At 71.9% G+C, this 55,574-nt stretch carries 49 protein-coding genes and 2 pseudogenes; 25 read left to right on the top strand and 26 right to left on the bottom strand.

The window, feature by feature from the left end; genetic code table 11:
• The first annotated feature begins 67 nt into the window (after positions 1–67).
• Both ACWC1K_RS42485 and ACWC1K_RS42480 read left to right on the top strand, forming a co-directional pair.
• Positions 68–1,873, top strand: coding sequence for an ABC transporter transmembrane domain-containing protein (locus tag ACWC1K_RS42485; protein ID WP_450838710.1), 1,806 nt, complete (start codon positions 68–70; stop codon positions 1,871–1,873).
• On the top strand, positions 1,870–3,651 hold the full coding sequence (locus tag ACWC1K_RS42480; protein WP_450838708.1) for an ABC transporter ATP-binding protein: 1,782 nt from the start codon (positions 1,870–1,872) through the stop codon (positions 3,649–3,651). The genes ACWC1K_RS42485 and ACWC1K_RS42480 overlap by 4 nt, the downstream gene beginning before the upstream one ends.
• A 48-nt stretch (positions 3,652–3,699) precedes the next feature.
• Here ACWC1K_RS42480 and ACWC1K_RS42475 read toward each other — a convergent pair whose 3' ends face one another.
• Entirely contained in the window at positions 3,700–4,197 is a 498-nt protein-coding gene (locus tag ACWC1K_RS42475) for a COG4315 family predicted lipoprotein (protein ID WP_450838706.1), read from the bottom strand.
• Positions 4,198–4,301: 104 nt separating this feature from the next.
• Between ACWC1K_RS42475 and ACWC1K_RS42470 the strand changes: the two genes are divergently transcribed.
• The 5 genes from ACWC1K_RS42470 (at position 4,302) to ACWC1K_RS42450 (ending at position 7,108) form a co-directional block, all read left to right on the top strand.
• Positions 4,302–4,901, top strand: a complete 600-nt coding sequence (locus tag ACWC1K_RS42470; protein WP_450838705.1) for an RNA polymerase sigma factor — start codon at positions 4,302–4,304, stop codon at positions 4,899–4,901.
• Positions 4,888–5,532: a hypothetical protein gene (locus ACWC1K_RS42465; protein WP_450838704.1), complete on the top strand. Its 645-nt coding sequence runs from the start codon at positions 4,888–4,890 to the stop codon at positions 5,530–5,532. Before ACWC1K_RS42470 ends, ACWC1K_RS42465 begins: the two co-directional genes overlap by 14 nt.
• 245 nt (positions 5,533–5,777) lie before the next feature.
• Entirely contained in the window at positions 5,778–6,248 is a 471-nt protein-coding gene (locus ACWC1K_RS42460) for a DUF5709 domain-containing protein (protein ID WP_450838734.1), read from the top strand.
• A 29-nt stretch (positions 6,249–6,277) separates the two neighbouring features.
• The gene (locus ACWC1K_RS42455) at positions 6,278–6,532 is read left to right on the top strand and encodes a type B 50S ribosomal protein L31 (RefSeq protein ID WP_275774518.1); all 255 of its coding nucleotides are present in this window, start codon (positions 6,278–6,280) and stop codon (positions 6,530–6,532) included.
• Positions 6,533–6,628: 96 nt separating this feature from the next.
• Positions 6,629–7,108 carry a carboxymuconolactone decarboxylase family protein gene (locus ACWC1K_RS42450; RefSeq protein WP_450838702.1) on the top strand — a complete coding sequence of 160 codons (480 nt, stop codon included), beginning with the start codon at positions 6,629–6,631 and terminating at the stop codon, positions 7,106–7,108.
• Between the two features lie 62 nt (positions 7,109–7,170).
• Here the strand turns inward: ACWC1K_RS42450 and ACWC1K_RS42445 are convergent, their stop codons facing one another.
• Positions 7,171–7,965 (bottom strand): metal-dependent hydrolase, encoded by a 795-nt coding sequence (locus ACWC1K_RS42445; protein WP_450838700.1) that lies wholly within the window; start codon positions 7,963–7,965, stop codon positions 7,171–7,173.
• A 145-nt stretch (positions 7,966–8,110) separates the two neighbouring features.
• Here ACWC1K_RS42445 and ACWC1K_RS42440 point away from each other — a divergent pair, with 145 nt between their 5' ends.
• The gene (locus ACWC1K_RS42440) at positions 8,111–10,624 is read left to right on the top strand and encodes a DUF3516 domain-containing protein (protein ID WP_450838699.1); all 2,514 of its coding nucleotides are present in this window, start codon (positions 8,111–8,113) and stop codon (positions 10,622–10,624) included.
• A gap of 31 nt (positions 10,625–10,655) precedes the next feature.
• Positions 10,656–11,522, top strand: coding sequence for an acyl-CoA thioesterase (locus tag ACWC1K_RS42435; protein WP_450838697.1), 867 nt, complete (start codon positions 10,656–10,658; stop codon positions 11,520–11,522).
• A gap of 1 nt (position 11,523) precedes the next feature.
• On the opposite strand, the gene ACWC1K_RS42430 is transcribed toward ACWC1K_RS42435, so the two are convergent.
• Together ACWC1K_RS42430 and ACWC1K_RS42425 are read right to left on the bottom strand one after the other, a co-directional pair.
• A complete protein-coding gene (locus tag ACWC1K_RS42430) occupies positions 11,524–12,546 on the bottom strand; it encodes a DUF6397 family protein (RefSeq protein ID WP_450838695.1) in 1,023 nt (340 codons plus the stop codon).
• Positions 12,547–12,672: 126 nt separating this feature from the next.
• Complete coding sequence (locus ACWC1K_RS42425) at positions 12,673–13,086, bottom strand: roadblock/LC7 domain-containing protein (RefSeq protein WP_450838694.1); 414 nt, start codon at positions 13,084–13,086, stop codon at positions 12,673–12,675.
• Between the two features lie 93 nt (positions 13,087–13,179).
• On the opposite strand from ACWC1K_RS42425, the gene ACWC1K_RS42420 reads away from it, so the two are divergent.
• Positions 13,180–13,608, top strand: a complete 429-nt coding sequence (locus ACWC1K_RS42420) for a PPOX class F420-dependent oxidoreductase (RefSeq protein WP_365836061.1) — start codon at positions 13,180–13,182, stop codon at positions 13,606–13,608.
• A gap of 23 nt (positions 13,609–13,631) precedes the next feature.
• Here ACWC1K_RS42420 and ACWC1K_RS42415 read toward each other — a convergent pair whose 3' ends face one another.
• The 5 genes from ACWC1K_RS42415 to ACWC1K_RS42395 form a co-directional block, all read right to left on the bottom strand.
• Positions 13,632–14,237, bottom strand: a complete 606-nt coding sequence (locus tag ACWC1K_RS42415; RefSeq protein WP_450838692.1) for a GTP-binding protein — start codon at positions 14,235–14,237, stop codon at positions 13,632–13,634.
• Between the two features lie 63 nt (positions 14,238–14,300).
• A complete protein-coding gene (locus tag ACWC1K_RS42410; RefSeq protein ID WP_450838691.1) occupies positions 14,301–14,714 on the bottom strand; it encodes a DUF742 domain-containing protein in 414 nt (137 codons plus the stop codon).
• Positions 14,715–14,736: 22 nt separating this feature from the next.
• Entirely contained in the window at positions 14,737–15,174 is a 438-nt protein-coding gene (locus ACWC1K_RS42405) for a roadblock/LC7 domain-containing protein (protein ID WP_450838689.1), read from the bottom strand.
• The gene (locus ACWC1K_RS42400; RefSeq protein WP_450838687.1) at positions 15,171–17,696 is read right to left on the bottom strand and encodes a nitrate- and nitrite sensing domain-containing protein; all 2,526 of its coding nucleotides are present in this window, start codon (positions 17,694–17,696) and stop codon (positions 15,171–15,173) included. The genes ACWC1K_RS42405 and ACWC1K_RS42400 overlap by 4 nt, the downstream gene beginning before the upstream one ends.
• A 45-nt stretch (positions 17,697–17,741) precedes the next feature.
• Positions 17,742–18,518, bottom strand: a complete 777-nt coding sequence (locus ACWC1K_RS42395) for an MHYT domain-containing protein (protein ID WP_450838685.1) — start codon at positions 18,516–18,518, stop codon at positions 17,742–17,744.
• A 153-nt stretch (positions 18,519–18,671) separates the two neighbouring features.
• On the opposite strand from ACWC1K_RS42395, the gene ACWC1K_RS42390 reads away from it, so the two are divergent.
• Complete coding sequence (locus ACWC1K_RS42390; protein WP_450838683.1) at positions 18,672–19,271, top strand: class I SAM-dependent methyltransferase; 600 nt, start codon at positions 18,672–18,674, stop codon at positions 19,269–19,271.
• A gap of 3 nt (positions 19,272–19,274) precedes the next feature.
• On the opposite strand, the gene ACWC1K_RS42385 is transcribed toward ACWC1K_RS42390, so the two are convergent.
• Positions 19,275–20,030, bottom strand: coding sequence for an alpha/beta fold hydrolase (locus ACWC1K_RS42385; RefSeq protein ID WP_450838682.1), 756 nt, complete (start codon positions 20,028–20,030; stop codon positions 19,275–19,277).
• Positions 20,031–20,153: 123 nt separating this feature from the next.
• Here ACWC1K_RS42385 and ACWC1K_RS42380 point away from each other — a divergent pair, with 123 nt between their 5' ends.
• The gene (locus ACWC1K_RS42380; protein WP_450838732.1) at positions 20,154–20,678 is read left to right on the top strand and encodes a PadR family transcriptional regulator; all 525 of its coding nucleotides are present in this window, start codon (positions 20,154–20,156) and stop codon (positions 20,676–20,678) included.
• Here the strand turns inward: ACWC1K_RS42380 and ACWC1K_RS42375 are convergent.
• Positions 20,664–21,560 (bottom strand): oxygenase MpaB family protein, encoded by an 897-nt coding sequence (locus ACWC1K_RS42375; protein ID WP_450838681.1) that lies wholly within the window; start codon positions 21,558–21,560, stop codon positions 20,664–20,666. The two genes, ACWC1K_RS42380 and ACWC1K_RS42375, sit on opposite strands and share 15 nt — an antisense overlap.
• Positions 21,561–21,659: 99 nt before the next feature.
• Between ACWC1K_RS42375 and ACWC1K_RS42370 the strand changes: the two genes are divergently transcribed.
• The 3 genes from ACWC1K_RS42370 to ACWC1K_RS42360 all read left to right on the top strand — a co-directional run bounded on the left by ACWC1K_RS42370 (position 21,660) and on the right by ACWC1K_RS42360 (position 24,772).
• Positions 21,660–21,956, top strand: coding sequence for a hypothetical protein (locus tag ACWC1K_RS42370; protein WP_450838680.1), 297 nt, complete (start codon positions 21,660–21,662; stop codon positions 21,954–21,956).
• Positions 21,957–22,092: 136 nt separating this feature from the next.
• Entirely contained in the window at positions 22,093–22,956 is an 864-nt protein-coding gene (locus tag ACWC1K_RS42365) for a hypothetical protein (RefSeq protein WP_450838678.1), read from the top strand.
• Between the two features lie 424 nt (positions 22,957–23,380).
• On the top strand, positions 23,381–24,772 hold the full coding sequence (locus tag ACWC1K_RS42360; RefSeq protein WP_450838677.1) for a tannase/feruloyl esterase family alpha/beta hydrolase: 1,392 nt from the start codon (positions 23,381–23,383) through the stop codon (positions 24,770–24,772).
• 4 nt (positions 24,773–24,776) lie between these two features.
• Here ACWC1K_RS42360 and ACWC1K_RS42355 read toward each other — a convergent pair whose 3' ends face one another.
• Together ACWC1K_RS42355 and ACWC1K_RS42350 are read right to left on the bottom strand one after the other, a co-directional pair.
• A complete protein-coding gene (locus tag ACWC1K_RS42355) occupies positions 24,777–24,959 on the bottom strand; it encodes a hypothetical protein (protein ID WP_123963464.1) in 183 nt (60 codons plus the stop codon).
• Between the two features lie 131 nt (positions 24,960–25,090).
• Entirely contained in the window at positions 25,091–26,143 is a 1,053-nt protein-coding gene (locus tag ACWC1K_RS42350; RefSeq protein ID WP_450838675.1) for a fatty acid desaturase family protein, read from the bottom strand.
• Between the two features lie 248 nt (positions 26,144–26,391).
• Between ACWC1K_RS42350 and ACWC1K_RS42345 the strand changes: the two genes are divergently transcribed.
• On the top strand, positions 26,392–29,256 hold the full coding sequence (locus tag ACWC1K_RS42345; protein ID WP_450838673.1) for a DEAD/DEAH box helicase: 2,865 nt from the start codon (positions 26,392–26,394) through the stop codon (positions 29,254–29,256).
• The gene (locus ACWC1K_RS42340; RefSeq protein WP_450838671.1) at positions 29,253–30,521 is read left to right on the top strand and encodes an SWIM zinc finger family protein; all 1,269 of its coding nucleotides are present in this window, start codon (positions 29,253–29,255) and stop codon (positions 30,519–30,521) included. Before ACWC1K_RS42345 ends, ACWC1K_RS42340 begins: the two co-directional genes overlap by 4 nt.
• A gap of 99 nt (positions 30,522–30,620) precedes the next feature.
• Here the strand turns inward: ACWC1K_RS42340 and ACWC1K_RS42335 are convergent, their stop codons facing one another.
• The 9 genes and pseudogenes from ACWC1K_RS42335 to xylA form a co-directional block, all read right to left on the bottom strand.
• Positions 30,621–32,345 carry an acyl-CoA dehydrogenase family protein gene (locus ACWC1K_RS42335; RefSeq protein ID WP_450838670.1) on the bottom strand — a complete coding sequence of 575 codons (1,725 nt, stop codon included), beginning with the start codon at positions 32,343–32,345 and terminating at the stop codon, positions 30,621–30,623.
• Between the two features lie 119 nt (positions 32,346–32,464).
• Positions 32,465–33,034, bottom strand: coding sequence for a PadR family transcriptional regulator (locus ACWC1K_RS42330; protein WP_450838669.1), 570 nt, complete (start codon positions 33,032–33,034; stop codon positions 32,465–32,467).
• A 97-nt stretch (positions 33,035–33,131) separates the two neighbouring features.
• A complete protein-coding gene (locus ACWC1K_RS42325; protein WP_450838667.1) occupies positions 33,132–34,751 on the bottom strand; it encodes a hypothetical protein in 1,620 nt (539 codons plus the stop codon).
• 55 nt (positions 34,752–34,806) lie between these two features.
• Positions 34,807–36,372, bottom strand: coding sequence for a serine/threonine-protein kinase (locus ACWC1K_RS42320; protein ID WP_450838665.1), 1,566 nt, complete (start codon positions 36,370–36,372; stop codon positions 34,807–34,809).
• Entirely contained in the window at positions 36,369–38,135 is a 1,767-nt protein-coding gene (locus ACWC1K_RS42315) for an FHA domain-containing protein (RefSeq protein ID WP_450838664.1), read from the bottom strand. The genes ACWC1K_RS42320 and ACWC1K_RS42315 overlap by 4 nt, the downstream gene beginning before the upstream one ends.
• Positions 38,136–38,143: 8 nt before the next feature.
• Positions 38,144–39,685 (bottom strand): hypothetical protein, encoded by a 1,542-nt coding sequence (locus ACWC1K_RS42310; protein WP_450838663.1) that lies wholly within the window; start codon positions 39,683–39,685, stop codon positions 38,144–38,146.
• Positions 39,686–40,017: 332 nt separating this feature from the next.
• Positions 40,018–40,336: pseudogene (locus ACWC1K_RS42305) on the bottom strand (DUF6191 domain-containing protein).
• 107 nt (positions 40,337–40,443) lie between these two features.
• On the bottom strand, positions 40,444–40,857 hold the full coding sequence (locus ACWC1K_RS42300; RefSeq protein ID WP_450838661.1) for a hypothetical protein: 414 nt from the start codon (positions 40,855–40,857) through the stop codon (positions 40,444–40,446).
• Between the two features lie 162 nt (positions 40,858–41,019).
• Positions 41,020–42,186 carry a xylose isomerase gene (gene xylA, locus ACWC1K_RS42295; protein WP_450838659.1) on the bottom strand — a complete coding sequence of 389 codons (1,167 nt, stop codon included), beginning with the start codon at positions 42,184–42,186 and terminating at the stop codon, positions 41,020–41,022.
• Between the two features lie 194 nt (positions 42,187–42,380).
• On the opposite strand from xylA, the gene xylB reads away from it, so the two are divergent.
• The 8 genes from xylB (at position 42,381) to exaC (ending at position 52,483) form a co-directional block, all read left to right on the top strand.
• Positions 42,381–43,823, top strand: coding sequence for a xylulokinase (gene xylB, locus ACWC1K_RS42290; RefSeq protein ID WP_450838657.1), 1,443 nt, complete (start codon positions 42,381–42,383; stop codon positions 43,821–43,823).
• Between the two features lie 10 nt (positions 43,824–43,833).
• On the top strand, positions 43,834–45,042 hold the full coding sequence (locus tag ACWC1K_RS42285) for an ROK family protein (RefSeq protein ID WP_450838656.1): 1,209 nt from the start codon (positions 43,834–43,836) through the stop codon (positions 45,040–45,042).
• Positions 45,043–45,199: 157 nt separating this feature from the next.
• Complete coding sequence (locus ACWC1K_RS42280; RefSeq protein ID WP_450838655.1) at positions 45,200–45,742, top strand: FABP family protein; 543 nt, start codon at positions 45,200–45,202, stop codon at positions 45,740–45,742.
• 184 nt (positions 45,743–45,926) lie between these two features.
• Positions 45,927–47,417: an APC family permease gene (locus ACWC1K_RS42275; protein WP_450838653.1), complete on the top strand. Its 1,491-nt coding sequence runs from the start codon at positions 45,927–45,929 to the stop codon at positions 47,415–47,417.
• Positions 47,414–48,427, top strand: a complete 1,014-nt coding sequence (locus ACWC1K_RS42270; RefSeq protein ID WP_450838651.1) for an acetamidase/formamidase family protein — start codon at positions 47,414–47,416, stop codon at positions 48,425–48,427. The genes ACWC1K_RS42275 and ACWC1K_RS42270 overlap by 4 nt, the downstream gene beginning before the upstream one ends.
• A gap of 31 nt (positions 48,428–48,458) precedes the next feature.
• Positions 48,459–49,058 carry an N-acetylmuramoyl-L-alanine amidase gene (locus ACWC1K_RS42265; RefSeq protein ID WP_450838649.1) on the top strand — a complete coding sequence of 200 codons (600 nt, stop codon included), beginning with the start codon at positions 48,459–48,461 and terminating at the stop codon, positions 49,056–49,058.
• Between the two features lie 110 nt (positions 49,059–49,168).
• On the top strand, positions 49,169–50,500 hold the full coding sequence (locus tag ACWC1K_RS42260; RefSeq protein ID WP_450838648.1) for a GAF domain-containing protein: 1,332 nt from the start codon (positions 49,169–49,171) through the stop codon (positions 50,498–50,500).
• Positions 50,501–50,959: 459 nt separating this feature from the next.
• Entirely contained in the window at positions 50,960–52,483 is a 1,524-nt protein-coding gene (gene exaC, locus ACWC1K_RS42255) for an acetaldehyde dehydrogenase ExaC (RefSeq protein ID WP_450838646.1), read from the top strand.
• A gap of 71 nt (positions 52,484–52,554) precedes the next feature.
• Here exaC and ACWC1K_RS42250 read toward each other — a convergent pair whose 3' ends face one another.
• From ACWC1K_RS42250 to ACWC1K_RS42235, 4 genes and pseudogenes are all read right to left on the bottom strand, one after another.
• The gene (locus ACWC1K_RS42250; protein WP_450838644.1) at positions 52,555–53,277 is read right to left on the bottom strand and encodes a hypothetical protein; all 723 of its coding nucleotides are present in this window, start codon (positions 53,275–53,277) and stop codon (positions 52,555–52,557) included.
• A 127-nt stretch (positions 53,278–53,404) separates the two neighbouring features.
• Positions 53,405–54,202 (bottom strand): FadR/GntR family transcriptional regulator, encoded by a 798-nt coding sequence (locus tag ACWC1K_RS42245; protein ID WP_450838642.1) that lies wholly within the window; start codon positions 54,200–54,202, stop codon positions 53,405–53,407.
• A gap of 284 nt (positions 54,203–54,486) precedes the next feature.
• Positions 54,487–55,209: a FadR/GntR family transcriptional regulator gene (locus ACWC1K_RS42240; RefSeq protein WP_450838640.1), complete on the bottom strand. Its 723-nt coding sequence runs from the start codon at positions 55,207–55,209 to the stop codon at positions 54,487–54,489.
• Positions 55,200–55,574 (bottom strand): annotated as a pseudogene (locus tag ACWC1K_RS42235) (aldo/keto reductase); the annotation flags it as partial. The pseudogene ACWC1K_RS42235 and the gene ACWC1K_RS42240, both read right to left, overlap by 10 nt.

Here is a 55,574-nt window from a genome sequence, read left to right as displayed (position 1 = left end):
ACGGTTTGCTGCCGCCGTTCGCGGCTCCCCCCACCTCCTGACACGAGCCACTGGGACGTCAGTCGTCATGCAGATTCAAGACCTTCCGTATCCCGACCCGGGTGTGCCGGACGCACGCTCCGGTCCCCGATTCCTGTGGTGGCTGGGCCGTAATCAACTGGGCGGTCAGTTCAAGTCGCTGGCCTGGGGCCTGCTGCACTTCGTGTCGGTCTCCGCGCTGCCGTTCTGCGTCGGCACGGCCATCCAGGCCGTCGTCGACCGCTCGGGGACCCGGCTCGCCCTGGCGGGCGCCCTGTTGGCGCTGGCCGGCTTCGGCACCGCACTCGGTGACACGTTCCTGCACCGTGCCGCGGTCACCAACTGGATCACGGCCGCCGCCCGCGTCCAGCAGCTGCTCGCCCGCAAGGCGGCGGTGCTGGGCTCGGCGCTGACGCGGCGCGTCGCGGCCGGCGAGGTCGTGGCCGTCTCCACCGGTGACGTCGAGAAGATCGGCTGGTTCGTGGAGGCCGTCTCCCGGTTCACCGCGGCGGCCCTGACCGTCGTGCTGGTCTGCGTCGCCCTGCTCGTCTACCAGCCGGCGCTCGGCGTGGTCGTCGCGGCGGGCCTGCCCCTGCTGGCGATCGCGGTGCTGCCGCTGCTGCCACGGGCGACCCGGCGGGCCGACTTCCAGCGCGAGAAGGCGGGACGGGCCACCGAACTGGCCTCGGACACCGTCGCCGGGCTGCGCGTGCTGCGCGGCATCGGCGGCGAGGAGCTGTTCCTCGACCGCTACCGCAGCGCCTCCCAGGAGGTCCGGCACGCGGCCGTGCGCAGCGCCCGCATGTGGTCCCTGATCTCCGCGATCCAGGTGCTGCTGCCGGGCCTGCTGATGGTCGCGGTCGTCTGGTACGGCGTCCACCTGGCCCGCCAGGGCCGCATCACCGTCGGAGAGCTGGTCACCGTCTACAGCTCGGTGATGGTGCTGACGTATCCCTTGAGGCACTTCGAGGAGATCGCGATGGCCTACTCCTTCTCGCGGCCCTCCGCCAAACGGGCGGCGCGCGTGCTGTCGCTGGAACGGGCCACGGACACCGAGGGCTCACGCACGGCCGACGTCCCCTCGGGGGACCTGTACGACCCGGTGACCGGTCTGCTCGCCCCGGCGAGCCGGCTGACCGCCGTGGTGTGCGGCGACCCGGACGCGGCGGGCCTGCTCGCCGAACGGCTGGGCGGACACCCCGCCGAGCAGGGCACCTCCGTCCTGCTGGGCGGCGTACCCCTCGACGAGCTGCCGCTGGACACCGCGCGTGAAGCGGTCCTCGTCCAGGACAAGGACCCGGTGCTGCTGTCCGGTTCGCTGCGCGAGCTGCTCGACGTGCCCGCTTCGGGTCACGTCGCGGCGCGCGAGGCGCTGGCGGCCGCGCAGTGCGGGGACGTCCTGGAGGCGCTCGCCCAGGGGTCGTTGGACGCCGCCGACCCGATGGACACACGGATCACCGAACGCGGACGGTCGCTGTCCGGCGGGCAGCGACAGCGGCTCGCGCTGGCCCGCTCGCTGATCACCGACCCGGAGGTGCTCGTCCTGGACGAGCCGACCTCGGCCGTCGACTCGCACACCGAGGCACGGATCGCGGAAGGGGTGCGCGCGCTTCGGGAGGGGCGCACGACGGTGGTGTTCACCTCCTCGCCGCTGCTCCTGGACCACGCGGACCGGGTCGTGCTGGTCCACGAGGGCGAGGTCGCCGCGGTCGGCGTGCACCGCGAACTGGTGCACACGGAACCCCGCTACCGGGCCGTGGTGACCCGGGAGACCGAGGAAGAGGCCGCCCTGAGCGGCGTACTCGAAGACGACGACGTTCTCAAAGAACTGGAAGAGATCGAGGAGACAGCATGATCGGCGTGGCGCCACCGGCGTACGACCCGGCGGCCCCGACGACGGCGCACACCTTGCCCGTCGGCGCCGCCGCGACCGTACGCGCCTATGTGGCCGAGCTGTTCCGCCGGCATCGCCGTGCCTTCCTGGTCCTGATCGCCGTAAACACGGCGGCCGTGCTCGCCTCGATGGTGGGCCCGTGGCTGCTGGGCGACCTGGTCGAGCGGGTGTCGGACGGCGCACGGGAACTTCATCTGCCGCTCACCGTGTCGCTGTTCGTGCTGGCGCTGCTCGTCCAGGCCGTCTTCGTGCGGCAGGTGCGGCTGCGCGGGGCGATGCTCGGCGAGCGGATGCTGGCCGATCTGCGGGAGGACTTCCTCGTACGGTCGGTCGGGCTGCCGCCGGGCGTCCTGGAACGGGCCGGCACGGGCGACCTCCTGTCCCGGATCACGACGGACATCGACCGGCTCGCCAACGCGATGCGCGAGGCGGTGCCGCAGCTGGCGATCGGCGTGGTGTGGGCGGTGCTGCTGCTCGGCGGCCTGGTCGTGACGGTGCCGCCGCTCGCGCCCGCCGTGCTGGTGGCCGTACCGCTGCTGGTGGCGGGCTGCCGCTGGTACTTCAAGCGGGCGCCGTCCGGCTACCGTTCGGAGGCCGCCGGGTACGCGGCCGTGGCCGCCGCTCTGGCGGAGACGGTCGACGCCGGGCGCACCGTGGAGGCCCACCGCCTCGGCGAGCGCCGGATCGCACTCTCCGAGCGCCGAGTGCGGGAATGGACCGCGTGGGAGAACTACACGCTCTGGCTGCGGTCCGTGCTCTTCCCCGTCATCAACCTCACCCATGTGACGGTCCTCGCTTCGGTCCTGATGATCGGCGGAGTGTTCGTCCTGGAGGGCTGGATCGGGGTGGGCCAGCTGACGACGGGCGCGCTGATCGCGCAGATGCTCGTCGACCCGGTGAACCTGATCCTGCGCTGGTACGACGAGCTGCAGGTGGCCCAGGTGTCCCTGGCCCGGCTGGTCGGCGTGCGGGACATCGAGCCCGATGCCGGTGAGGACTCGCTGGCCCCGGACGGGCGCGAGGTGCACGCGGACCGGGTGCACTTCGGCTACCGCGAGGGCGTGGACGTGCTGCGCAAGGTGTCGCTGGAGGTCGCGCCCGGCACCCGGCTGGCGCTGGTGGGCCCCTCGGGCGCGGGCAAGTCCACGCTGGGCAGGCTGCTCGCCGGTATCTACGCGCCGCGGGAGGGCCGCATCACCCTCGGGGGTGCCGAGCTGTCCCGGATGCCCGCCGAGCGAGTGCGCTCCCATGTGGCCCTGGTCAACCAGGAGCACCACGTCTTCGTGGGCTCCCTGCGCGACAACCTGCTGCTGGCCCGCACGAGCGCGGTGGACGCCGAGCTGTGGGCGGCCCTGGGCGCGGTCGACGCCGAGGGATGGGCGCGTGCACTGGACGACGGTCTGGACACCGAGGTCGGCTCGGGCGGGCTGGCGCTCACCCCGGCCCAGGCCCAGCAGATCGCGCTGGCTCGGCTGGTGCTGGCGGACCCGCACACGTTGGTCCTGGACGAGGCGACCTCGCTGCTGGACCCGCGTGCGGCACGCCACCTGGAGCGCTCCCTCGCCCGCGTCCTCGACGGCCGCACGGTGGTCGCCATCGCCCACCGGCTGCACACCGCCCATGACGCCGATGTGATCGCCGTCGTCGAGAACGGCCGCATCAGCGAGCTCGGCAGCCACGAGGAGCTGGTCGCGGCGCAGGGGGCGTATGCGGCGCTGTGGCGGTCCTGGCACGGGTGAGCGTTCCCGGCCCGGTCGGAGGTTGCCGTTCGGCGGCCTCCGACCGGGTCAGTACCCGTAACCACCACCGCCGCTGTTCGACGTCGGTACCGCCTTCTTGACGGCGGTTCCCTTCGCGTTCAGGACGTACCAGACCCTGTCGACGCCCTGGCCCTTCAGATCGCCGGCCTTCCGGTCCTTGGCGTAGTAGTACAAAGGGTGTCCGGCATAGGTGACCTGGGGCTTTCCCGAGGCCTTCGTGTGGCCGACCAGGTTTGCGTCGACGCCTGCGCCCGCGTGCGGGCTGCCCTCCATGTGCGGCCACAGCTTCATGCACGTGGCGTCGCAGTTCATCGAGTTGCTGTTCTTGCCGTCCGCTGTGAACAGGTACAGCGTGCGCCCGCCGCCGTCGACGAGGATGTCCCCGACCGGTGAGTGGCTGGTCCTGATCGTCGAGGTGTTCATCGTGGCCGCCGCCGGGCGGGCGCTGCCGCCCCCGCCGCCGCAGCCGGCGAGCGCCAGACCTGCGAGTGCGATGCCCGCCACGGTGATCCTGCTTCGCCTCATGATCTCTCCGTCCCTTCCGACAGAGGTAGTACGGGCGAGCGATGTGGAGGGATTGGGGTGGATTGCACTCAATCCTTTCGGTGCTCCCGTGCGTACCTGTGTGTGTGGAGTTGTTCTCACGTGCCGACCGGGTCGACGACGCCGCTCTCGTCGCCGGATTCGGGCTGGGCGACGAGCAGGCGGCGGTCGCCTTCGTGCGCCGCTTCCAGGACGCGGTGTACGGGCTGGCGCTGTCGGTGACCCGCGATCCGGTGCTCGCCGAGGACGTGAGCCAGGACGTGTTCGTACGGGCCTGGCGGGCCGCGGGGAACTTCGACCCCCGGCGGGCCTCGGTACTCACCTGGCTGCTGACCATCACGCGGAACGCCGCGATCGACGCCGTGCGGGCGCGCCGCTCCACTCCCGTCCTGGCCGAGACCCTGGAACGGCTGCTGGATGTGACGCTGCGGGCCGAGAACGACTCCGCCGGCCCGGAGCGGCTGGCCCTGATCGCCCTGGAGAGCGAGCGTGCCCTCGACCGGCTGCGGGCCCTGCCGGTCGAGCAGGCCCGGGCGGTGGCGCTCGCCGTGCTCGGCGGCTGCACCGCCGCCGAGGTGGGCCGGCACGAGCACATCCCCCTGGGCACCGCCAAGACCCGCATCCGCACCGGCCTGCGCCGGCTGCGTGACGTGCTGAAGGAGGGAAGCCGCGATGGAACACCCTGACGAGGACGAACTGACCGCCCTGGCCCTCGGCACCCTCCCCGGCGCACCGGCGGAGCTGCTGCGCCACCTCAGCGTCTGCGCCACCTGCCGTACGGCCTACGACGACCTGTCTGCGGCCGTCGACGGGGTGCTGCCCGCGGCTCCTGCGGTCACGGCCCCGCCCGGCTTCGATGCCCGGGTCCTCGACCGCCTGGAACTGCGCCACCTCTCGCCCGTTCGCCGGCGCCGCCGCACCCCGCTGCTGGTCGCCGCGGCCGCCGCGGCCGGACTGGGCCTGGGCACGGCCGGCACCGCGCTCCTGCACCACGAGTCGGCCCCGGCCCAGGTGACTGCGAGCGATCACGGGGGCCTGCTGCTCACCGGCTCGGGGGCACGGGTGGGCACCGTCGAACCGAGCCGGGCCGGGAGCGAGCACGTCGTGGTCATGCAGATCACGGCCGGCCGCCCCGGCACCCACTACACCTGCCGGCTCCTCTTCAAGGACGGCTCCAGCCGCGACGCCGGCCAGTGGTGGATGCCCCCTTCCGGCCGGGCCACCTGGATCGCCTACGGCTCGGCCCGCGCCATCGACCGCGTCGACCTGGTGACGGACGACGGCCACGTCTGGTCGTCGGCCGTGCTGCGCGGCTGACGACGACCCGGCCCCGCGGCACCCGCACACGCCCCACGAGGCCGCTTCTCCCCTGCCTGCGTACCTCTTGGTGCCGTGCCGTTGCGCAGTCCCGAAAAGGGGTGGAAGGCTGGATATCGGCACCGGCTCGGGGAGCGCCGTGGGAACGATGGTTCCTCCCGGGCGCAGCCTGTGCTCCGCGTCACGTCGCCCCGACGCCCCGCGCGGTGAGCAACGGGCCCGTCCCCACCCACCTGGAGGTACCCGTGAACAGCGCCGACGGATGGGGAGACGACGTCTACCAGCCCGACGGATCCGAGATCCAGGAGGACTCCGGGCTGCTCGACGTGGAGGACACCCTGATCGACGACGGTGTCGACGACCCCCTCGACCGGGGCTGGTCCCCTCCGGACCGACCATGGGCGGTGGAGCGTCCCGATGTGACGGCGGCGGAGCGGCAGCACGGGGAGACCCTGGACCAGCGGCTCGCCGAGGAGCTGCCGGACCTCGTGACGCCCGACAGCGACGGCATCGGTGACTGCGAGGGAACCGACGGCGAACTCCTGGACAACGAGGTCGGAGCCGTCCGCTCCGGCCGTCTCGTGGCACCGGACGAGGGCGCACACGAGGACGAGGAGAGCGCCCTGGTGGCCCGGGACGTCGGCATCGACGGCGCGGCGGCCTCCGCCGAGGAGGCTGCCATGCACATCGTCGACGAGGACGCCCTGTCCGGCTGACCAGCCGCCGACCTGCCAAGGAGCACCGTATGCAGCAGGACAAGCACCCCGACTACCACCAGGTCGTCTTCCGCGACCGCGCCGCAGGCTACGCCTTCCTGACCCGGTCCACCGCGAGCAGCGACCAGACCATCGAGTGGGACGACGGCGAGACGTATCCGGTGGTGGACGTGGAGATCTCCTCCGAGAGCCACCCGTTCTACACCGGCAAGGCACGGACCGTGGACACGGAGGGACGCATCGCCCAGTTCGAGCGGCGCTACGGCGGCGGAAAGGACGCCTGAGGTCCCCGCGGACATTCATGACGCCGGCGGTCACATCCGCCCTTCGGGATCCGTCAGTACGACGGAAGCATCCCGAGGATTCCGGAAGGAAACGTCATGACCACGCAGCCGCGCCTGTCCAACCCCGTCAAGCTGGTCCCCGAGTTCGGTCCGGTCGCCGGAGCGCTGTTCAAGGCCACCGGCAACGGCTCGGTTCCGCAGAGCACCATCAGCCTGGTGCAGCTGCGCGCCGGACAGCTGGTCGGCAACACGTATCTGACCGTGATGCACAGCGGCAACCTGCGCAGGGCCGGCGAGTCCGAGGAGCGGATCACGGGTGTGGCGACCTGGAGGGACGCCCCCTATTTCAGCGATGCCGAGCGGGTTGCGCTGGCGCTGGTGGAGGCCGTTCTCACACCGAATCCGCACGGTGAGCGTGTCCCGGACGACCTGTATGCGGAGGCGGCCAAGCACTATGACGAGACGGCGCTCGCCACGTTGACGATCGCGATCGGCCAGGTCTGCTTCTTCATTCCGCTCGCGGTGATCGGCAGGCCGCTGCCGGGAGTCTCCCCCGCCCAGCAGTGGAGGGACTGACTCCCAGCGCTCGCAGGGGTGGGGCGACGGAAGGCGCGCCCCACTCCTGCGGACCGGTTTCCTCAGATGAAGTTCAGCGCGGCCGCGCAGCCCACTCCGCCCAGCAGCATGAACACCGGCATCAGCACCTTGAGCTCGACCCAGCTGCCTGCCCGGAAGCGCATGACCTTCGGCGGGCCGATCGGGTACCAGCGCTTGCGGCCCACCGGTATCGGCCACAGGATCGGGCAGCCGGAGACCGTCAGCGCGTCCCCGATGTCGTGGACTATCGCGCCCAGCACGATCGGCAGCCCCAGCCACAGGTACTGCTGGCCGGGCTGCGTGAACAGCCAGTCCGAGCCGTTGCCCGGCTTGTCCAGGATGCCGGCGAGGATCCAGGCGCTGGTCGCGGCCAGCAGCCACACCAGCACGTCGGCGCTGGAGCCCCGGGTGGCCCGCCACAACAGGCCCTCGATGGCCAGCACGATGTGGACGAAGAGAATCGCCAGCACCGCCCAGCGGCCACCGGTGATGGCGGCGACCGACGTACCCGCACCGATCAGGACCGCCCACAGCCAGGTGTGGGTGAGCGTGCGGTGCCCGCCGGAGCGGCGAGGGTCGCCCTGCTTCCTCGTCGCCTTGTAGACGGCGTAGGAGAGCTTGTCGACGATCTCGCACAGTCCGCGCGAGAGCGGGCCGAAGGCCCTGGAGATGGTGGCCGCCTTGTGGTCCAGGTCCGGGGCGAGAGCGGCTCCGGCGCAGATCAGAGCGCCGACCAGGAGAACCGGCCAGGGCATCGGGTGCCCGGCCGCCGCGGCCGCCGCACCGACGCCGAGCCAGGCGGCGGCGCCCGACAGTGAGTGTGCTGGTCCCATCATGGCCGTTGCCCGCCCCATTTCTCGTGTGCCGCTGTCCAGTTGACCGGGTGCGCTGACGCTCCGTCGGCGCCCCAGCGTACTGGTCGTGATCTTCCTGCCGGCAACCGATTCCCCCCTGGGGGAGGAGGCCAGGCAAGATGGGTCCGTGACCCTCATCGATCAGCTGCCGCCGACCGCCGACCCCGACGCCCTCTACGAAGCCTTCGAGTCGTGGGCCCAGGAGCGAGGTCTCACGCTCTATCCCCATCAGGAGGAGGCGCTGATCGAGGTGGTCTCCGGTGCGAACGTGATCGTGTCGACGCCCACCGGCTCCGGCAAGAGCATGATCGCCGCGGGCGCCCACTTCGCCGCTCTGGCCCGGGACGAGGTCACCTTCTACACCGCCCCGATCAAGGCGCTCGTCTCGGAGAAGTTCTTCGAACTGTGCAAGATCTTCGGCACCGAGAACGTCGGCATGCTCACCGGCGACGCGTCCGTCAACTCGGACGCACCCGTCATCTGCTGCACCGCCGAGGTTCTCGCCTCCATCGCGCTGCGCGACGGCAAGGACGCGGACGTCGGCCAGGTCGTCATGGACGAGTTCCACTTCTACGCGGAGGGGGACCGCGGCTGGGCCTGGCAGATCCCGATTCTGGAGCTGCCCCAGGCGCAGTTCGTCCTGATGTCGGCCACCCTCGGCGACGTCTCGATGTTCGAGAAGGACCTCACCCGGCGCACCGGCCGCCCCACGGCGGTGGTCCGCTCCGCGATCCGCCCGGTCCCGCTGTCCTACGAATACCGGCTCACCCCGCTCACGGAGACGCTGACCGAGCTGCTGGAGACCCGGCAGGCGCCCGTCTACATCGTGCACTTCACACAGGCGCAGGCCGTGGAGCGGGCACAGGCCCTGATGAGCATTAACATGTGCTCGAAGGAGGAGAAGGAGCAGATCGCCGAGCTGATCGGCAACTTCCGCTTCACCACCAAGTTCGGCCGCAACCTCTCCCGCTACGTGCGGCACGGCATCGGCGTCCACCACGCCGGCATGCTGCCCAAGTACCGGCGCCTGGTGGAGAAGCTCGCGCAGGCCGGTCTGCTGAAGGTGATCTGCGGGACGGACACGCTCGGTGTGGGCGTCAACGTGCCCATCCGCACGGTGCTGTTCACGGCGCTGACCAAGTACGACGGCAGCCGTGTGCGCACGCTGCGCGCCCGTGAGTTCCACCAGATCGCCGGTCGTGCCGGGCGGGCCGGTTTCGACACGGCGGGCTTTGTCGTCGCCCAGGCCCCCGAGCATGTCGTGGAGAACGAGAAGGCGCTCGCCAAGGCGGGCGACGACCCGAAGAAGCGCCGCAAGGTCGTCCGCAAGAAGGCGCCGGAGGGCTTCGTCGGGTGGACGGAGAACACCTTCGAGAAGCTCATCGCCTCCGATCCGGAGCCGCTGACCTCCCGCTTCCGGGTGACGCACACGATGCTGCTGTCGGTGATCGCCCGTCCGGGCAACGCCTTCGAGGCGATGCGTCATCTGCTGGAGGACAACCACGAGCCGCGCAAGCAGCAACTGCGGCACATCCGGCGGGCGATCGCCATCTACCGCTCGCTGCTGGACGGCGGCATCGTCGAGAAGCTCGACGAGCCGGACGCCACCGGCCGCATCGTCCGCCTCACCGTGGACCTGCAGCAGGACTTCGCGCTCAACCAGCCGCTGTCCACGTTCGCCCTCGCCGCGTTCGAACTCCTCGACCCGGACTCGCCGTCCTACGCCCTGGACATGGTGTCCGTCGTCGAGTCGACGCTGGACGATCCGCGGCAGATCCTCGTCGCCCAGCTGAACAAGGCCAAGGGCGAGGCCGTGGCCGCGATGAAGGCGGACGGCGTCGAGTACGAGGAGCGCATGGAACGCCTCCAGGACATCAGCTACCCCAAGCCCCTGGAGGAGCTGCTCTTCCACGCCTACAACACGTACCGCAAGAGCCACCCGTGGGTGGGCGACCATCCGCTGTCGCCGAAGTCCGTCATCCGGGACATGTACGAACGGGCCATGTCCTTCACGGAGTTGGTGTCCTTCTACGAGCTGGCGCGCACCGAGGGCATCGTGCTGCGCTACCTCGCCAGCGCCTACAAGGCCCTCGACCACAACATCCCCGACGATCTCAAGTCCGAGGACCTGCAGGACCTCATCGAGTGGCTCGGCGAGATGGTCCGCCAGGTCGACTCCAGCCTGCTGGACGAGTGGGAACAGCTCGCCAACCCGGAGGAGATGACGGCCGAGGAGGCCCAGGAGAAGGCCGACGAGGTCAAGCCGGTCACCTCCAACGCCCGCGCCTTCCGGGTCCTGGTCCGCAACGCCATGTTCCGCCGCGTCGAGCTCGCCGCTCTCGACCAGGTGGAGGAGCTGGGCGAGTTGGATGCCGACTCGGGCTGGGACGCCGACGCATGGGGCGAGGCGATGGACAAGTACTGGGACGAGTACGAGGACCTGGGTACCGGCCCGGACGCCCGCGGCCCCAAGTTGCTGCTCATCGAGGAGGAGCCGGAGCACGGTCTGTGGCGCGTTCGCCAGATCTTCGCCGACCCGAACGGCGATCATGACTGGGGCATCAGCGCGGAGGTCGACCTCGCGGCCTCCGACGCCGAGGGCCGTGCGGTCGTCCGCGTCACCGACGTCGGCCAGCTGTGAGCCAAGTCGTGAGCCAAGGAGAATCCCACGGATGACGAACCCGGCCGAGAGACTGGTCGACCTGCTCGACCTGGAGCAGATCGAGGTCAACATCTTCCGCGGCCTGAGCCCGCAGGAGTCCCTGCAGCGGGTCTTCGGCGGCCAGGTGGCGGGCCAGGCACTGGTCGCGGCCGCCCGCACCACGGACGGCGAGCGTCCGGTGCACTCGCTGCACGCGTACTTCCTGCGGCCGGGCCGGCCTGGTGTGCCGATCGTGTACCAGGTCGAACGGGTGCGGGACGGCCGGTCGTTCACCACTCGGCGGGTCACCGCCGTGCAGCAGGGCCGCACGATCTTCAATCTCACCGCCTCCTTTCACAAGCCTGAGGAAGGTTCCTTCGAGCACCAGCTGCCGCCGGCCCGCAAGGTCCCGGACCCGGAGTCCCTGCCGACCGTCACCGAGGAGATCCGGGAGCACCACGGCGAGCTGCCCGAGCAGTTGGAGCGGATGGCGCGCCGTCAGCCCTTCGACATCCGCTACGTGGACCGGCTGCGCTGGACCGCGGAGGAGGTCAAGGACGCCGAGCCGCGCAGCGCCGTGTGGATGCGCGCGGTCGGGCCGCTGGGCGACGACCCGGTCGTGCACACCTGCGCGCTGACCTACGCCAGCGACATGACCCTCCTGGACGCCGTCCGCATCCCGGTCCAACCCCTGTGGGGCCCACGGAGCTTCGACATCGCCTCACTGGATCACGCCATGTGGTTCCACCGGCCGTTCCGAGCGGACGAGTGGTTCCTCTACGACCAGGAGTCGCCGATCGCGACGGGTGGCCGGGGCCTGGCACGCGGGCGGATCTACGACGTCGAGGGCCGACTGCTGGTGTCGGTGGTCCAGGAAGGTCTGTTCCGGGCGCTGTAGCTCACGCAGTTCTACGGCGCAGCCAGCCCAGCAGGCCGTGTGAGCGTCCCGGCTTTCCGGGGACGGCATGGGCTTGTTCCACGGCCGTGGAGGGCATGGGCGGTGCCTGCGCCACGGCCGTCGGGGGCACGGGTGGGTCCTGTGCCGCGGCCATGGAGGGCATGGGCGCCTTGTGTTCCGCGGCCGCCGGCGGTGCGGGGCGTTTCTGTTCCGCTGCTTCCGCCGGCCTGGGCCTGGCAGTCGGCCGCGGCGCGGGCTGGAGTGCGCGCGCATGGCTGACTGCCTGTGCGAGATCGGCCCGCAGCCAGTCGATCTCGTCCGGGTCCTCAGCCAGGGTGAGGCTCTCGGCCAGGTGCGCGGCGGGCGAGCCCGGCGCGCCGTGCGTCTGCGGCCTGGGCCGGAACCGGTTCAGGTGGACCCGCTCGTAGGGGTCCTGGACGATCTCCGCGACCTGGACGGCGTCGAGGAGGGAGGCCACTGCCGCGGCGCACGCCCAGGGATGGCCGTCGGCCCGCCGCAGCAGGAATCCGAGGTGTCGCGAACGCCAGTTGCGGGGCCGCAGATCCAGCCCCGCCGCGAGCTGCTCCCGCGCACCGGTGGGCGTTCGGCCCTTCAGCAGCGGCGCGTTGTTCTCGTCGGCCGCGAACTGCCGTAGCTCTTCTGCCAGATAGAGCCAGACCACGGCGCTGTACCGGTTGAGATAGAACTTGACGGGCTTGACCACGCCGAGCCGGGCCAGCCGGGTGAACTTTCCGGGCGTCACCCGCAGAAGGGCAGCTCCTTCCTTCGTGCCCACGGTTTCGACGCGCTGCCTCAGGGCCTCGGGGAAGCCGTCCTCGGCGTGCAGTCGGTCGATCTCGGTGCGGGTGACCCGCCGGCCCCCGCCCCCTTCGTCCGGCACGGTGCGGATGCATCCGAGGTCCACGGCGAGGTCGAACTCGCCTCGCCTGAGCCCCAGTTCGCGTGCCGCGCGGCTCGGCGTGCAGGAGGTGCTGTGCGGTGGTGCGACGGTGTTGCCTGACATGGCCGGTCTCCCCCGTGGAGTCTGTGGCTCGCGTCGTTCGCGCGGCCTCGGGAAAAACCGTAGCCGCTTCGGCAGATCTCGTGGCGAGCCTGTGGATAACTCCACAGGAGAGGGCAAATGTGCAGGTCAGGCCTCTGTGGTCGGGGTTCGCTCGGGTTGCCTGGTCTCCACGCCGAGGTGTTCACCGACGCGGTTGACCAGCAGGGTCATCTCGTAGGCGATCTGGCCGATGTCGGCCTCCGCACCGCTGAGCACGCACAGACAGCTGCTGGCGCCCGCGGCGGTCACGAACAGCACCGCGTCGTCGAACTCGACCATCGTCTGGCGCACTCTGCCCGCGCCGAAGTGGCGTCCCGAGCCCTTGGCCAGGCTGTGCAGTCCGGACGAGACGGCGGCAAGATGCTCGGCGTCCTCGCGCCGCAGCCCCGTACTCGCTCCCGTCACCAGGCCGTCGTTGGACAGGACCAGCGCGTGCCGTACGTGTTCGACGCGCTCGGTCAGGTCGTCCAGCAGCCAGCCAAGTCCCTGGTTCTGCGCCATGATCCGGTCTCCCCGTGTGATGACTCCCCCTGGCCGGAGGATCTCCAGGCCAGCCTTCACCACGACCGCGGCGCGGGCAAGGAGGATAGGGGCATGGCGCAGAAGATGACCGACAAGGAATGGCGGGACTTCGTCTCGCACGGCACCCGCACCGGAAAGCTGGCGACCGTCCGGGCCGACGGCAGTCCGCATGTGACCCCGATCTGGTTCGTGCTCGACGGGGACGACGTGGTGTTCAACACCGCGAGCACGAGCGTGAAGGGGCGCAATGTCGTGCGTGACGGCCGGGTCGCGCTGTGCGTGGACGACGACCGGCCGCCCTTCGACTTCGTCGTCCTCCAGGGCCGGGCCCGGATCTCGGAGGACCTCGACGAACTCAGGCAGTGGGCCGCCCGCATCGGGGCGCGCTACATGGGCGAGGAGCGTGCCGAGGAGTTCGGGGCCCGCAACGGGGTGCCTGGAGAACTCCTCGTCCGGGTCACGGTCGACAAGGTGCTGGCGGAGAAGGCCGTCGCGAGCTGAACGGGGCGCCCGCCGGAGTTCCGTCAGCCGACCGAGTCGAGCAGCCGGGCGGTGTGCATCCGCCCGGCGTACTCGACGAGCCGGATCAGTACTTCCTTCCCCGAGTCGCGGTCACGGGCGTCGCACAGCACCACCGGTGTTCCACGGTCGAGGTCGAGGGCGCGTGAGACGTCCTGGGCACCGTAGGCGCGGGCGCCCGTGAAGCAGTTGACGGCGACCACGAACGGGATGTGTCGGTGCTCGAAGTAGTCCACCGCCGGGAAGCAGTCCTCCAGGCGTCGGGTGTCGGCGAGGACCACGGCGCCCAGGGCTCCTTGCGACAGTTCGTCCCACAGGAACCAGAAGCGGTCCTGGCCCGGTGTGCCGAAGAGGTACAGGGAGAGGCCGGACCTGATGGTGATGCGTCCGAAGTCCATGGCGACGGTCGTGGTGACCTTCTGGTCCACGCCGTCGGTGTCGTCCACCAACTGGCCTGCCTCGCTGAGCAGTTCCTCGGTGCGCAGCGGCCTGATCTCGCTGACCGCACCCACCAGGGTGGTCTTGCCCACGCCGAATCCACCGGCGACCAGGATCTTCAACGCCAGCGCGGCCGTCTCGCCGCCCTGCGCGTCGGAGTGCTCGGAGACCATCGATCACTTCTCTCGGGAGTACCGGGTTGCCCCGTACGGGACCGGGTGGTGGTGAACTTTCATCTACAGCGCCCGCAGCCCTTCGATCACCTCGCGCAGAATCCGTTCGTCAGGAAGCTGCGCGGGCGGTACGGGACGGCTGACGGTGACGCAGCCGAGTTCCAGCAGGTCGCCCAGGAGGACCCGGACCACGCCCACGGGCAGGTCGGCGCCCGCGGCGAGTTCGGCTACGGACTGGGTCTCGGTGCGGCACAGGTCGATCAGGGCCCGGTGTTCCGGCCCGAGCCCGGTGTCCCCGTCGACTCCGGGTGCGCCGGCGTCCAGGGTGACCAGGGCGATCAGGTCGAAGCGGACCCCGGTGGGGCCGGGCCTGGTGCGTCCGCCCGTCATGGCGTACGGGCGCACGAGGGGCCCGGCCTCGCCGTCGTACCACTGGCTGCCCGGCTCGGGCGGGGTGCCGGTGCTGTCCGCGTTCATGTGCGCGCGCCACCCTCGGGTCTCATCGGGCGGCCGGCGGCCGCGCTGCGACACGGGTCGGCGTGTGGAGATGCTCGCCGACGCGTTTGACCAGTCGTGCCATCTCGTAGGCCACCAGGCCGATGTCGGCGGTGACCGCAGTGAGTACGGCGAGGCAGGAGCCATCGCCCGCGGCGGCCACGAACAGGAAGCCGTCGTCCATCTCGACCATGGTCTGGCGCACACCGCCGGCGCCGAAGTGCCGTCCCGCGCCCTTGGCCAGGCTGTGGAAGCCGGAGGCCACGGCGGCGAGGTGTTCCGCGTCCTCGCGGCGCAGGTCGGACGAGGCGCCCACGGCGAGTCCGTCGTTGGAGAGCACCACGGCGTGCCGTACCTCGCTCACACGCAGCACCAAGTCGTCCAGCAGCCAGTCGAGCTCGCCGGATCGCCGGTCGGCCCTGGTGCTCGGGTCCTGGATCATGCGCGGTCTCCTTCGCTGCTGCTGTCGCTGCGCGGTGTGGGATCCGGTCCCACGCCGCGTCCGGGTTGCCTGCCGCCGCCGCGTGTCCAGCCGTCGCGGTAGGCGGCCATGCGGTCCCGCACGATCTCGGGGGTGCGCCGGTCGTCGCGGGCGGAGGCCGGCGCGTGGGCGGGCTCCTCGGGGCGCTGTTCGCGCAGTTGGGGGGCGAGACTTGCCTGGCGTACCCGGCGGGGCAGGTCGTCGGACTCTTCGGTGTCCTCCGGGGGACGGTGCAGGCGCAAGGTGGTGACTCCGGGTGGTGGGGTGTCGGACGCCGTGTCCGCCGCGGCCGGCGCGTGGGCCACCAGCGCGGGCCGCTCGGTCGTCGCCGGGACGGAGTCCTGGTGCGGGCGGCCGTCGGGCACGCGCGCGTACTCGCCTTCCGCCGGCCGCTGCGGGTCCGCGGCCTTGCCGGGGGAACGTTCCGCCGCCCCTCCGTGCAGCAGGGCGGTGGGCAGCAGGACGACCGCGGTGGTGCCGCCGTAGGGGGAGGTGCGCAGGTGCACCTTGATGCCGTGGCGGGCCGCGAGCCTGCTGACCACGAAGAGGCCGAGCCGGTCGCTGTCGAAGAGGTCGAGGGCCTCGGACTGTTCGATGCGTCGGTTGGCCTCGGTGAGGGTCTCCGGGCCCATGCCCAGGCCGCGGTCCTCGACCTCGATGACGTAGCCGTTGCCGACGGGTTCGCCGATGATGCGCACGCGCGTGTGGGGTGGCGAGAACTGGGCCGCGTTCTCGACGACCTCGGCCAGGAGGTGGGTGAGGTCGGCGACGGCCGAGCCGATGACGGCCGCCTCGGGGAGCTGTCGTACCTCCACGCGCGCGTAGTCCTCGACTTCGGAGACGGCCGCGCGCACCACGTTGGTCAGGGACACCGGCATGCGCCAGGCCCGGCCGGGTGCCGCTCCGGACAGGATGATCAGGCTCTCGGCGTGGCGCCGCATGCGGGTGGTGAGGTGGTCGAGGCGGAAGAGGTCGCTGAGCTCGTTCGGGTCGTCGGAGCGGCGCTCCATGCTGTCGAGGAGGCTGAGTTGGCGGTGGACGAGGACCTGGCTGCGGCGGGCGAGGTTGACGAAGACCCCGGAGATGCCGCTGGCGAGTTCGGCGCGCTCGACGGCGGCCCGCAGGGCGGCGCGGTGGACCGTGGTGAGGGCCTCGGCGACCTGTCCGGTCTCGTCCTCGGCGGGCGGTCCCGGTGGGGCCTCGGCCTGGATGTCGATCTCCTCGCCGGCACGCAGCTTCCGCATGGCCTCGGGGAGGTTGCGGCGGGCGATCTCCAGGGCGCTGTTGCGCAGGCTGACCAGTTCGACGACGAGGCCGCGTCCGATGCGGACCGAGATGACGAGCGAGGCGGCCACCGCGGCAAGGCCGAAGAGCACCGCGGCGCCGCCCGGGGTGAGCAGGCCGCGGGTGAAGGGGTCGGCGCGGTGCGCGACGCTGCTCCCGGCGTCCTGCTCGATCGTCCGCATCCCGCCCTGTACGCGCGCGTGTGACGTGTTCCAGTCGGCCTCGGGTGCGGCGGCGATCGCGCGTCCGCCCGGGGCGGCGGTGAGGATCCGGTCCTCCGTGCGGCTCAGGGCGGCGTAGTCATTGCCCTCGGCGAGGGTGCGCCAGGCGGTGCGCTCGGGGCCGCTCAGGTCGGCGACGGCGGCGTCGGTGAGCGTGCGGCGGGTGTCGACGGCTCCGGTGAACAGCCGTAGCCGCTCGCCGCTGAGTCCATGGGTCAGGCGGGCACCCGAGAGCACCGAGTCCTCCTGGGCCAACGCCTCGCCCGCGCGGGAGAATTCGAGCAGCACGCGCGCGTCGGAGCCCAGATCGGCGTCCTGGATGCCGGTGAGCGCGCCGCCCACCGCGAAGGCGCTGTTGATGGCCTTGGTGTACTGCCCGTACGCCATGGCCCAGTTCGCGCGCCGGTCGAGCACCGCGGCGCGCAGGGAGCGCAGTTGTTCGGCGCCGGCGACGAAGGTCTTGAGCCGCTGGGAAACCCCGGAGGGCAGTTCCTCGCTGTCGGCGACGGTGTTGTGGTCCCCGAGCCGCAGCCCTGCCACGGCCTGGTCGGTGCGGTCCGCGAGCTTCTTGTAGTCGTCGCTGCGTCCGGCCGAGGGGGCGGTCGCGGAGCGCACGGCGGCCGAGCGCTCGGCCTGCAGTGCGGCGACGACCGTGGCGACCGGGGTGCGGATCTGGGCGTCGACGCGCTGCAACTGCCGTAGCCGGGCGACGTCCTGGGCGGTGCTGACGGTGGCGTACGCCCACAGGGCCAGCAGCGAGACGACCGGAACCATCAGCAGGCACACGATCTTCGCGCGGACGGTGCGCGGCCGTATTCGCCAGCGGCTCCCGGGCGCGGGGGCGTCAGCCGGAGCCGCGCCCGCGGGCTCGTCCGGGACCTCGTCGGCGGGCGGGCCTGCGTGGGCCCGACGGCCGCGCACGGGGGGCTGGGGCGGCGCCTCGGGGCTGGGGCTGGGGGTCCTACGGGGTGTACGCATGGCCTCCTCGCTCGGGAGTGGTCGGGGCGGGCCGGGCCGTCGCCGCTAGTGGGCGGCGGCGCTCTGGACCGGCCGCTGGGCCGAGGCGGATGCCTCGCGCTCCCCGGTCGTCGGCGACAGCGCGACGAAGGCCGAGGTCAGGAACAGGTAGGAGCCGAGGCCGACGGCGAGGGGGAAGATGAACTGCATCGCCGTGGCCCCGGGCAGGGCGTGGCCGGACGGTGTGACGTGGACGCGAACCGCGAACATCGCGGTGTAGTGCATGCTGGCCACCGCGGCGCCCATGATCAGGGAGGCGACGGTGACGGCAATGGGCGACTTGATGTTGAGCCCCGCCCACAGGGCCGCCGTCGCCGCGACGACGGCGATCAGGACGGAGAGTGCGACGAGCGCCGGGTCGTAGCTGACGTGACCGTGCAGCCGCACGGCGGCCATGCCCAGATAGTGCATGCTCGCGACGCCGATCCCGGTGGTCAGTCCGCCGAGGAAGAGCGCGCGCGTGCGGTCACGGCTGTAGCCGACGGCGAAGACGCCGGCCCAGACGACGATCATGGCGACGAGCAGGCTCACGATGGTGAGCGGGACGTCGTAGCGGATGTCGGTGCCGCTGACGCCGAAGCCGAGCATGGCCACGAAGTGCATGGTCCAGATGCCGGTGCCGATCGCGGAGGCCGCGGTGATCAGCCAGTTGCGGCGCGAGCGCCCGGTGGCGCCCAGCGCGCGGACCGTGCAGCGCAGTCCCAGCGCGGCGCCTATACAGGCCATCACATACGACAGTACGGGGGTAAGCCAGCCGAAGGTGGCGTGGTCCAGGTGTCCCATGGCCCCGGGACGCTAGTCCCGGTAGGGGCGCACCAAGGGCGCGCATTTCGAAAGCTGTTGGAATATGACACAGAGAGGTACCTGAACGATCGCGCCCCGCTCGAACGTGTGCACAGCGGCGCCCATCCGTTTCGGTGAGGGATCATGCGGAACATGAGCGACGACCACACACATGTCCAGGAATTCTTCGGCGCCCGCGCCGCCGACTGGGACAGCCGGTTCCCCGACGACGGTCCCGCCTATGCCGCCGCGGTCACCGAGCTCGGGCTGCGCGAGGGAGACCGTGTACTGGACGCGGGCTGCGGCACGGGGCGGGCCCTGACGCCGCTGCGCGCCGCCGTGGGGCGCGCGGGAGTGGTCGTCGGAGCCGATCTCACCCCCGCCATGCTCCAGGCCGCCGTACGGGCCGGAAGGGGCCACGACGGGCAGCTGCTGCTCGCCGACGTCGCCGCGCTTCCGTTGCGGTCCGAGGCGCTGGACGCCGTGTTCGCCGCCGGGCTGATCGCTCATCTGCCCCAGCCGTCTCAGAACCTGCGGGAGTTGGCCCGCGTCGTCCGCCCCGGCGGCACGCTGGCGCTGTTCCACCCGATCGGCCGGGCGGCACTGGCGGCACGCCAAGGACGCGAGATCACTCCGGACGATCTGCGCGCGGAGCCCAACCTCCGTCCGCTGCTGGCGGGTTCGGGCTGGCGGATGACCTCGTACGTCGACGAGGACGCCCGCTTTCTGGCGCTGGCCGTGCGGGAAGGCTGAGTCTCAGCGGCGGCCCGCGACGGCTGCCGCGAAGGCGTCGGGGTTGTCGAACATGACGTTGTGGCCCGCACCGGGCACCGTCACCACCCGCACCCCTGCCGCCTCCAGGGCTTGCCTGCCCGGGAGTTCACCGCTCAGCTCGCCCTGCAGATAGACGCGCTCGATCGGCAGCTGTTCGAGGATGCTGCGCATGACGGGCTCGGAGCCGCGCCGCAGGCCGACGGCCGAGCGGTGCAGGGCGCGCGGATCCGCCAGCCGCATGGTCGCCGCCCACAAGGGGCCCACCTCTTCCAGTACGCGCGCGTGGTGCCCGTGCACGAACGCGTCCTCCTCGTGGGCGGCAATGCCGCTGCTGCCTGCAGTGGGCGGAGGGAAGGCATCGAGGTTGGCCTCGGTGAGCACCAGCCGGGCCACCAGGTCGGGCCGCCGATGGGCGAGCACTATGGCGATGGCCCCGCCCATGCTGTGGCCCACCACCTCGACTCCCGTCAGGCCGCTCGCGTCCAGGGCGGCGGCCAGCGCGTCGGCGTGTTCCTGGAGGGTGTAGCCGAAGTGTTCCGGGCGGTCGCTGATGCCGTGCCCGGGCAGATCGACGAACAGGCTGCGCCGGCCGGCGAGCTCCGCCCGGGCCGCGATGTGCGCGTGGTACACGGCCGACATCGCGCCCAAGCCGTGCACGTACACGCGCGCGGGTTCTTCGCCCGGCGTCTCCGTCCAGCGGATGCAGCTTCCCTTGCCGTCGAACTCGGCCTGCTTCATTGCGTCCTCCCCGATGCGCCACGGTCACTCTCGACTCGGCCGCAGAATACCTCGTTATCGAGGTATAGCGAAGCCGATATATAGAGCTGGCGATGTACAGCGCCCGTGAGCGAGAATGCGGGCATGCTGGAGCTGGCCATCCTCGGATTCCTGTACGACGCCCCGCTGCACGGCTACGAGCTGCGCAAGCGCATCACCGCGCTGACGGGGCATGTGAAACCCGTCGCCGAGAGCACGCTGTATCCGGCGATCAAGCGCATGGAGAAGGCGGGTCTGCTGGCGCGCGCCACGGAACCCGGCGCCGTGGCCGCCCCACGTCACGTCCTGACACTCACCGAGGAGGGCAGAGGTGAGCTGCGCCGACGGCTCGCCGAGCCCGACCGGCGCGACATCACCGACGAGAACCGGTGGTTCACCGTGCTCGCCTTCCTGCGTCACCTCGACGACCCGGCGGCGCAGGCGGCTGTGCTCCGGCGCAGGCTGGCCTTCCTGGAGGAACCGGCGAGCTTCTTCTACGAGGGTGACCGGCCGCTGCGCGCCGAGGAGCTGGAGGATCCTTTCCGCCGCGGGCTGCTGACCATCGCGCGGGCCACGTCCCGGGCCGAACTCACCTGGCTGCGCGAGACGATCGGGTCACTCGAAGACTGATCCGTTCACGCGACGCACGGGACATCCGCGTACCCCGGGAACCGGGCTGGTGCCCAGTTCGTTCAGCTCGTAGCCGTTCGGATAGCCCTTGACCTCCCAGTTCTGTCGCGCGTAGTGCGGCGCGCGCCGGGGCGGAAGGAGGCGCACGATGCGTCCACGCGCCCGTACCGCGCGGCGCACCAGTGCGCGGGTGGCGGCGTTCGGGGGCGGGTAGCGGAAGGCGCTCAGGAGGTGGTCGTCGAGCAGAGCGAGGATCGAAGTGCGCAGGAGAGGGGCGAGCGGGCGCGGGTACCAGGAGGCCATCAGTGCGAGGGTGGCGTCGGAGACACGGCGGGCGTTCTCGTCCCAGTCGAAGTGGGCCTCTTCGTAGGCGTCGAGGCAGGCCTCGAACTCCTCGTAGGACTCGGGGATGTCCCTGATGCCCATGTACCGGCCCAGCGTGCGGTAATGGACGGCGGCGGCGACGGTCTCGTGCCGCGACAGCCGGCGCCATCCGTACGCGTCGATCCACCGCTTGGGCATGACGACGAAGGTGCACAACACGTAGCGCATGTCGTCGTGGGCGATGTCGTAGCTGCGGTGCATCTGGTTGATGCGGCGGATCGCCGTGTCGGCCTGTGGGCTGCCGAAGCCGTGCTCCACGACGGCGTCGAGGAGCAGGGTGGTGTCGTCGTAGCGCTTCTGGGGCCGCCGGGTGAGTTCCGCCGTCTCGGCGAGCAGCCGCCCGATGCCGGGTACGGCATAGGTGCGGTACAGAGCCAGTTCCAGGGATCGGGTGAAGTCCCAGGGGAACTCGTAGGCCGCGCTGAGCCGGTAGATCTCGGAAGCGTCCTTCTCGGGGTCCATCCGCCGGATCTGTTCGAGCCGCTGGAAGCGCTTCACCGTGGCGCCCCCCTTCTGCCGCCGGAGGTCCAACTCTACGTTGAACAGCAGGGGATGACAGGTCGGCCAGGGCAACCACGCAGGGGGAAGGTGGTCAGCATGTTGGGCAGGGTGCGCAAGTCCTGTGCGAGGTTCCTCAACGCCGTTCGCGCGGACATCGGCGACGGCCGGGACAAACGTCCACACAATCTTTTCGAAGCCGCGGCCGCGTACGTCTCGGCGTGCGCGGAGGACGACCAGGACCGGATCGAGGAGGCGGCGGGCTGGGTGTCGCCGGAGGCGCTGTCCTTCGGGGTCAACGAGCTGGCGTGCCGTGCGGTCATCGCGCTGGCGCGGGAGCGCGACGAGTCACCGGGGACGGTGGCCCGTGCGCTTCTGGGCCTCCCGGCGACCTGAGGCGTCGGGTCGGAAGCGGTCGATTCGCCCCGTCCAGCCGGAAAACTGCAGCTCCGGGTGTGCCTGTGAGTCGTGACAAGCTGCTTCCGCTCGCACTAGGGTGCGCGCGATCGGATGAATCGATGGGGAGGCTGGGATGGCCGGGACGGACGAGGACGCCGTCGCCGCCGCGGACGATGCGCTTTATGTGCTCACGGCGGTACTTCTGACGCCGGCGAAGTTCCCGAGCGTGCTGGGCGACGACTATCCGGAGGCCTGCGCGGCGCTCGGCCTCGCGCCGCTCGCCGACGGATACGGCCTGGTGCTCGGCCAGGACGGTGACGGCGCCCGGTGGACGGTCGTGGTCGACGACGTCTCTCTGGTCGCCGTCGCGATCGCGTCCTGGGACTGCGGGATGGAGTACGACCTGTCGCCGGACGAGCGCTCGGTCGTGTCCGCGCTGCCGGGCTGGCCGCTGGCGGTCGCCGTGGCGGCTCCCGGTGTGCCCGCGCCGCACGATCCCGACCCCGAGGTGGCGGACGGTCCGGCGCTGACGCCGCCGGACACCAGCAGGTGGGGGCCGGCTCAGCGGCGGCTGGGTGCCGACGAGATCGCGCTGCAGTGGGCCGTGTGGCGGGAGCAGATCGACGACGCCGCCTTCTCGAGTGCGGACGGGGCTTCCGAGTCCGCGCAGGACGCGGGGAACGAAGACGCTCCGGCAGCGGCGGGCGAGCCGGCGGACGGGCGGCCGGGGCACGGCGGGATCCGGCGCGTGCTCGCCGAGGCGCGCGCGTATGTGGACACTCCGCCGCCCCTCGGCCGGGTCCGGTCCTCGTTCGCCCCGGGCGACGCGCGGACCCTGCGTGCCGACGGTCCGGGCTGGTCACTCGTCGCCCGGACCGACGACATCGCGTTCGTCCTGCTCGACGCGGAGCCCGGCGAGGTGCTGCCGGTCGGCCGCGGGCCGGAGCTGCCGGGTCTGCTGGAGGCGCTCGACAAGATGGCCGTGCGGCCCAGTTGAGGCAGCGCGGACCCGCGCCTCGGCACGCGCTGCCGGGGCGGGGGCCCGGAGCCGCTCCTCCAGGGGGCTGACGGGCTCGTCGGCCTGCGCCTGGGCGAGGCAGGTCGGCGAACAAGACCTCCTTCAGGGGTCGGGCATTCCCGGGGCGGGGCCGGGCGTGAGGCAGTCGGGGCAGGCGCTGCGACGGCACGCGCCCGATCGTCGCCGCTCACCGTGAAGCGTGCTCCGGGCCGCATGGGGTCGATCTCCTTACCTCGCACGGCACTTCACCCGCGGCCCCTGTTTTGAGCCGCCATGTGGCGGGAGCGTTCCATGTGGTCCCGGCCCATGGATGCCGCGGAGGCCGGACCGCACGATGGGGCAGCCGTCGGCGCCCGCTCCTTTGTGGGCGCCGTTCCCTGCCGTCCTGCCCCGGAGGTCCGTCATGCGTCCGTCCCGCGGTGTTCCGCTCGCTGCCGCCGCCCTGGTGGCGGCGGCCCTCACCTGGCCGGCTCCCGCCCAGGCCACGGCAATCGGTGGGGGCCACTGTGTCCACCAGGAGCGGGTGCACGTGCCGGGCGCCGCCTTCCAGCAGAGCGCCTGTCTGCCTGACCTGACCACGACCGGGCTCGCCGGCACGCCGTACACCGACATGGCTGATCAGGCGGGACTGACGGCCAGGGCGACCCGCACCCCGTCCGGGGTGCCGGGGGTGCAGATCGACGGCTACTTCCCGGACTCCTCGCACTTCAACACCACCCACGGCTGGCGGCACGACGCGCAGTTCGTGATCCGGTTGCCCGACCACTGGAACGGCGGCCTGGTCGTGACCGGCGCTCCCGGCACACGCAGGCAGTACGCGACGGACACGGCGATCTCCGACCAGGTGGTCGCCCAGGGGTACGCGTATGCGGCGACCGACAAGGGCAACAGCGGTGCCGACTTCTACCGCGACGGATCCCGGCCCGGTGATGCGGTCGCCGAGTGGAACGCGCGGACCACTCAGCTCACCCGGGCGGCCGGGCGGGCGGTGGCCCAGCGGTACGGGCACGCCCCGCGCCGCACGTACATGACCGGCATCTCCAACGGCGGTTATCTCACCCGCTGGCAGGTGGAGAACCATCCGGAGCTCTACGACGGCGGCGTGGACTGGGAGGGCGCGCTGTGGACCGCGGACGGCCCGAGCCTGCTCACCTCGCTGCCGACGGCGGTGGCACGGATGCAGGGCTCGGCGCGGGACGAGGACCTGTACGCGGTGGGCTTCGCGCGCGGCTCGGAGTTTCTGTGGCCGTACCACGAGAAGGCGTACTGGGGCGTGACGCAGAAGATCTACCGCGCCGAGTTCGACCCGACGTACGACCCCGGCTGCCCCGGCCCGTCGGCCGGCGGCACCGCGGAGCAGATCCTGGCGCCCTGCCCCGCCGACGCGGTGTACGACTATGCGTCGCGGCCCGCGTCCGTCCATCGCGCCGTCGCCCGCGTGGCGCTCACGGGGCGCATCGGACGGCCGTTGATCACGCTGCACGGCGACCTGGACGCGCTGCTGCCCAAGGCCGCCGACTCGGACGTGTACACGCGCATGGTCGCCGCGCGCGGCCGGGGTGCGCTGCACCGCTCCTACACGATCCAGGGCGGCACGCACGTCGACGGGTTGTACGACACCTATCCGGACCGGCTGCGGCCGATCCTGCCCTGCTACCGCTCCGCGTTCGACGCGCTGGTCTCCTGGGTGGAGACGGGCGCGCAGCCGCCCGCGGACCATACCGTCGCACGGCCCGCGGACGGCGATGTGGTCGACTCCTGCGCGCTGGCCGACCGGGCCGATCCCGTGCGGTAGTGCTTCAGCGGCCGAGCTCCTTGCGGGTGATGCGGCGCAGCCTGCGCCGCTGCGAGGGGTCCAGCGTGAGGTATGCGGCGGTCGGGACTCCGAGGACGATCAGGACCACCGCCCAGAAGGGCAGCCAGATCCACAGGAAGAGCCCGAGCGCCACACCTCCTATGGCGATCTTCGCGTTGTTCGACATGTACGTCGCCTCCTTCGCGGCCTGTGCCGCTCTCTGTCCTGAAAACGGGCCCGCGCCTCCCGCGGTTCCGGATCTCGCCCCTGAGACGTCCCTGAGGTGTGACCCCGACTCGTCCCTGAGAACACTGTCCGTCATTCCGCCCTGAGGGGCTCCCCCACTGCATGAAGGTGACGCAGGGCCTGCCGGTAGGAGTCGACGAGTGCGGCCTCCGCATAGGGAATACCCAAATCCCGGCAGTGGGCGCGCACCAGGGGCTGGGCGAGCCGGAGATGAGGGCGGGGCATGCTGGGGAAGAGGTGGTGCTCGATCTGGTAATTGAGGCCGCCCAGGAACCAGTCGGTCAGGACGCCGCCGCGGATGTTGCGCGAGGTGAGCACCTGCCGGTGCAGATGGCCCCAGCGCTCCCCGTTCGGGTCGGGCATCTGCATGCCCTTGTGGTTGGGGGCGAAGGCCAGCCCCAAGTGCAGGCCGAAGAGTGCCTGGTGGAGGGCGGCGAACGCGAGGGCCTTGCCCGGGGAGAGCGCGGTGAGGAGCAGGGTCGCGTAGGCGGCGACATGGGTCACCAGCAGCAGGCCTTCCACGGTGCGCTCACGGGGTGTCTGCCGGCGCAGGTCCCGGAAGCCGTGGATCTTCAGGGCGACGCCTTCGAGAAGGGTGAGGGGGAAGAAGAGCCAGGCCTGGTTGCGGGTCAGCCAGCGGCGGAAGCCTGACCGCTGCTCGGCCTGTGCACCGGTGAAGACGAGGACGTCGGCGACGACGTCCGGATCCTTGTCGATGTGGTTGGGGTTGGCGTGGTGGCGGTTGTGCTTGTCGTTCCACCAGGCGTAGCTCATGCCCAGCAGCAGGTTGCCGTGGATCAGGCCGATGACCCGGGCCGCCGATTTGCCGGCGGTTATCTGGGAGTGGCCCGCGTCGTGGCCGATGAAGGCCGTGCGGGCGCCGAACACGGCGAGCAGCGGTGCCAGGAGCAGCGACCACCAGGAATCACCGGTCAGGACGAGGCCCGTGACGATGCCGCCGAGGGCGAGTGCGTTGGCGGCGATGGTGAGCGCGTACCAGGTGCGGCGCCGTTCCAGGAGTCCCTGGGCCCGGACCGTGCGCAGGAGGGGCGCGAACTCGCTTCCGGGCGGTGCGCCACGCGTTCCCCGGAGGGGGTCGGCCAAGGCTGTGGTGGACTCGGGCATGTCCGGTCTCCGACTCTCTCGGGCAACGGGCTGACCTGAGAAAACGTACGAAGCGACGACCCGTTGCGACCATGACGCCACCACCCGTGTACGCGCGGGGGTCAGCCGGTGGTGCGCCGGGGGGCTGACAACACCCCAGGGCGCGGGACGGGCGGGCGGCCGCCAGGCCGTGTCCCGGTGGCCCGTCGATTGCTGTACCCTCGGCGACCCCGACCCCAGTAGTCAAATTTGAGGAATACGGCTTCGCTGTGCAGAGGATCCCTGCGGCAACACCGTCCGAGATCTCCGAACTGGCCCGCTGCTGCGCCGTTTTTGTGCCCGGTGACCCGGCCCGCACCGGCAGGGTCGCCTTCTGGCGGCCCGACTGCAGCGCCCCTCCGCCTCATGCGGCCGGGTCCGCCCAGCATCTGACCGTGGTCCTGCCCGACGGCGACGGCGTCGAGCCGGCCCGGGTTCCCGCCGTCCTGCTGCCGGTACGGGCGGCGCTTCCCGTCCTCACGCGCGCGCGTGCCGATGCGCATGCACACCGGGGGTCCGTCTTCTGGGGCTCGGCCGCCGTGCTGGCCCTGCAACTCCTCGCGCGGGGGCTGCTGTTGCCCGGTCTGTCCCCCGGCGATCACGACGCCTGGCGCGTCGGTCCCCTGGCTCCGGACGACGTCGACCGCATCTGCGGGCTGGCCGCCGCGATGCCGCCCGAGGCGCACGCCATCCCGGTGGGCGGTTGTGGGCCGCTGCGGCTGCCCGCCCCGGAGGGGCTGCTGCGGGCCTTCCTGGACGCGGTGGCCGACACCCTTCCGCGCTCCCCCGCGGCTTTCCTGGTGACGGGCGGCCCCGCCTACGCGGCGCAGGCACCACAGCACCTGCCCGGGGAGCGGGCGTGGGCCGCCGATGTCGCCGCGGGCCACGACGCGGGCGTAAGGCTCTCGCTGCGGATCGAGGTGCCCGGCCTTGCCGAGCTGGCCCAGGAGGACGCCGCGGTGCCGTTCCGCGCCGTGCTGCGGGTGCACGGCGTCAGTGATCCGGCGCTGGTGGCGGACGCGTCCGAACTGTGGGGTACCTCAGGGGACGGGAGCCGGGGTTTCGGTCCGCGCGCGCGGATGGACGCCCTGCTCGCGCTGCGCAGGGCGGCCCGGTCCTGGCCGCCGCTGACGCCCCTGCTGTCGGCGAGCGTGCCGGACGCCGTCGAACTCGCCGACGAGGAGGTCACCGACCTGCTCGGACAGGGCGCCCAGGACCTCGCCGCCGCCGGAGTCGACGTGCACTGGCCGAAGGAACTGGCCCGGACGCTGACGGCCCGCGCGGTCATCGGCCCGCCGGACGAGGAGCCGGTGGGTGCCCGGGCCGCCTCGGACACGCCGTCGTTCCTGTCCGCCGACGCGCTGCTCGCCTTCGACTGGCGGTTCGCACTGGGCGACGAGCATCTCACACGCGCGGAGCTGGACCGGCTCGCCGAGGCCAACCGGCCCGTCGTGCGTCTGCGCGGCCAATGGGTCCTCATCGACCCCCGGGAGGCGCGCCGCGCCCGCGCCCGGCAGGACCGCAAGATCACACCCATCGACGCGCTCGGAGCCGCGCTGACGGGCTCGGCGGAGGTCGACGGCCGCCGGGTCGACGTACAGCCCACCGGGTGGCTGGCGGCCCTGCGGGAGCGGCTCGCGGCCCCGGAGGGGCAGGAGCCGGTCGCACAGCCCGCCGCTCTCGCGGCCACCCTGCGGGACTACCAGCGCCGGGGCCTGAGTTGGCTGGCTCGGATGACCTCCCTGGGCCTGGGCTGCTGCCTGGCCGACGACATGGGACTCGGCAAGACGATCACGTTGATCGCACTGCACCTGCACCGGCAGAGCGAGGCGTCGACGGCCGGTCCCACCCTCGTGGTGTGCCCGACGTCGCTGATGGGCAACTGGCAGTGCGAGATCGAGAAGTTCGCGCCCGGCACGCCCGTGCGCCGCTTCCACGGAGCCGGGCGCAGGCTGGACGGGGTGGCCGACGGGGAGTTCGTGCTCACCACCTACGGGACGATGCGCCTGGACGCGCGCCGGCTCGGGGAGACGGCGTGGGGCATGGTCGTGGCCGATGAGGCGCAGCATGTGAAGAACCCGTACTCGGCGACCGCGCGGGAGCTGCGTTCCATCGGTGCACGCGCACGCGTGGCGCTCACCGGGACCCCCGTGGAGAACAACCTCTCCGAGTTGTGGGCGATCCTCGACTGGACGACCCCCGGGCTGCTGAGCCGGCTCGGCACCTTCCGCACACGGTACGCGCAGGCCGTCGAGGGCGGCCTGGACCCGGCCGCCGCGGAGCGGCTCGCCCGTCTCGTACGACCGTTCCTGCTGCGGCGCCGGAAGTCGGATCCCGGGATCGCGCCGGAGCTGCCGCCGAAGACCGAGACCGACCGTGCCGTGTCCCTGACCATGGAACAGACGGGCCTGTACGAGGCGCTGGTGCGCGAGACGCTCGCCGAGATCTCCGCGGCCGACAGCATGGAGCGGCGCGGACTGATCGTGAAGCTGCTGACGGGGCTGAAGCAGATCTGCAACCACCCGGCGCAGTTCCTGAAGGAGGAACGGCCGCGGATCGAGGGTCGTTCGGGGAAGCTGGAGCTGCTGGACGAACTGCTCGACACCATCCTCGCCGAGGGCGCGAGCGTTCTGGTCTTCACGCAGTACGTGCGCATGGCGCGCCTCATCGAACGGCACCTGACGGCCCGTGGCGTCACCTCGCAGTTCCTGCACGGCGGGACGCCCGTCGCCGAACGCGAGGCGATGGTGCGGCGCTTCCAGGACGGTGAAGTCCCCGTCTTCCTGCTGTCGCTGAAGGCCGCGGGCACCGGGCTGAACCTGACGCGGGCCGAACACGTGGTGCACTACGACCGCTGGTGGAACCCCGCCGTCGAGGCGCAGGCCACCGACCGTGCGTACCGCATCGGCCAGACCCGGCCCGTGCAGGTCCACAAGCTGATCGCGGAGGGAACCGTCGAGGACCGCATCGCCGACATGCTCGGCCGCAAGCGGGAACTGGCCGACGCGGTGCTGGGCTCCGGCGAGACAGTGCTCACGGAGATGACGGACGCGGAGCTGGCCGATCTGGTGGAACTGCGAGGGGGCACCCGATGAACCGGCACGACCACGACACGGAGCGCACGTTCGCCGCGCTGCCCCCCGCGCACGGGCGGGGCTTCGCGCACACCTGGTGGGGCCAGGCCTGGCTCAAAGCCCTGGAGGACACGGCGCTCGACTCCCAACAGCTCAAGAGCGGCCGCAGACTCGCGCGTTCGGGGGCTGTGGGCGCGGTGTCCGTACGCCCGGGACGTATCACGGCCGTGGTCCGGAGCCGCGACGGCACGTCTCACCGGGCCGATGTCCTGCTGGGGGAGCTGGACGGCGACCAGTGGGGCCGTTTCCTGGACATGACGGTCGAGCGGGCCGGACACGTCGCGGCGCTGCTGGACCGCGAGATGCCGCCGCATCTGGTCGAGGACGCGGCGGCCGCGGGCGTCGACCTGCTGCCGGGCATGGGCGATCTGGAACCGGAGTGCGACTGCGGCGCCTGGGACCACTGCGGGCACACGGCGGCGCTGTGCTACCAGGTGGCGCGGCTGCTGGACCAGGATCCCCTCGTGCTGCTGCTGATCCGCGGCCGGGGCGAACGGGCCCTGCTCGACGACCTCCAGACCCGCAGCGCCGCACCCAGGGAGGAGCCGGCCGAACCGGAGGGTGTGGACGCCGCCGAGGCCTACCGGACCGGCGGCATCCTGCCGCCCCTGCCGGCCCCGCCGGAGCTGCCCACGGAACCCGGGATACCGCCGTCCCTCGACACCGAGGCCCCGCCCGGACCAGGCGTGGACCCGGCCGCCCTGGAGTATCTCGCCGCGCGAACGGCCGCAGAGGCACATCGCCTGCTCGCCGAGGCGCTCCGTCCCGTGTCCGAACAGCAGGCGCCGGCAGAGGAGTTGACGCTCGCCCAGGATGCGGTCCGGCTCGCCGCAGGAACCGATGAGACGGCTGTGCTGGACCGGCTGGCCGACGGTTCTGGACGCGACCGGCAGGGGCTGGCGCGCGCCACGCGCGCGTGGCGCCTGGGAGGAGTGGCTGCGCTGTCCGTGCTGGAGGAGGAGTGGACCGTCCCGGGCGAGGCTCTCGCACGCGCGCGTGCCTCCCTGGAGTCGGCCTGGGACGAGGACGAGCGACCGTCGCTGCGGGCGAGCGGCAACCGGTGGACGGTCGTCGGCGCACCGGCCCAACTGCGCCTGGGGCGGGACGGGCGTTGGTGGCCGTACCGCAAGGAGCGCGGCCGCTGGGTGCCCGCCGGAGCCGCTTGCCAGGATCCGGCGACGGCTCTTGCCTCGGTGGAGTCGGCGCCCGGGGATGAGCTCTCCTGATGGGCTGTGCGGTCGGCCGGCGGCGGATGCCGCCTGCACCATCCCCTTACCGATCGGCGGCCGGGCCTACGCGGCGCGGCCACCGGCGGTGATGCGCGCCTACGGGGCCATCTCGTACGCGCCGGACAGCGACTCGACCCGCTGCCAGACCCGCTCCGTGCGTGCCTCGTCGACGACCGGCCGCCGGATCGAACCGAGCGCCCATGCCAGCTGCTGTTCGGTCGCCGAGTCCTTGCCGTGCAGTTCGACGGCGTGCGCGGAGAAGTCCCGTACGAGAACGGCGAAGAGCTCGTCGAGCACGTCCTCGTCGAGGCCGGTCAGGGCGGCCTGCTCCAGGACGAGCTGTCCATGCACGACGAGGGCGAAGAGCTGACCGACCGCGAGCAGGAGGTCGAGGTCCCGGCTCTGCTCCGCGTCGGGCGCGGCCGTGGCGACGAACTCGCACAGTGCGTCGGCCTGTTCGCGGAAACGGGACACATTCGGCAGATGCGCGTACGTGTCGAAGGCGGGCCGCCAGTCGTGGAAGCGCACCGAACCGAGACCGCGGGCCGGGCCCTGCCGGAACAGGAAGTCGTCGTCGGCCGCGTCGAGGCGCGTCGGTACGGCGGGGTAGTCGACCGGGTCCAGGAGGTGGCCGCGCAGGAACTTCAGGATCAGCGCCAGGTTGACGTGGACCGTGCCCTCCAGCTTCGGAAGGCCGCGGATCTCCACCGCCGCCTGGGCGAAGTAGTTGTCCTTCTCGAAGCCCTTGGCCGCGATCACGTCCCACATCAGGTCGATGACCTTCTCGCCCTCGGTGGTCACCTTCATCTTCGTCATCGGGTTGAAGAGCAGGTAGCGGCGGTCGTCCGGGCCGGCGGAGCGGAAGTAGTCGACGGCGCGGTCGCTGAACAGCTTCATGCCGACGAGCCTGACGTACGCGTCGGTCAGCTCACGCCGCACATGCGGGAAGGCGGTGACGGGGCGGCCGTAGAGGATGCGGTTGTGGGCGTGGGTGACGGCCTCGTACATCGCGTGCTCGCAGATGCCGATCGAGGCGGTGCACAGGTTGAACTTGCCGACGTTGACGGTGTTGAGCGCGGCGTCGAAGGCGGCGCGGCCGGTGTGCAGGACGTCCTCGGCCGCCACGGGGTAGTCCTCCAGGCGGAACTCGCTGACGAATTTCGAGGAGTCGACGACGTTCTTGACCAGGTGATAGGCCGGGTGACGGCTGTCGGCGGCGAAGAACACATAGCCGTCGGGGCCCTCGACGTCGGTACGTCGGCCGAAGACGGAGACGAGTCCGGCCGCGTTGCCGTTGCCGATGTAGTACTTGGAGCCGGTGGCGCGGAAGCCGCCGTCGCCGTCGGGCTCGAGCAGCATGTCGGTGGAGTAGATGTCGGCGCCGTGGGCCTTCTCGGACAGGCCGAACGCGAACACCTCGCCCTGGGCGAGGAGTTCAGCGGCGCGGGCGCGGGCGGCGGCGTTGTCGCTCTGCCAGACCGGGCCGAGGCCGAGGATCGTGACCTGCCAGGCGTACCAGTAGTCCAGGCCGTAGAAGCCGAGGATCTCGTTGAGCGCGGCGATCCGGGCGGTGTCCCACCGCTTGTCGGCTTCCTCCTCCCCCGCGGCGGAGGACGGCGTCAGGAAGGTGGCGAACAGGTTCTCCTTCGCTGCGAAGGCGAGGAAATCGCCGAGCCAGGCGCGGGTCCGGTAGTCCTCGATCAGCTGCCTCTTCCCGCGCTCCTCGAACCAGTCGACGGTGGCACGCAGCAAGCGGCGCGACTCGGGGTCGAAGTGCGCGGGGTCGTAGGTGCGCGGGTTGAACAGCAGCTGGTCGGCCATGGGATGACGCCTTTCGGCTGGTGGACGGGCGGGAGACGGGAGGTTGGACGGCTGGACGGGCCGGATCGGGACCGGGAGGAGCGGCGGACGGGGAGGGGCGGCGGCGGGAACGGCGGCGATCAGCGGCCGGGACCGAAGCGGGCCAGCGTGGCGAGGACGTCGTCCAGCCAGTCGATCATCATCCGCTCGTACGCGATGCCACCGCGCAGCACGACGTGCTGGAGCTCTCGCTCCGCGTCGAGCGGCGCATCAGGACCGGCCGTGGCTGCTTCGGGTGTGAAGTCGCGCGCTTCTCCTGCGAGGTAGTGCGTCAGCCGGTCCCGGTGCGCCTGGCGGTGCCGCTCCACCTCGCGGACGAGGGCTGCCGGGTCGTCGAAGGCGGCGCCGCGGATCTTCACGGCCAGGTCGTGGCGGACGCTCTCCGGTTCGATCGGATCCTGCAGCCAGGAGGACAGCGCGGCCCTGCCGAGGTCGGCGACGGAGTACTCCTTCTTGTCCGGCCGGCCCTGCTGCGGGACGTCCCGGACGTCGACCCAGCCGTCGTTCTCCATGCGCTTGAGCACGCGGTAGATCTGCTGGTGGGTCGCGGTCCAGAAGTAGCCGATGGACCGCTCGAAGCGCCGGGCCAGCTCGTAGCCGGAGCCTGGCTTCTCCAGAAGCGACACCAAGATCGCGTGTTCGAGCGCCATGCCGTCGATCCTTCTATGCAACTCGTTGCATAGCAAGTCTCGCCCGCTCCGATGCGACGCGGCTCACGTCGGCAAGGCAGGCTTGAGGAGAGGCGCCTCAGGGACAGACGTAGGTGAAGCTCGCCTTCGCCTCCATCGGGGCCGGCTGGTGGGCGATCCTCAGACGGGCGGTCCCCCGGAAGCGGCCCGGACCGCGGACCGTCCAGCGCAGGTGCACCTTGACCCGTCGCTCACCGCGGTCGGCGGTGCGGACGAGCTCGCCCGAGTCCTGACCGTCCGCGCGCAGCCACCGGTAGGTGACGGGGCCGCCGTGCCCGTCGGTGGTGACGACACCCATCAGGTCGGCCGTCTGACCGCAGTGCAACGGCCCGGCGGGGGCCTGGACCCGGACGGCGACGACCTCCGGAGCGGGGTCCGGGCGCAGCAGCAGCCAGAGCAGGACGGCGGCGACCGCGACGACCGCGGTGCTGACGATCCAGCCCCGTCGTCCGCGCCGCGGGCGGGAAGAGGCAGCACCCGCGGCCTCGGTCCGCCATCGGGCGCGCAGGGCGTCCTGCTCCTCCACCGGGACCCCGGGCCCGAACCGGAGCAGGATCCCGCCTGAGTCCTCCCCTGCCTCCACCGGAGGCAGCACGACACGGTTGCGCTTGCCGAGGACGGTCGCCTGGGTGTCCGGGGCATGGGAACGGTGAGCGCGGCCGACCGTGGTGGGTTGGTCCGCGACGGCTGAAGGGTGAGGTCCGGGGGCGGCCGGGGAGGCGCGTGGGTCCGGGACTGTTGCGGCCAGGGCGCGGTCCGCCGTGGGCGGTGGGCCGACGGTGGCTGATGGGCGGGACGAAGGGTCGGGGACAGTAGGACGCGACGCGGATTCGGTTGTGTGCGGCGCCGGGTGAGGGTCCGTCGGTGGAGCCGGGCGCCCGGGGGCCACGGTGACGGCCGGTGCCGGTGCCTTCGGCGGCGCGAACTGCGGGGTCGACGCGGCCGCCGCCGCCCGGAGCGCCGTGCGGCGCAGGAAGTCCGCCGGGAGCGCCGCCCGTCCGGCGACCAGCGCGGCCCTGGCCGCCGCCAGCCCCTGCGCCTCGGCGGTGGCGGCACAGCGGGCGAACAGGTCCGCCGCGGGTGATCCGGGCTGCGTCCAGGCGGCACGGAGGGTGCGAGCCAGGGCGGCCCAGGCTGCTGCCCCTCGGTCGGCGTGCGGGGCGTCGCCCGACACCGGTACGGCGGCTGCGTCGCCCAGCACCGCGCCCAGTTCCGCCTCGGCCAGCAGCGCGACACCGTCCGGGGCGATGACGACGGTGTCGGGGCCGAGTGGGCCGTGGGGCAGGCCTGCCGTGCGCAGGGCGAGGAGGGTCTGCGCGGTCTCGTTGAGGATGCTGCCCGCGCTGCCCGCGTCCTGGCCGGGGCCGCCTGCCGACGACAGGACGTCGGCCAGGGTGGGGGCCGGCGGCTGAGCCGTGAGCAGCCACACCTCACCGGCCTCGGCCACCAGGTCGACCGTGCCGAGGAGGCCGGGCAGCCTGAGCTTCGCCGTGGCGAGGACCACGGCCGCCAGGCGCTCGCGTGTGCCCTCGGGCGCCAGCAGGGCGCGGTCGACGCACAGCGCACCGAGGGCGCGTTCGCCGGACCGGGCGGGGAGCAGGGCGTACCAGGTGCCGTGGGGCGTGTGCCGTGACCAGCCGGACAGGGGCCGGCCGGCCACTGTGGTGGCTGTCGTCATGTTGATCCGTTCTCATGGCGGCGGGGCATGGCTCTCGGGTCTCTCGGGAGCCTCGTCAGCACGGCGGTGCGTCCAGGGAGGCCGTCTGGGGACCGTTCGCTGCCGCCGGGTCGCTGCTGAGCGAGACGTACCAGGTGCCGCGGCAAGGGTGGTTGGAGAAGTCGGCCTCGAAGGTCAGGTCGTACCGCGTACTCCCGGACAGGCGCTGGGACCGGGAGCCGTACGAGTCGGCGGGTGTGTCGACGTAGTAGTTCGCGGTGACGGTCAGCGGACCGGTGCCCGTCGTCTCGACGGTCACCGCCGCGATCAGCGTGCCGGGATTCTGTCCACGCCGCCAGGAGCCGATGGTGAGGGTGACCGTGCCGGGCGTGGCCGGGCCCGGGGACTCGGCGGTCGGCGTCCCGGCCGGTGCGGTGGTCCTCGTGGACGGCGTGGGCGAGGACGACGGGCTGTCCGAGGGGGTGGTGGTGGGCGAGGTGTCGGCCGTGGGCGGGGCGCTGCTCGCCGAGGTGGACGGGGAGGGTGAAGTGCCGGGTACCGTGGGTGAGTTGACCAGAGTGGGTGTGGAACTCGCCACCGTCGTCGACGTCTCGTGCGGGCGGCCCGTCGCGTACGTCGCTCCGCCCGCGACGACCGCCAGCGCGGCCACCCCGCCGGTCGCCACCCTCCATCCCCCGCGCTTCAGCCGGCCCAGCAGGGTCAGCGCACTGGCCGGGCTCTCCAGGGTCGCGGTCGTGGTGAACGGGAACAGCAGGGCGAGCAGGGCGGCGAGTTCGGCCAGCCGGCGGCGGCCGCGCTCCTCCCAGTCGGCGCCGTAGCCCTCCGCGGCGGACCGTTCGAGGTCGGCGAGGAACGTCTCGACGCCGGGCCGGTGCGCCGGGTCCTTCGCCAGACCCGCGCGCAGCAGCGCACGCACCGGCGCGGGTACGTCGTCCAGCGGGGCCGGTGCGCGCAGGTGCTGCAGGCGCAGTGCGGTCATGTCGTCGCCGGGGAACGGCCGCCTGCCGGTCAGGCACTCGAAGAACACCACGGACGCCGCGTACACGTCGGCCGCCGGGCCGGCGGGCTCGCCGTTCCACTGTTCGGGCGCCATATAAGCGGGCGTGCCCTCGACGTCGGTCTCCCGGCCGCTGCGCACGGCGATGCCGAAGTCGGCGAGCGCGCTGGTGCCGTCGGCGCGGACCAGGACGTTCTCCGGTTTGTAGTCGCGGTGCACGACCCCGGCCGTGTGGGCCGCGCCCAGCCCCAGCAGGGAGCCCTTGAGCAGGACGAGCGCGGCCTCGGGGCCGGTCGCGCCGTGCCGGCGCAGCAGTTGGCGCAGGCTGACGCCGTCCACCGCCTCCATCACGATCGCGGCGCCGGCGCGGGCCTCGACGTACTCGTACAGCCGCACCACGCACGGGTGCCGCAGCTCGCCGAGCAGGCGGGCCTCGGCGCGGAAACGGGCCAGGAACTCCCGGTCCGCGCGCAGGCGTTCGCTCAGGTACTTGACGGCGACGGGGACGCCGGTCGCGGTGTGCCGGGCGAGGACGACCCGGCCGCCGGCTCCTTCGCCGAGCGTCCGGACGGGCGTGTAGCCGGGTACGGCCCAACCGCCCTCGGCGTGCGTGTCCTGGGTCATGCGGTCCTCTCCACCGGCGCGGGGAGCGCCGCGCCCTGCGGTACATGCCTCGCGTCCCGGCGGCGCCGTATCCGGCGCAGCAGCCGGCGCGCGGGCGCGGACCACACCGGGAAGGCGACCAGGGCGACCACGGCCGCCTCGATCACCGTGCGCCACGGCTCGGCCAGGCGGCCGTCCAGCAGGTCACCGATGCGGGAGCGCCAGGCCAGCAGGGCGAGACCGAGGAAGCCGTAGGTGCCCACCACGACCGCGAGACCATAGGCGGCCAGGCCTGCCTGACGGGGGCCGGGCCGGCTGCCCGCCCGCAGGTCCCGCCACAGGCCCGCGCGGAAGTAGGCGCTCGCCTCCTCGCGCAGCCGGGGCACCCGCAGGGCATCGGTCAGCGCCTGGTAACCGTCCAGCGGCATCAGCGGGTTGAAGTTGTAGAGGGTGTTCAGGTACAGCCCGAAGGCCAGGTGGTAGAGGACGGCCGAGGCGGGTCCCGCGGGCAGCAGGGCCGCGCCCGTGGCACACCACCCGGCCAGCGCCGCCGTGGACAACGGCCCCGACAGCGCCACCACGACCCGCGACCAGCGGGAGCCGAACCACATGTCGCTGGTGTCCACGAACGCGAACGGCATGCCCATCATCAGCAGGAACCCGCCGCGCCTGACCTTGCGGCCGTACGACTTCACGGCCAGCGCGTGCGTGAGCTCGTGGACCAGCAGCGCGCTCACATATCCGGCGGCCAGCAGGACCGGGCCCCATACGCCCGCTCCGCCGAAGTCCAGCAGACGGTGCCGGCCCTGCGCGGCGAAGAACGCGAGGAGGCCGCCGCCCACCGACAGCCAGGCCAGCAGCACCCCGGTCCGGGTGAACAGCCGCCAGCCGAAAGCCTGGTAGAGCCGGGTCACCAGCCGGTCGAGGCCGGGGACGGACACCTCCAGCTTCAGCAGCGCCCGGTACACGGCACGCGCCACCCGCCGCCATCCCTTCGGCTGCTCCTCCTCCGGCCGCCCGGGCAGGCCACGCAGCAGCCCGGCGTCCGCGAACGCGGCCAGCGCGGACTCGATGCGGGGCAGGGCGAGTTCGCCGTAGCGGTCGGCGTAGGCGAACAGCAGGTCCCGTACGGTGTTCTCGCCGTCGACGGCATGCCACAGGAAGACCTGGCGCTCGTCGAGCTCCAGATAGCGGCCGGTGCGGGTGCTGCTGAGCACCCAGCGGGGGGCGCCGCGTTCGGTGGGGACCTGCTTGAGGGCCCAGCCGGAGCGGCGGCGAGGACGCGCCGTGAGCGGGCCGTTCGCCTCGGGGGCCTCCTCCTGCCCGGCCTGTCCGGCAGTGGGCAGATCGGTCAGCTGGGTGCCTACGACCATGGTGCGCGAGCCGATCCGGGTGTCGCGAGGCTGCTCGAACACCAGGCGTACGTCGCCCACAGACAACTCGGTGCCGTCGGCGAGGCCGGCCGCGCCGCCGTGCAGGTCGACGCCGCCGACGGCGGTGCCGTTGAAGGAGTCCAGGTCCTCGATCCGGAAGCCCTCAGCCGTGCGGACGATGCGGGCGTGGCGGCGCGAGACGCTGGTGTCGGACAGGACCACGTCGTTGTCCTCGCCCCGGCCCAGCGTGGTGACCGGGCCGGTCAGCGCGACGAACAGCGTGGGGTCGTCGAGGCCGCGCAGCTGGGGTGCGGCGAACGAGGTCGGTGCGGCGCCCCGGCGCGGGGTGCCGCAGTGCAGGCAGTACGGGAAGTCGCGCCGCACATGGACGCGGCAGACACGGCAGAGCATGCGGTGGCTCAGCCTGCGCCGGAACCGCTGAGGAACGTACCGCCGTTGAAGCCTTCGTCGCCTTCCGTGGCGGGGCCGGAGTCCGGCAGGTGCGTGGCGGCGTTTCCGAGGCCGGAGGCGGGCAGGCCGCCTTGGACGATGATGTGGTCACTGTGGTCACCGCCGCCCGAGGCGTGCAGGCCGCCCTGGACGATGATGCCATGGTCACCGCCGTCCGAAGTGGGCAGGCCACCCTGGACGATGATGCGGTTGCCACCGCCGGGCTCACCGACACCGCCGGGACGCCGACCGACGTTCTCCGAGTCGCCGCCGCCCTCACCACCGCCGCCGCCACCCTCGCCACCACCACCGTGGCCACCGCCACCGCTGGGACGATTGGAGTTCTCCGAGTCGCCGCCGCCCTCGCCACCGCCACCGCCACCCTCGCCACCACCACCGTGGCCACCGCCACCACTGGGACGATTGGAGTTCTCCGAGTCGCCGCCGCCCTCGCCACCGCCGCCGCCACCCTCGCCGCCGCCACCCTCGCCACCACCGCCGTGGCCACCGCCACCACTGGGACGATTGCTGTTCTCCGAGTCGCCGCCGCCTTCGCCGCCGCCGCCACCCTCGCCGCCGCCACCCTCGCCACCACCACCGTGGCCACCGCCACCACTGGGACGATTGGAGTTCTCCGAGTCGCCGCCGCCCTCGCCGCCGCCCCCACCGCCGCCGCCTTCGCCTTCGCCGCCGTCACGGTCGTAGATACCGCCGTGACCGAAGTGACCGGCGTCCCCGCCTTCCCCGCCGGCACCGCCGAAGCCGCCATGGCCCCCGAAGTCGCCGAACCCACCGGAACCGGCACCACCATCACCGAAGCCCTCGGTGCCAAAACCCCCGTCTCCGAACCCGCCGCCGGCACCGCCGAAGCCGCCATCGGCACCGCCACCGAACCCGCCGAAGTCCCCTTCGGCACCACCGAACCCGGCGTCGCCCCCGGCCCCGAAGTCACCGAAGCCCCCCTCGGCGCCACCGCCGACATGCTCCCCGAACCCTCCGAAGTCCCCGAAGTTGCCGGTTTGGTCCAGCGCGCCGGTCACTTCGGCCGGGGACCGGTCCAGCAGGGAGCCGCCGAGCAGGCTGTGGGTTCCGGGGGCGGCCGGGTGCTCGGCGGGACCTGCCAGGTCGTAGCCCTGCTCGGTGGAGGCCGGGGCACCCGCATCGTGGTCGCCCGGGATCTGCTCCGCCGGAACGGCGTTGGTCGTGGAGGCCTCGTGCGTCACCGCGGCCTGGTGGTCGGCCGGGACGGCGTGGTCAGCCGCGACGTCGTGGTGCGCCAGCGCGTGCGCCGCGCTTCCGAAGAACAGGGACGACTTGGACAGGCGTGGGTCGAGAGCGGCCGGTCCCCCGTCGGTGGCGGACTCGACGCGGAGGGAGCGGAGTTCGGCAACCTGGGCGGGCGACAGGCCGAGTCTTCGCGCCACCTCCCCGGTGTCACCGTCGAGCTCGGCACGGAAGGCCGGCTCGGTGGCAAGACGGGTCAGGGCGGCACGATATGCGTCGTTGGTCATGGTTGGGTCTCCGTCGGTCTGCGGGCAGTGATGCCGATGGCGACGGAGCCGAGGATCCCCCCTGGTCGGCGGCAACTGCCATTTCCGGCCATCCCCGCCGATACCTGCAGGAGACGTTATAGAGCCTTGGCATGGACGGCGCAAGTGCAGCGACCAGGGCAGTCGATGGGCGCCGGGCGCCAACCGGCGCCCCGTACCCACCCATCAGATACGGCCACCGACCCACCGGCCGGCCGACGAAATGGCGAACAACCCCGTCGGCCAGTTACGCCCCCACACCCCCGCGACGAACCACCACATGTCCCGTGACGAGGACCCCAAGCGCGGTGCCATCACCGGTCGGGCGATACCTGCCGCGTGGAGCGCGGCATCCGTACGACCGCCGTCCCCGCGGTCAGGTCAACCGTCGTCCTGTTCGGCGGAGCGCCGTCGTCCTCGTTGTCCGGCATGACCAGTGACGACTGCCGTTCCTTCACCTCATGCTGCTTGCCCGGGGAAAGACTCGCATGCAGTTATCTGCCCCTGACGTGCGCTGTTGCGCCACGGCAGCACTCCGGCCCGACCCGCGCGCATCAGCAGCTGGTCGACGAAGGCCAACAGGGTCAGCACGATGACCAGCCCGGGCAGGGTCATGAAGAAGACGATGTGCATGTCCCCACTGTCCGGCCCGAACCTGTGGCCGGTCACCCCCATGAACTCACTTTCCCTGCTTGGCCGTTGGCATCGTGTGGTGTCTTCTCACGGTGCCCGGCTTCACGTCACGGCAGCTCAAGGCCCCCCAGGGAGGGGATCAGCGATTCGAGGTCGCTCGGGACACTGCTCGGCAGTCCACTGGGCAGCGTCGAAGGCAACCGGCTGGGCAGCTTGCTCGGCAGTTCTGTCGGGATGGTCAGGGACGGCGACGGCGTGCGGCCGGAGCTCGCGCTGGCGTTGTCGGGTGATTTCCTGTCGGGCGAGTCGTCGTGGCCGGAAGCCATCAGGACGACGACGACCACTGCGGCGACCGCCGCGAGGGCGACCAGCAGGACGAAGAGCGGGTTGCGTCGTCGCCTGGGCGGTGGCGGGGGCGGCCGCCCGTCGCTGTAGGTGGGAGGTGGTCCGAACCCGCCGCCGGGTGGCGGGGCGTCACCCGGCGGTCCGGGCGGTTGAGGCGGTACCGGCGGTATGGCCATACCGTCCAGGGTCGCCGCAGATCGGGCAGGCAGCGACCCCCGCTCGGAAGTTGGTACGGCCCCATGCCATGGAGCGAACGGTTCCGGGGCATTCCGAGCGGGGATCTGCCGGGCACGCGCGCGTGCTCACACGGATCAAGCACGCACGCGTACGCGTGCCGTTCAGCCGCGAGCCCCCAGCAGATGGTCCATGGCCAGCTGGTCGAGGTGCTCGAAGGCCATCCCGCGCGCGGCGGTCGCCTCGACGTCGAACTCCTCGAAGGCACTGCGGTCGGCGAGCAGGGACTGCAGTCCGTCCGCGGCGGTCGGCTGGGCGAGCTGGTCCAGGCGCGAGGCACGCAGGGCCTCCTGGACCTCCGGGTCGGCGCGGAAGGCGGCCGCGCGCTCCTTGAGGATGAGGTAGTTGCGCATGCAGCCGGCGGCCGAGGCCCACACGCCGTCGAGGTCCTCGGTCCGCGGCGGCTTGAAGTCGAAGTGCTTCGGGCCCGCGTAACCGGCGCTCTCCAGGAGGTCGACCAGCCAGAACGCGGCGCGCAGGTCGCCGGCGCCGAAGCGCAGGTCCTGGTCGTACTTGATGCCGGACTGGCCGTTGAGGTCGATGTGGAAGAGCTTGCCCGCCCACAGGGCCTGCGCGATGCCGTGCGGGAAGTTCAGTCCCGCCATCTGCTCGTGGCCGACCTCGGGGTTGACGCCGTACAGCTCCGGGCGCTCCAGGCGCTCGATGAAGGCGAGGGCGTGGCCGACGGTGGGCAGCAGGATGTCGCCGCGGGGCTCGTTCGGCTTGGGCTCGATGGCGAACTTCAGGTCGTAGCCCTGGGAGGTGACGTACTCGCCGAGGAGGTCGAAGGCCTCCTTCATGCGGTCGAGGGCCACGCGTACGTCCTTGGCGGCGCCGGACTCGGCGCCCTCGCGGCCGCCCCAGGCGACGTAGGTCCTGGCACCGAGCTCTACCGCGAGGTCGATGTTGCGGATGGTCTTGCGCAGGGCGTAGCGGCGCACCTCGCGGTCGTTCGCGGTGAACGCGCCGTCCTTGAAGACGGGGTGGGTGAAGAGGTTGGTGGTGGCCATCGGCACGGTCATGCCGGTCGTGTCGAGGGCCTGGCGGAAGCGCTTGATGTGCGACTCGCGCTCGGTGTCGGAGGACCCGTAGGGGATCAGGTCGTCGTCGTGGAAGGTGACCCCGTAGGCGCCGAGCTCGCTCAGGCGCTGCACCGTCTCGACCGGGTCGAGGGCACGCCGCGTGGCGTCGCCGAACGGGTCCCTTCCCTGCCAGCCGACGGTCCACAGGCCGAAGGTGAACCTGTCCTCGGGGGTGGGCTGGTAGCTCATGCCGCGGCTCCTTGCTCGTTTGCGACCGTTGCCTTGCGACTATTTCGTCATGGCGGTTTACAAATTAGTATGCGGACGCATCCCTGGGAAGGGACAAGATGTCCCCGAAGGGGTCAGGTTCCGGGTCACCATGGCCCGGGAACCCTCGAATCAGCAGGTCAGAGCCGCAGAGCCGCGGAAAAAGGGAGAGCCCGATGTCAGCAGCCGAGGGTCCGCTCGTCGTCGGCGTGGACACGTCCACCCAGTCCACCAAGGCGCTCGTCGTCGACGCGGCCACCGGTCAGGTCGTGGCGAGCGGTCAGGCACCGCACACCGTCTCCTCCGGGGCCGGCCGCGAGAGCGACCCGCGCCAGTGGTGGGACGCCCTGTGCCAGGCGCTCGACCAGTGCGGCGACGCGGCGCACGAGGCCGCCGCCGTCTCGATCGGCGGGCAGCAGCACGGCCTGGTCACACTGGACGAACGGGGCGAGCCGGTGCGCCCGGCGCTGCTCTGGAACGATGTGCGCTCGGCGCCGCAGGCCCGCCGCCTGGTCGAGGAGCTGGGCGGCCCGAAGGCCTGGGCGGAGCGCACCGGCAGCGTGCCCGGCCCGTCCTTCACGGTCACCAAATGGGCCTGGCTGGCCGAGAACGAGCCGGAGGCGGTCCGCGCGACGAGGGCGGTGCGCCTGCCCCACGACTACCTCACCGAGCGGCTGACCGGGCAGGGCACGACCGACCGCGGCGATGTCTCCGGCACCGGCTGGTGGGCTTCGGGCACGGAGTCCTACGACGAGGAGACCCTCGCGCACGTGGGGCTCGATCCCGCACTGCTGCCCCGGGTGGTGCGGCCCGGCGAGGTGGCCGGCACCGTGCGCGACAGCCACGACCTGCCGTTCTCCAAGGGCACCCTGGTCGCTCCGGGGACAGGTGACAACGCCGCCGCGGCGCTCGGCCTCGGGCTGCGCCCCGGCACCCCGGTGCTCAGTCTGGGCACGTCGGGCACGGTGTACGCGGTCTCCAAGCGGCGCCCGGCCGACCCGACCGGCACGGTGGCGGGCTTCGCCGACGCCCACGGCGACTGGCTGCCGCTGGCCTGCACCCTGAACTGCACGCTCGCCGTGGACCGCGTGGCAGCGCTGCTGGGCCTGGACCGCGAGGCCGTCGAGCCGACCACCGCCGTCACGCTGCTGCCCTACCTGGACGGCGAGCGCACCCCGAACCTGCCCGGCGCCTCCGGTCTGCTGCACGGGCTGCGGCACGACACCACCGGCGGCCAGCTCCTGCAGGCCGCCTACGACGGGGCCGTGCACTCCCTGCTCGGCGCGCTGGACCTGGTCCTCGACGAGGACGCGGACCGTTCGGTCCCGCTGCTGCTGATCGGTGGCGGCGCCCGGGGCACGGCCTGGCAGCAGACCGTGCGCCGTCTGTCGGGCCGCCCGGTCCAGGTGCCCCAGGCCAAGGAGCTGGTCGCGCTGGGCGCCGCGGCGCAGGCGGCGGGCCTGCTGACCGGGGAGGATCCGGCCGCGGTCGCCCGGCGCTGGAACACCGCCGCGGGCCCGGTGCTTGAGGCCGTGGACCGGGACGAGGCGACGCTGGCGAGGATCGCCGGGGTACTCTCCGACGCGGCCCCGCTGCTGGAGCGGAGCACCGACAGCTGAGGACGGGGGCATGACCGCACCGCTGCACGAGGCCCACCCGACCGGCCCGGGTCGGGTGCTGCCCGACACCCAGCAGGGCATGCGCCGCCGCAATCTGGCCCGGGTGATGCACACGGTCAGCGCCGAGGGACCGCTCTCCCGTGCCGCCGTGGCCTCGCGCATCGGCCTGACCCGGGCCGCGGTGTCGACCCTCGTCGACGAGCTGATACGCACCGGACTGCTGGAGGAGCTGGGCCCCGAGCGGCCCGCACGGGTGGGCCGTCCCGGCTCGGCGCTCGCCGTCAGCGGGCACGGCCCCGCCGGCATCGGCGCCGAGATCGGCGTGGACCACCTCGCGGTCTGTGCGGTCGACCTGCGCGGACAGGTACGCGCGCGTGCCGTGCGGCACGGCGCCAACCGCGGCCGCCTGCCCGGGCCGGTGATCGAGGAACTCACCGGGCTGGTACGTCGGGTGGTCGCCGAGGCGGAGCGCGAGGGGCTGTGGCCCGCCGGCCTCGCGGTGGCGGTGCCGGGCCTGGTGGCGCGTGACGCCCGCACCGTCGTACGCGCCCCGAACCTCGATTGGCACGACACCGACATCGGGGCGCTGCTGCCCTCCGATATCCCGCTGGCCGTCGACAACGAGGCCAACTTCGGTGCGCTCGCCGAACTCTGGCTCGGCGAGCGCACCCCGCACGACTTCCTGCACGTGTCGGCGGAGATCGGTATCGGCGCGGCGGTCGTCGTGGCCGGGGGTCTGCTGCGCGGAACGCGTGGTTTCGCCGGCGAGTTGGGGCATGTGCCGGTGCAGCCGGAGGGGCCCGCGTGCCCATGTGGCGGGCGCGGCTGTCTGGAGCAGTACGCCGGTGAGGAGGCGGTGCTGCGTGCGGCGGGCCTGGAGCCGGGAGAGGACCGGGTCGGGCTGCTGGCGGGCCGTGCCGCGGAGGGTGACGAGGCCGTACGGGGCGCACTGCGGGATGCGGGCAGGGCGCTCGGCATCGCGCTGACCGGGGCGGTCAACCTGCTGGACCCCGAGAGCGTGGTGCTGGGCGGCGCACTGGCCGGGCTTGCGCCCTGGCTGCTGCCGTCGCTGGAGGCCGAGTTGGACCGGCGCACCGCGGGCCCGGCCTGCCCGGTGTCCGTGTCGCGGCTCGGCCCGGAGGGGCCGCTTCTCGGGGCGGCGCACTCGGTGGTGCGAGCGGTTCTGGACGACCCCGCGGCGGTGGCCGAACGGGCCTGATCGCGGCACGCGCACCGGTAGCCGCACCGGCCTGACCGCGGCACACGCACCGGTGGCCGAATGGATCTGATCCCGGCACCCGCGCTGTTGTTCCCGATGAGCACCCTGCGCCCGCCTAGGCTTTCCCCGGCACCGGCACGATCCGAGGAGCGCAACCGTGTTCGACCCCGCAGCGGAGCACCCGTACCCCGACAGCCACCGGCCGGCTGCACCGCCCGCACCGCACCCCCTGCTCGCGCCCGTACTCGGTCTGCTGGGCACCTGGCGGGGACGGGGCGAGGGCGGCTACCCGACACTCGACGCGGACTTCGCGTACGGGCAGGAGGTCGTCTTCAGTCATGACGGACGCCCCTTCCTCCGCTACGAGGCCCGAGCCTGGCTGCTCGATGCCGACGGCGCGCCGCTGCGTCCTGCGGCCCGGGAGAGCGGCTGGTGGCGGCTTCAGCCCGAGGGCCGGGTGGAGGCGCTGATCACCCAGCCCACGGGGATTGCGGAGATCGCCGTCGGTCAGGCGGGCGGGGGCACGGTGGACCTCTCCACCCACAACGTGGCCCTCACCCCCACCGCCAAGGAGGTCACCGCCACCCGCCGCCGCTACACCCTCGCCGACGAGGACGCCCTCACCTTCGCCTTCGACCTCGCGGCGGTCGGCCGGCCGTTGCAGCACCACCTCTCGGCAAGCCTGCGGCGTACGCAATAGGTCGCATCCAGCCGTGCGGCTTCACCCTTGCGGGTGACCGGGTTTTCCACATTTCCGCCGTCGTCCACCGAAGCGCACTGCGCCCTTCTGCCCAACTCGCAAGCGCCGTACCGTGATTCACGCGAGGCACTCCCGCGGGGTCGGGTGGTGTCGGGCAAGTCGGCGTGGATTGAGGGGGATTCACATGTCGGGGGATGTGGCGGCGGACGCGGGTCTCAGGCGCGACGCGATCGGGCTGCGCGAGGTGCTGTTCCAGAGCATCACGGCCATGGCGCCGGCCGCAGCCGTCGCCGCGTCGATTCCGTCGGGTGCGGCCTTCGCCGGCGGGAGTCTGCCGCTCGCCGTGCTGATCGCGCTGGTGGCCTGTCTGTTCACGGCGTCCTGCGTGGCCGAGCTGGCGCGTGAGCTGCCGGCGGCGGGCTCGGTGTCGACGTACGCGGCGCAGGGACTGCATCCGGCGGTCGGCTTCCTCGTCGGCTGGGGCTATGTGTTCGTGGAGGCGCTGGTACCGCCGCTGTTGCTCCTGCAACTCGGCTTCACCACGGCGGGCACACTGCACCAGGAGTGGTCCTCGTATCCGGCGGACCTGTGGTGGCCGTGGGCGCTCGCGGGTGCGGCGATCATCGCGGCCGCGGGGTATTTCGGGGTGCGTGCCTCGGCCCGCTTCGGCACCGTCCTGGGCGTCTTCGAGGTCCTGGTCTTCCTGGTGTTCGCCGTCTGGCTGATCGGCAAGGCGGGAGCGGCCAACACCCTTACGGTGTTCGGCACTTCGCACACGGCCGGGGGCTACCAGGGATTCAGCGGGGTCTTCGCCGGGTCGGTGTACACGGTGCTGGCCTTCGCCGGGTTCGAGGCCGCGGCTCCGCTCGCCGAGGAGACGCGCAACCCGCGCCGCACGATGCACCGGGCGGTGCTCGGCGCGGCGCTCGGGATCGGCCTGTTCTACGTGGTCACCACCTACGCCATGACGGTGTACTTCGGGCCGGACCGGTTCGCGAAGTTCGGGGCCTCCGGCGCCGCTTCCTGGGAGGGCGTGGCACGGACGTCGTTCGGCCTGTTCTGGGTGCTGGTGTTCCTGGCCGTGGTGAACTCGACGATCGCCAACGCCAACGCGTGCGCCAACGTCTCCACCCGAACGGCCTTCGCCCTGGCCCGTGTCCGCGTCCTGCCGCGTCTCTTCACCGCCCTTCACCCCAGATACCGCTCGCCCGTCGCCGGGATCGCCGTGCAGACCGTCGTGGCGGTCGGTGCCGTGCTGGGGCTCGGGTTCGGCTACGACCCGGTGACGGCCTTCCTGCTGCTCGCCACGGTGATCGTCACGGTCGTGATCGGCGTCTACATCGTCGTCAACCTCGCCTGCGCCGGCTATTTCCTGCGCCGCAGACGGGAGTTGCTCAAACCGGTACGGCATCTGCTGCTGCCGCTGGTCGGCATCGTCGCTTTCGTGCCCGCGCTGCTGACCGCGGCCGGCCTGCCCGTGTTCGACTTCGTCACCGAGCTGACGGCCCCGGTGTCCTATGCAGGACCGATCGTCGCCGTGTGGATGGCTGCCGGCGTCCTGGTGCTGCTGGTGCTGATGCGGCGGCATCCCGAGCGGATATCCGAGACCGCCCGCGTCCACCTCGACGACCCCTCCCCCGCCGATCCTGCGCAGAACGGAGCAGCACGCCCATGAGCGACCCCCGCATCCTGACCGTCCGGCCCCGGCCGGGCGAGTACGCCTGGACGTTCGGCGGCGCACCGCCCGTGGCACGCATCGCGCCTGGCACGGTCCTCGACCTGTACACGGAGGACTGCTTCGCCGGGCGGGTGCGCTCCGAGAAGGACCTGGTGTCCGAGGTGTGCGAGTTTCCCTTCCTCAATCCGCAGACCGGACCGTTCCACGTCGAAGGGGCGCAGCCGGGTGACACCGTCGCCGTGCACTTCGTGTCCGTCGAACCGGCCCGCGACTGGGCCGCTTCGACCACGGTCCCGCTGTTCGGTGCGCTCACCTCCACGCACACCACGGCCACACTCCAGCCGCCGCTGCCGGAGACCGTGTGGATCTGGCAGCTCGACCGCTCCCGGCGCACGGCGCTGTTCCGGGCGCACGACAGTGACATCGAGGCCGAGCTGCCCATGGACCCGATGCACGGCACCGTGGGCGTGGCCCCCGCCAATCTCGAGGTCCGTTCGGCCCTGGTGCCCGACGCGCACGGCGGCAACATGGACACGCCCGAGATGCGGGCCGGCGTGACCTGCTACCTCGGGGTGAACGTGGAGGGCGCGCTGCTCAGCCTCGGCGACGGGCATGCACGGCAGGGCGAGGGCGAGACCTGCGGGGTCGCCGTCGAGTGCGCGATGAACACCGTGGTGATCGTGGAACTGCTCAAGGGGCTCGCGACGCCCTGGCCGCGCATCGAGTCGGACACGCACATCATCTCGACGGGCTCGGCCCGCCCGCTGGAGGACGCCTTCCGGATATCGCAGCTCGACCTGGTGCAGTGGCTGGTGCGCGACTACGGCTTCAGTGAGCTGGACGCCTACCAGTTCGCGACCCAGGCGGTCGAGTCACCGCTGGCCAATGTGTGCGACACCAACTACACCTGCGTGGCCAAGATCCGCAAACAGTGGCTGCCCGCGCGCGAGACTCATCGCGGCGTGCACGCACAGCTGCGCGAGATCGCGACGACTTTGCGGGGCTGAGCCTCCCCCACGGACCGAAAGGCACGGCTTCATGGAACGGGCAGGACCCAGTACATCCAGACGGCGGTTCCTGAAGAGTGCCGCCCTCGCCGCAGTCCCGTACGCGTCGCTTCACGACGTGCGGGCCGGGGCGCAGGACCAGACCGTCGACTACCCGGGCGCGGAGTGGCGGCCGGCGAGCAGGTCCAACTACACGGCGTCGGACCGCCCCGCGACCTATCCCCTCGACTGCGTGATCATCCATGTCACACAGGAGACGTACGCCAAGGCGCTCACCATCTTCCGGAACCCGGAGAAGAAGGTGACCGCGCACTACCTGGTGCGCTCGGCGGACGGGCATGTGGCGCAGTGCGTGCGGGAGGCCGACATCGCCTGGCACGCGGGCGACTGGAACTACAACACGCGCAGCATCGGTATCGAACACGAGGGCTGGGTGGACCGGCCCGCATTCTTCACCGACGCCCTGTACGGACAGTCGGCCAGACTCACCGCGGCGATCTGCGCCAAGTACGGCATCCCGAAGGACCGGGACCACATCATCGGGCACTACGAGGTGCCGGGGACGGACCACACCGACCCCGGGCCCCACTGGGACTGGACGCGCTACATGAAGCTCGTCGGCCTCGGCTGACCGCCGCGGGAGACGACCGGCCCCGACGGAGGGACCGTTGGCCCGGTGGGCGGGCCGTCATTCGGGTGGCCTGGTCGAAACGGTTGTCGGCGCGGGCACCGGGAGTGACGATGTCCTCAGCCGCAACACCTTTCGGGGAGGCCGAGTTGACCGATCCGTGGGTGGCCCTGGAGCCGGGGGCCGACCCTGCCGAGCATGCGCGGATGCTGCGTCGCGCGCACGAGACGTTCACCGAGGCGGGCACGGTGACGCGTCCGGTGCGTGCGGTGGTGGCCGAGTCGTGGCGGCGCTCCGCCCGGGCCGGGGTGGGGCCCGACGGCACGGCGAGCGTGGAACTGGCGGACGGAGACCTCGGCGCCTACCGGGCCGAGCATCCGCTGGCGCGGGTGATGCCGCTGTTCCGTGAGCTGATGGGCACGTTCGCGGCCGACGGGGAGCACCTGCTCGCGGTGTGCGACGCCAACGGCAGGCTGCTGTGGGTCGAGGGCCACCCGGCCACCCGGCGGGACGCGGGGCGGATGAACTTCGTTCCGGGCGCCCGCTGGGCGGAGACGGCGATGGGCACCAACGCGCCGGGGACCGCGGTCGCCGTCGACCGGCCGGTTCAGGTCTTCGCGGCCGAGCACTTCATCCGGCAGGTACAGCCCTGGACGTGTGCGGCGGCTCCGGTGCACGATCCGCGCACCGGGCGGGTGCTCGGCGCCGTGGACATCACCGGCGGTAACGGTCTCGCGCATCCGCACAGCCTGGGCTTCGTGCAGGCGGTCGCGCGCGCCGCCGAGTCCCAGCTGGCGCTGCTCACCCCGGAGCGGCCCGCCGTCGACGTGCCCGAGCTGACGGCGCTCGGCCGGGACGAGGCGCACCTTCTCACCGGCGGGCGCAGGATCAGGCTCAGCCGCCGGCACAGCGAGATCCTCGTCCTGCTGGCCCGTCATCCGGAGGGGCTGACCGGAGACGAGCTGCTGTGCGCACTGTATGAGGACGAGTCGGTGACGCCGGTGACGCTCCGCGCCGAACTGGCCCGGCTGCGCAGGCTCCTGGGCCCGGGGCTGCTGGCCTCGCGGCCGTACCGGCTGACCGTGCCCGTCGAGTGCGACGTGGCCGTCGTCGAGCGGCGTCTGGAGACCGGTGCGGTCACGGCGGCCGCGACGGCGTACGCGGGTCCGCTGCTGCCCGGCTCCCAGGCCCCGGCGGTGGTGCGGCTCAGGCACCGGCTCGCCGACGCCCTGCGCACGGCGCTGGTCGCCCGCCGCGACCCCGACCTGCTGGCCGACTGGGCGCACGCACCGTGGGGCGAGGACGACCTCGACGTGTGGCGGGCTCTCGCCACGGTCCGGCCGACGGCGACGGTCCGGGCCCGACTGGCCGCGCTGGAGGGCGAGTTGACGGCACCGATCGGCGGAGAACCACGCCGCCGCAGCGCTGCCGGCGTACGACGCTGACCGCCCGCCCCGACGGCCACCCGAGGCCGCCTCGGCACGCCCGGAGAACGAGCCGGACACACCGAGCGCCGAGGAACCACGCCGCGGCAGCACTACCGGCCCCGGCGCTGACCACCCAGCCCCGCGCCGCCAACCACCCGGGCCCGGCTCACCACACTGGAGAGCCGGCCCGCCCCACCCGCCGCCCGACCCCGTACCACCCTCCACCGAGGAACCACGGCGAACGAAGCGCTCCCAACCACCGGCGCGGACCACCCGCCCCGCCAACCGCTCGGGCCGCCTGAGCACGACGGACGACGGGCGACGAGCCGGCCACACCGGCCGCCAGGGAGCCGGCATCGGCGTAGCCCGGCGTGGATCCCCCGGTGCTCGCGGCAACGTAGTTGCAACGTCGCCGTCCCTAGCCTCCCGACGGGAGCTGCCCAACGGCGGGCAGCGCTTCGAAGGAGGCAGACCAGCATGACCCGTTACGCGGCGCCCGGCACCGAGGGCGCGATCGTCTCCTATCAGGCGCGCTATGACCACTTCCTCGGGGGCGAGTACGTGCCGCCGGCCCGCGGGCAGTACTTCGAGAACCCGTCGCCGGTGAACGGACAGCCGTTCACGGAGATCGCGCGCGGCACGGCGGAGGACGTGGAGCGGGCGCTGGACGCCGCGCACGCGGCCGCCCCCGGATGGGGCCGCACGTCGGTGACCGAACGCTCAAGCATCCTGCTGAAGATCGCCGACCGGATGGAGGCGAACCTCGAGAAACTGGCGGTCGCCGAGAGCTGGGAGAACGGCAAGCCGGTGCGTGAGACGCTGGCCGCCGACATCCCCCTCGCCATCGACCACTTCCGCTACTTCGCGGGCGCGATCCGTGCGCAGGAGGGCTCGCTCGGCGAGGTCGACGACGACACCGTGGCGTACCACTTCCACGAGCCGCTCGGCGTCGTCGCGCAGATCATCCCGTGGAACTTCCCGATCCTGATGGCGGTGTGGAAGCTCGCCCCGGCCCTCGCCGCGGGCAATGCGGTCGTCATCAAGCCCGCCGAGCAGACGCCGGCCTCGATCCACTACTGGATGAGCCTGATCGCGGACCTGCTGCCGCCGGGTGTGGTGAACATCGTCAACGGCTTCGGCGTGGAGGCGGGCAAGCCGCTCGCGTCCAGCCCGCGGGTGGCGAAGGTGGCGTTCACCGGTGAGACCACGACGGGGCGGCTGATCATGCAGTACGCCTCGGAGAACATCAAGCCGGTCACCCTGGAGCTCGGCGGCAAGTCGCCCAACATCTTCTTCGACGACGTCTGGGCGCACAACGACGAGTTCCGCGACAAGGCCCTTGAGGGCTTCACCATGTTCGCGCTCAACCAGGGCGAGGTGTGCACCTGCCCGTCCCGGGCGCTCGTGCAGCGCGGCAACTACGCCGAGTTCATCGAGGGGGCGGTCGCCCGCACCGAACTGATCAAGCCCGGGCACCCCCTCGACACCGACACGATGATCGGCGCCCAGGCCTCCAACGACCAGCTGGAGAAGATCCTCTCCTACCTCGACATCGGCCGCCAGGAAGGCGCCCGGGTCCTCACGGGCGGTGAACGCATCGAGTACGACGGCGAGTTGAAGGGCGGCTACTACGTCCAGCCCACCATCTTCGAGGGTGACAACCGCATGCGGATCTTCCAGGAGGAGATCTTCGGCCCGGTCGTCTCCGTGGCGTCCTTCGACGACTTCGACGACGCCATCAAGATCGCCAACGACACGCTGTACGGCCTCGGTGCGGGCGTGTGGACGCGGGACATCAACACCGCGTACCGGGCGGGCCGGGCGATCCAGGCGGGCCGCGTCTGGACGAACTGCTACCACGCCTATCCGGCGCACGCGGCCTTCGGCGGCTACAAGCAGTCCGGGATCGGGCGCGAGACGCACAAGATGATGCTGGAGCACTACCAGCAGACGAAGAACATTCTGGTTTCATACAGCCCAAAGAAACTTGGGTTCTTCTAGAGCCTGAAGTCGGTTGCCTGGAGGCGTCATTGCGCTCCAGGCAACCAGGCGCATGGGGGCGGACGCGCACCTCATCCGTGGTAGAGCACGCGGACGATGTACGCGTCGTCCGGTAGTGCGTCCAGGTAGTCGTTGAAGTAGCGGCGCCGCTCGGAGTTCGCGACGTCCAGCCAGCGGCCGTCCAGGGTCAGCAGGGCGTTGGAGGGGAGGGCTTCGTCGGCGGCTGCCCGTGCGTACGCTTCGACGTCACCGGTCAGGCGGGCAGCCGGGTCCCCGCCGATCAGCTCCCGGAGTTCGGGGCTGTCCCTGAGCGCCACAATGGCCGGCTGGGTGCGGTAGTCCTCCAGGAGCTGTGCCCGCGGGTAGCCCTCGGGGTCGGCGTAGTGCCTGGCCCAGAAATGGCTCGATGGCCGGGTCGGCGGGTAGGCGGCGGAGAAGTCCTGCCACGCTTCGAAGGCTCGGCGTGCTTCTGCGGCCGCCTGCGAACGCGGCGTTTCAAGGTCCAGCAGCGCGCGTGGCCCGCCGTCGCACAGTGAAGGCGGAACGTTGCGCGGCTCTCCGCTCACGGACTCGGCACCCCGGATGAGGCGCGGATCGTCCTCGTGCCCGGGGACGACCAGGAACTCGCAGCCCCGGCCGTCGATCTGCCAGTAGTCCCACCAGGTCTCGTCGTCCGGATCGCCGACTCCGTCGTCACGGTTGTAGTCGTACCGGGCCATGGCCGCGCCGATGGCCTCGACGACGTCCCCCGGGTCGCACGGCGGGACGCACACCGTCACTCGCTCTTTCGCCATTGCCCTTTCCTCGGCCTGTTCCCGACTCTCATGATCACATCATCGGCGATGGGTCACAGGAGACGAGCCTGCCGTCGCAGCCCCGCTGCCAGGGAGTCCCGTGAACTGCGTGGGTGGGGCGGGCCGGTTATCCGAACAGGCGGCGCTGGATCTCCCGCCGGTAGTCCTCCAGCGTTCGGTCGAGGTGTACGGCGGTGGCCTCGGCGGCCTCGTCGGGGCGACCGTCACGGATGGCGCGGTAGATCGCCTCGTGCTCCTCGACCGCGAGCTGCGTATCCGCGCTGAAGGTGTCGTGAATACCGATGGCACTGGACTGCCGCTGCAGACGCCGTGCGTCGCGCACGGCACTGACCAGGAACGTATTGTGCGACGCGGCCGCGACGGCCCCGTGGAAGTCCTCGTCCCCCTGGTTGAACACGTCCACCTGACCGTGCTCGAACCCGTGGCGGCACTGCTGCATGGCGACCTCGATGGTGCGCAGCTCGGCCGGCGTGGCACGAGTGGCCGCCAGGCTGCTCGCGGACATCTCCTGCACCCTGCGGAACTCGAACAGCATGAGGACGTGGTCGAGGTCGACGGGACGGAAGAACCCTCCCCACCGGCTGGTGATGAGCATCCCCTCGTCATCTGCGACGAACAGCCCGCGCCCCTTGTGGGCCCGCACCCGCCCCAGCGCGGAGAGGATCTTCACGGCCTCCCGCACCACCGCCCTGCTGGTGTTCAGCGTCTGGGCCAGGTCGTTCTCGGTGGGGAGCCGGTCGCCCGCCTCCAGACGTTCTTCGGCGATGAACTCGAGGATCTGCTCCGCCACGATCTCGTAGCCGGGGCGGTACTCACTCTGTTCACCCGCACCGTTCGCCGCCGGCGGCACGGCAGAAGCGGCCTGCTCCGGCAAGACCGTTTCGGTTGCGGGCGTGTCGTCCATCGGTTCTGCCTCCAGGGTGACTTCTGAGACCGCGACTGATCGCTGCCAAGCCAAGGGCATCATACCGCAGAGACATATGAGTCGTACTCATTCTGGAGAGTCGAACCCCTGACCTTGTCAACCAAAGAATCCGGCAAACCTCATTTGTGAGACCTCCCGCCTTTCATCGCCCGCGCACGCCATCAGTTCTCGGCAGGAAAGCCGCCCAATCGCCTGAGAGCGCACCTGATAAGGCGGCTAATTTTGCGGTCCTGGACACGATGCGGCGCCCTCGCCCGGCACCGTCACTTCCGTGCTGCCGTCCCGAAGAGGAGGGGCTCGCCCGAGCGCAGGTGTTCCCGCAGCCACTGCTCGGTGTTGCTCACGTGCAGCAGTGCCGCGGCCTGACTGAGGGCGGCGTCGCGGGTGGCCAGGGCGTTGAAGATCGCCTCGTGCTCGGCGAGGGTGCGGCCCGCGGCCTTGTCGTCGACCAGACCGCGCCAGATACGGGCGCGCAGGGTGCGGCCGGAGATCCCTTCCAGGAGGGTGAGGAGGGTCTCGTTGCCCGTGGCCGAGACGACGGCGCGGTGGAAGGCGGCGTCGTGCGCGTTGAGCTGTTCGACGTCGTCGCTGGCCTCGCGCATCGCGTCCAAGTGCTTCTTGACCTCGGCCAGTTGGGCATCGGAGATCCGGGTTGCGGCAAGGGCCGTGGCGAGCGGCTCGAGGAGCCGCCGTACCTCCATGAGGTCCTGCAGGGCCACCGAGTCGCCCTGCAGCAGTTCCACCGCACCACCGAGCCCCTCCAGGAGCAGGCTCGGCTGCAGGCTGGTCACATACGTGCCGTCGCCGCGCCGGACCTCCAGGACGCGGGCGACGGCCAGTGCCTTGACCGCTTCACGGGCGAGGTTGCGGGACAGCCCCAGCTGGGCGGCCAGGTCCGGCTCCGGGGGGAGCTTCGAGCCCGGCGGCAGCGCGCCGGTGCGGATCAGCTCCCGGATCTGCTCGATGGCCTTGTCCGTCAGAGACACCGCGCATCCCTCCCGCCACCGTGCCCCGCGAGCACGTCCGACCTGATCAGCCCCTGAGCGCGGAGATCGTCCCAGAGGGCGTCCGGGACGCGCTGATCATGGAGTTGCACGTTTCGTCCGACCTGTTCCGCAGTCCGCATGCCGAGGGTGACGTTGATGATACTGGGATGCGTGGAGGGGAAGGCGATGGCGGCGGCGGGCAGGCTGGTGCCGTGCGCCTCGCAGACGTCGGCGATCGCCTGGGCGCGGGCGATCAGAGCGGGTGGGGCCTCCTGGTAGTCGTACTTCATGCCCGCGGCGGGGCGGTCCTGGGAGAGCAGGCCGGAGTTGAAGACGCCGACGGCGACGACGCTCTTGCCGTGTTC

This window comes from Streptomyces sp. NPDC001492, from assembly GCF_053597275.1.
The sequence above is the reverse complement of the archived record's forward strand: the minus strand, read 5'-3'. Positions and strand labels throughout refer to the sequence as shown.

What these genes read in the sequence shown, in the direction of transcription:
- ACWC1K_RS42410 (WP_450838691.1), bottom strand. Translation starts at nt 14,714, where the DNA reads ATGAACGCGGACAGCACCGGCACCCCGCCCGAGCCGGGCAGCCAGTGG.
- ACWC1K_RS42285 (WP_450838656.1), top strand. Translation starts at nt 43,834, where the DNA reads ATGACCGCACCGCTGCACGAGGCCCACCCGACCGGCCCGGGTCGGGTG.
- ACWC1K_RS42370 (WP_450838680.1), top strand. Translation starts at nt 21,660, where the DNA reads ATGTTGGGCAGGGTGCGCAAGTCCTGTGCGAGGTTCCTCAACGCCGTT.
- ACWC1K_RS42395 (WP_450838685.1), bottom strand. Translation starts at nt 18,518, where the DNA reads ATGGGACACCTGGACCACGCCACCTTCGGCTGGCTTACCCCCGTACTG.
- ACWC1K_RS42475 (WP_450838706.1), bottom strand. Translation starts at nt 4,197, where the DNA reads ATGAGGCGAAGCAGGATCACCGTGGCGGGCATCGCACTCGCAGGTCTG.
- ACWC1K_RS42385 (WP_450838682.1), bottom strand. Translation starts at nt 20,030, where the DNA reads ATGAAGCAGGCCGAGTTCGACGGCAAGGGAAGCTGCATCCGCTGGACG.
- ACWC1K_RS42350 (WP_450838675.1), bottom strand. Translation starts at nt 26,143, where the DNA reads ATGCCCGAGTCCACCACAGCCTTGGCCGACCCCCTCCGGGGAACGCGT.
- ACWC1K_RS42250 (WP_450838644.1), bottom strand. Translation starts at nt 53,277, where the DNA reads ATGGCGAAAGAGCGAGTGACGGTGTGCGTCCCGCCGTGCGACCCGGGG.
- ACWC1K_RS42485 (WP_450838710.1), top strand. Translation starts at nt 68, where the DNA reads ATGCAGATTCAAGACCTTCCGTATCCCGACCCGGGTGTGCCGGACGCA.
- xylB (WP_450838657.1), top strand. Translation starts at nt 42,381, where the DNA reads ATGTCAGCAGCCGAGGGTCCGCTCGTCGTCGGCGTGGACACGTCCACC.
- ACWC1K_RS42455 (WP_275774518.1), top strand. Translation starts at nt 6,278, where the DNA reads ATGCAGCAGGACAAGCACCCCGACTACCACCAGGTCGTCTTCCGCGAC.
- ACWC1K_RS42315 (WP_450838664.1), bottom strand. Translation starts at nt 38,135, where the DNA reads ATGCTCTGCCGTGTCTGCCGCGTCCATGTGCGGCGCGACTTCCCGTAC.
- ACWC1K_RS42425 (WP_450838694.1), bottom strand. Translation starts at nt 13,086, where the DNA reads ATGGCGCAGAACCAGGGACTTGGCTGGCTGCTGGACGACCTGACCGAG.
- ACWC1K_RS42480 (WP_450838708.1), top strand. Translation starts at nt 1,870, where the DNA reads ATGATCGGCGTGGCGCCACCGGCGTACGACCCGGCGGCCCCGACGACG.
- ACWC1K_RS42365 (WP_450838678.1), top strand. Translation starts at nt 22,093, where the DNA reads ATGGCCGGGACGGACGAGGACGCCGTCGCCGCCGCGGACGATGCGCTT.
- ACWC1K_RS42420 (WP_365836061.1), top strand. Translation starts at nt 13,180, where the DNA reads ATGGCGCAGAAGATGACCGACAAGGAATGGCGGGACTTCGTCTCGCAC.
- ACWC1K_RS42265 (WP_450838649.1), top strand. Translation starts at nt 48,459, where the DNA reads ATGGAACGGGCAGGACCCAGTACATCCAGACGGCGGTTCCTGAAGAGT.
- ACWC1K_RS42390 (WP_450838683.1), top strand. Translation starts at nt 18,672, where the DNA reads ATGAGCGACGACCACACACATGTCCAGGAATTCTTCGGCGCCCGCGCC.
- ACWC1K_RS42330 (WP_450838669.1), bottom strand. Translation starts at nt 33,034, where the DNA reads ATGGCGCTCGAACACGCGATCTTGGTGTCGCTTCTGGAGAAGCCAGGC.
- ACWC1K_RS42465 (WP_450838704.1), top strand. Translation starts at nt 4,888, where the DNA reads ATGGAACACCCTGACGAGGACGAACTGACCGCCCTGGCCCTCGGCACC.
- ACWC1K_RS42300 (WP_450838661.1), bottom strand. Translation starts at nt 40,857, where the DNA reads ATGGCCATACCGCCGGTACCGCCTCAACCGCCCGGACCGCCGGGTGAC.
- ACWC1K_RS42435 (WP_450838697.1), top strand. Translation starts at nt 10,656, where the DNA reads ATGACGAACCCGGCCGAGAGACTGGTCGACCTGCTCGACCTGGAGCAG.
- ACWC1K_RS42320 (WP_450838665.1), bottom strand. Translation starts at nt 36,372, where the DNA reads ATGACCCAGGACACGCACGCCGAGGGCGGTTGGGCCGTACCCGGCTAC.
- ACWC1K_RS42355 (WP_123963464.1), bottom strand. Translation starts at nt 24,959, where the DNA reads ATGTCGAACAACGCGAAGATCGCCATAGGAGGTGTGGCGCTCGGGCTC.
- ACWC1K_RS42450 (WP_450838702.1), top strand. Translation starts at nt 6,629, where the DNA reads ATGACCACGCAGCCGCGCCTGTCCAACCCCGTCAAGCTGGTCCCCGAG.
- ACWC1K_RS42270 (WP_450838651.1), top strand. Translation starts at nt 47,414, where the DNA reads ATGAGCGACCCCCGCATCCTGACCGTCCGGCCCCGGCCGGGCGAGTAC.
- xylA (WP_450838659.1), bottom strand. Translation starts at nt 42,186, where the DNA reads ATGAGCTACCAGCCCACCCCCGAGGACAGGTTCACCTTCGGCCTGTGG.
- ACWC1K_RS42445 (WP_450838700.1), bottom strand. Translation starts at nt 7,965, where the DNA reads ATGATGGGACCAGCACACTCACTGTCGGGCGCCGCCGCCTGGCTCGGC.
- ACWC1K_RS42380 (WP_450838732.1), top strand. Translation starts at nt 20,154, where the DNA reads ATGCTGGAGCTGGCCATCCTCGGATTCCTGTACGACGCCCCGCTGCAC.
- exaC (WP_450838646.1), top strand. Translation starts at nt 50,960, where the DNA reads ATGACCCGTTACGCGGCGCCCGGCACCGAGGGCGCGATCGTCTCCTAT.
- ACWC1K_RS42405 (WP_450838689.1), bottom strand. Translation starts at nt 15,174, where the DNA reads ATGATCCAGGACCCGAGCACCAGGGCCGACCGGCGATCCGGCGAGCTC.
- ACWC1K_RS42245 (WP_450838642.1), bottom strand. Translation starts at nt 54,202, where the DNA reads ATGGACGACACGCCCGCAACCGAAACGGTCTTGCCGGAGCAGGCCGCT.
- ACWC1K_RS42335 (WP_450838670.1), bottom strand. Translation starts at nt 32,345, where the DNA reads ATGGCCGACCAGCTGCTGTTCAACCCGCGCACCTACGACCCCGCGCAC.
- ACWC1K_RS42415 (WP_450838692.1), bottom strand. Translation starts at nt 14,237, where the DNA reads ATGGTCTCCGAGCACTCCGACGCGCAGGGCGGCGAGACGGCCGCGCTG.
- ACWC1K_RS42340 (WP_450838671.1), top strand. Translation starts at nt 29,253, where the DNA reads ATGAACCGGCACGACCACGACACGGAGCGCACGTTCGCCGCGCTGCCC.
- ACWC1K_RS42310 (WP_450838663.1), bottom strand. Translation starts at nt 39,685, where the DNA reads ATGACCAACGACGCATATCGTGCCGCCCTGACCCGTCTTGCCACCGAG.
- ACWC1K_RS42275 (WP_450838653.1), top strand. Translation starts at nt 45,927, where the DNA reads ATGTCGGGGGATGTGGCGGCGGACGCGGGTCTCAGGCGCGACGCGATC.
- ACWC1K_RS42260 (WP_450838648.1), top strand. Translation starts at nt 49,169, where the DNA reads ATGTCCTCAGCCGCAACACCTTTCGGGGAGGCCGAGTTGACCGATCCG.
- ACWC1K_RS42325 (WP_450838667.1), bottom strand. Translation starts at nt 34,751, where the DNA reads ATGACGACAGCCACCACAGTGGCCGGCCGGCCCCTGTCCGGCTGGTCA.
- ACWC1K_RS42430 (WP_450838695.1), bottom strand. Translation starts at nt 12,546, where the DNA reads ATGTCAGGCAACACCGTCGCACCACCGCACAGCACCTCCTGCACGCCG.
- ACWC1K_RS42360 (WP_450838677.1), top strand. Translation starts at nt 23,381, where the DNA reads ATGCGTCCGTCCCGCGGTGTTCCGCTCGCTGCCGCCGCCCTGGTGGCG.
- ACWC1K_RS42400 (WP_450838687.1), bottom strand. Translation starts at nt 17,696, where the DNA reads ATGCGTACACCCCGTAGGACCCCCAGCCCCAGCCCCGAGGCGCCGCCC.